Source organism: Pseudoclavibacter sp. RFBB5 (assembly GCF_002931555.1).
In the GTDB taxonomy this organism is placed as follows: Bacteria; Actinomycetota; Actinomycetes; order Actinomycetales; family Microbacteriaceae; genus Pseudoclavibacter.
The window spans coordinates 282,637-331,319 of record NZ_PSTZ01000010.1; the positions used below are offsets into that span (position 1 = coordinate 282,637).

At 68.2% G+C, this 48,683-nt stretch carries 42 protein-coding genes (1 of these 42 running past the window's edge); 8 read left to right on the forward strand and 34 right to left on the reverse strand.

Annotated elements, in window-relative coordinates; genetic code table 11:
- The 5 genes from C5B97_RS16075 to C5B97_RS16095 form a co-directional block, all read right to left on the reverse strand.
- Positions 1-2,229: the 5' portion of a glycosyl hydrolase gene (locus C5B97_RS16075; protein ID WP_258068314.1), read on the reverse strand. The gene continues 1,011 nt to the left of window position 1, outside the view; only the first 2,229 of its 3,240 coding nucleotides appear in the window; it begins with the start codon at positions 2,227-2,229; the stop codon falls past the left edge of the window.
- A gap of 28 nt (positions 2,230-2,257) precedes the next feature.
- A complete protein-coding gene (locus C5B97_RS16080; protein ID WP_104312984.1) occupies positions 2,258-3,145 on the reverse strand; it encodes an ABC transporter ATP-binding protein in 888 nt (295 codons plus the stop codon).
- A complete protein-coding gene (locus C5B97_RS16085) occupies positions 3,142-4,986 on the reverse strand; it encodes a dipeptide/oligopeptide/nickel ABC transporter permease/ATP-binding protein (RefSeq protein WP_104312985.1) in 1,845 nt (614 codons plus the stop codon). The genes C5B97_RS16080 and C5B97_RS16085 overlap by 4 nt, the downstream gene beginning before the upstream one ends.
- Entirely contained in the window at positions 4,983-5,924 is a 942-nt protein-coding gene (locus C5B97_RS16090) for an ABC transporter permease (protein ID WP_104312986.1), read from the reverse strand. Before C5B97_RS16090 ends, C5B97_RS16085 begins: the two co-directional genes overlap by 4 nt.
- Positions 5,925-6,011: 87 nt before the next feature.
- Positions 6,012-7,535: an ABC transporter substrate-binding protein gene (locus tag C5B97_RS16095; RefSeq protein ID WP_104312987.1), complete on the reverse strand. Its 1,524-nt coding sequence runs from the start codon at positions 7,533-7,535 to the stop codon at positions 6,012-6,014.
- Positions 7,536-8,013: 478 nt separating this feature from the next.
- Here C5B97_RS16095 and C5B97_RS16100 point away from each other — a divergent pair, with 478 nt between their 5' ends.
- Complete coding sequence (locus tag C5B97_RS16100) at positions 8,014-9,276, forward strand: ROK family protein (protein WP_181027048.1); 1,263 nt, start codon at positions 8,014-8,016, stop codon at positions 9,274-9,276.
- Here the strand turns inward: C5B97_RS16100 and C5B97_RS16105 are convergent.
- The 9 genes from C5B97_RS16105 to C5B97_RS16145 form a co-directional block, all read right to left on the reverse strand.
- The gene (locus tag C5B97_RS16105; RefSeq protein ID WP_104312989.1) at positions 9,273-10,694 is read right to left on the reverse strand and encodes a DUF1593 domain-containing protein; all 1,422 of its coding nucleotides are present in this window, start codon (positions 10,692-10,694) and stop codon (positions 9,273-9,275) included. The two genes, C5B97_RS16100 and C5B97_RS16105, sit on opposite strands and share 4 nt — an antisense overlap.
- 50 nt (positions 10,695-10,744) lie before the next feature.
- Complete coding sequence (locus tag C5B97_RS16110) at positions 10,745-11,728, reverse strand: Gfo/Idh/MocA family protein (protein WP_104312990.1); 984 nt, start codon at positions 11,726-11,728, stop codon at positions 10,745-10,747.
- The gene (locus C5B97_RS16115; protein WP_104312991.1) at positions 11,721-13,364 is read right to left on the reverse strand and encodes a DUF5597 domain-containing protein; all 1,644 of its coding nucleotides are present in this window, start codon (positions 13,362-13,364) and stop codon (positions 11,721-11,723) included. The genes C5B97_RS16110 and C5B97_RS16115 overlap by 8 nt, the downstream gene beginning before the upstream one ends.
- 116 nt (positions 13,365-13,480) lie before the next feature.
- A complete protein-coding gene (locus C5B97_RS16120; RefSeq protein WP_104312992.1) occupies positions 13,481-14,491 on the reverse strand; it encodes a sugar phosphate isomerase/epimerase in 1,011 nt (336 codons plus the stop codon).
- Positions 14,492-14,536: 45 nt separating this feature from the next.
- A complete protein-coding gene (locus C5B97_RS16125; protein ID WP_104312993.1) occupies positions 14,537-15,691 on the reverse strand; it encodes a Gfo/Idh/MocA family protein in 1,155 nt (384 codons plus the stop codon).
- 69 nt (positions 15,692-15,760) lie between these two features.
- Positions 15,761-16,864: a sugar phosphate isomerase/epimerase gene (locus C5B97_RS16130; RefSeq protein WP_104312994.1), complete on the reverse strand. Its 1,104-nt coding sequence runs from the start codon at positions 16,862-16,864 to the stop codon at positions 15,761-15,763.
- Positions 16,861-17,241: a DUF6379 domain-containing protein gene (locus C5B97_RS16135; RefSeq protein WP_258068315.1), complete on the reverse strand. Its 381-nt coding sequence runs from the start codon at positions 17,239-17,241 to the stop codon at positions 16,861-16,863. The genes C5B97_RS16130 and C5B97_RS16135 overlap by 4 nt, the downstream gene beginning before the upstream one ends.
- Before the next feature lie 45 nt (positions 17,242-17,286).
- Positions 17,287-18,873, reverse strand: coding sequence for a GMC oxidoreductase (locus C5B97_RS16140; protein WP_104312996.1), 1,587 nt, complete (start codon positions 18,871-18,873; stop codon positions 17,287-17,289).
- Complete coding sequence (locus C5B97_RS16145; RefSeq protein WP_104312997.1) at positions 18,870-19,664, reverse strand: TIM barrel protein; 795 nt, start codon at positions 19,662-19,664, stop codon at positions 18,870-18,872. Before C5B97_RS16145 ends, C5B97_RS16140 begins: the two co-directional genes overlap by 4 nt.
- A 459-nt stretch (positions 19,665-20,123) precedes the next feature.
- Here C5B97_RS16145 and C5B97_RS16150 point away from each other — a divergent pair, with 459 nt between their 5' ends.
- Complete coding sequence (locus C5B97_RS16150) at positions 20,124-21,062, forward strand: LysR family transcriptional regulator (protein WP_219819823.1); 939 nt, start codon at positions 20,124-20,126, stop codon at positions 21,060-21,062.
- A gap of 569 nt (positions 21,063-21,631) precedes the next feature.
- Here C5B97_RS16150 and C5B97_RS16155 read toward each other — a convergent pair.
- From C5B97_RS16155 to C5B97_RS16180, 6 genes are all read right to left on the reverse strand, one after another.
- The gene (locus C5B97_RS16155) at positions 21,632-22,849 is read right to left on the reverse strand and encodes an acetyl-CoA C-acetyltransferase (protein ID WP_104312999.1); all 1,218 of its coding nucleotides are present in this window, start codon (positions 22,847-22,849) and stop codon (positions 21,632-21,634) included.
- Positions 22,846-23,868, reverse strand: a complete 1,023-nt coding sequence (locus tag C5B97_RS16160; protein ID WP_258068316.1) for a fumarylacetoacetate hydrolase family protein — start codon at positions 23,866-23,868, stop codon at positions 22,846-22,848. Before C5B97_RS16160 ends, C5B97_RS16155 begins: the two co-directional genes overlap by 4 nt.
- Positions 23,865-24,938: an amidohydrolase family protein gene (locus tag C5B97_RS16165; RefSeq protein ID WP_104313001.1), complete on the reverse strand. Its 1,074-nt coding sequence runs from the start codon at positions 24,936-24,938 to the stop codon at positions 23,865-23,867. Before C5B97_RS16165 ends, C5B97_RS16160 begins: the two co-directional genes overlap by 4 nt.
- On the reverse strand, positions 24,935-26,068 hold the full coding sequence (locus tag C5B97_RS16170) for an FAD-dependent monooxygenase (protein ID WP_104313002.1): 1,134 nt from the start codon (positions 26,066-26,068) through the stop codon (positions 24,935-24,937). Before C5B97_RS16170 ends, C5B97_RS16165 begins: the two co-directional genes overlap by 4 nt.
- Positions 26,069-26,132: 64 nt before the next feature.
- Positions 26,133-27,173: a cyclase family protein gene (locus C5B97_RS16175; protein ID WP_104313003.1), complete on the reverse strand. Its 1,041-nt coding sequence runs from the start codon at positions 27,171-27,173 to the stop codon at positions 26,133-26,135.
- On the reverse strand, positions 27,170-28,165 hold the full coding sequence (locus tag C5B97_RS16180) for a fumarylacetoacetate hydrolase family protein (protein WP_258068317.1): 996 nt from the start codon (positions 28,163-28,165) through the stop codon (positions 27,170-27,172). Before C5B97_RS16180 ends, C5B97_RS16175 begins: the two co-directional genes overlap by 4 nt.
- 182 nt (positions 28,166-28,347) lie before the next feature.
- Between C5B97_RS16180 and C5B97_RS16185 the strand changes: the two genes are divergently transcribed.
- A complete protein-coding gene (locus C5B97_RS16185) occupies positions 28,348-28,803 on the forward strand; it encodes a type II toxin-antitoxin system Phd/YefM family antitoxin (RefSeq protein WP_104313005.1) in 456 nt (151 codons plus the stop codon).
- Here C5B97_RS16185 and C5B97_RS18025 read toward each other — a convergent pair.
- From C5B97_RS18025 to C5B97_RS16235, 10 genes are all read right to left on the reverse strand, one after another.
- A complete protein-coding gene (locus tag C5B97_RS18025) occupies positions 28,800-29,114 on the reverse strand; it encodes a hypothetical protein (protein WP_181027049.1) in 315 nt (104 codons plus the stop codon). The two genes, C5B97_RS16185 and C5B97_RS18025, sit on opposite strands and share 4 nt — an antisense overlap.
- Positions 29,115-29,175: 61 nt before the next feature.
- Positions 29,176-29,943 carry an SDR family NAD(P)-dependent oxidoreductase gene (locus tag C5B97_RS16195; protein WP_219819824.1) on the reverse strand — a complete coding sequence of 256 codons (768 nt, stop codon included), beginning with the start codon at positions 29,941-29,943 and terminating at the stop codon, positions 29,176-29,178.
- Positions 29,944-30,265: 322 nt separating this feature from the next.
- Positions 30,266-31,480: an acetyl-CoA C-acetyltransferase gene (locus C5B97_RS16200; RefSeq protein WP_258068318.1), complete on the reverse strand. Its 1,215-nt coding sequence runs from the start codon at positions 31,478-31,480 to the stop codon at positions 30,266-30,268.
- Complete coding sequence (locus tag C5B97_RS16205; protein WP_104239807.1) at positions 31,477-32,133, reverse strand: CoA transferase subunit B; 657 nt, start codon at positions 32,131-32,133, stop codon at positions 31,477-31,479. Before C5B97_RS16205 ends, C5B97_RS16200 begins: the two co-directional genes overlap by 4 nt.
- Positions 32,133-32,951, reverse strand: coding sequence for a CoA transferase subunit A (locus C5B97_RS16210; RefSeq protein WP_104313007.1), 819 nt, complete (start codon positions 32,949-32,951; stop codon positions 32,133-32,135). Before C5B97_RS16210 ends, C5B97_RS16205 begins: the two co-directional genes overlap by 1 nt.
- Complete coding sequence (pcaC, locus tag C5B97_RS18290; protein ID WP_104313008.1) at positions 32,944-34,191, reverse strand: 4-carboxymuconolactone decarboxylase; 1,248 nt, start codon at positions 34,189-34,191, stop codon at positions 32,944-32,946. Before pcaC ends, C5B97_RS16210 begins: the two co-directional genes overlap by 8 nt.
- Entirely contained in the window at positions 34,188-35,420 is a 1,233-nt protein-coding gene (locus C5B97_RS16220) for a lyase family protein (protein ID WP_104313009.1), read from the reverse strand. The genes pcaC and C5B97_RS16220 overlap by 4 nt, the downstream gene beginning before the upstream one ends.
- Entirely contained in the window at positions 35,417-35,998 is a 582-nt protein-coding gene (gene pcaG, locus C5B97_RS16225; RefSeq protein ID WP_104313010.1) for a protocatechuate 3,4-dioxygenase subunit alpha, read from the reverse strand. The genes C5B97_RS16220 and pcaG overlap by 4 nt, the downstream gene beginning before the upstream one ends.
- Complete coding sequence (gene pcaH / locus C5B97_RS16230; protein ID WP_104313011.1) at positions 35,991-36,794, reverse strand: protocatechuate 3,4-dioxygenase subunit beta; 804 nt, start codon at positions 36,792-36,794, stop codon at positions 35,991-35,993. The genes pcaG and pcaH overlap by 8 nt, the downstream gene beginning before the upstream one ends.
- A complete protein-coding gene (locus tag C5B97_RS16235; protein ID WP_104313012.1) occupies positions 36,791-38,044 on the reverse strand; it encodes a 4-hydroxybenzoate 3-monooxygenase in 1,254 nt (417 codons plus the stop codon). Before C5B97_RS16235 ends, pcaH begins: the two co-directional genes overlap by 4 nt.
- A 227-nt stretch (positions 38,045-38,271) precedes the next feature.
- On the opposite strand from C5B97_RS16235, the gene C5B97_RS16240 reads away from it, so the two are divergent.
- Both C5B97_RS16240 and C5B97_RS16245 read left to right on the forward strand, forming a co-directional pair.
- Positions 38,272-40,494, forward strand: a complete 2,223-nt coding sequence (locus C5B97_RS16240; RefSeq protein ID WP_104313013.1) for a glycoside hydrolase family 3 N-terminal domain-containing protein — start codon at positions 38,272-38,274, stop codon at positions 40,492-40,494.
- A complete protein-coding gene (locus tag C5B97_RS16245; protein WP_104313014.1) occupies positions 40,491-41,387 on the forward strand; it encodes an alpha/beta hydrolase in 897 nt (298 codons plus the stop codon). Before C5B97_RS16240 ends, C5B97_RS16245 begins: the two co-directional genes overlap by 4 nt.
- A gap of 88 nt (positions 41,388-41,475) precedes the next feature.
- Here C5B97_RS16245 and C5B97_RS16250 read toward each other — a convergent pair whose 3' ends face one another.
- The 3 genes from C5B97_RS16250 to C5B97_RS16260 all read right to left on the reverse strand — a co-directional run bounded on the left by C5B97_RS16250 (position 41,476) and on the right by C5B97_RS16260 (position 46,116).
- On the reverse strand, positions 41,476-42,708 hold the full coding sequence (locus C5B97_RS16250; protein WP_104313015.1) for an ROK family transcriptional regulator: 1,233 nt from the start codon (positions 42,706-42,708) through the stop codon (positions 41,476-41,478).
- Positions 42,709-42,920: 212 nt separating this feature from the next.
- The gene (locus C5B97_RS16255; RefSeq protein ID WP_258068319.1) at positions 42,921-44,732 is read right to left on the reverse strand and encodes a glycoside hydrolase family 3 protein; all 1,812 of its coding nucleotides are present in this window, start codon (positions 44,730-44,732) and stop codon (positions 42,921-42,923) included.
- A gap of 100 nt (positions 44,733-44,832) precedes the next feature.
- The gene (locus C5B97_RS16260; RefSeq protein ID WP_181027050.1) at positions 44,833-46,116 is read right to left on the reverse strand and encodes an ROK family protein; all 1,284 of its coding nucleotides are present in this window, start codon (positions 46,114-46,116) and stop codon (positions 44,833-44,835) included.
- A 404-nt stretch (positions 46,117-46,520) separates the two neighbouring features.
- Between C5B97_RS16260 and C5B97_RS17795 the strand changes: the two genes are divergently transcribed.
- Positions 46,521-47,132 carry a hypothetical protein gene (locus C5B97_RS17795; RefSeq protein WP_181027051.1) on the forward strand — a complete coding sequence of 204 codons (612 nt, stop codon included), beginning with the start codon at positions 46,521-46,523 and terminating at the stop codon, positions 47,130-47,132.
- A gap of 3 nt (positions 47,133-47,135) precedes the next feature.
- Here the strand turns inward: C5B97_RS17795 and C5B97_RS16265 are convergent, their stop codons facing one another.
- Complete coding sequence (locus tag C5B97_RS16265) at positions 47,136-47,495, reverse strand: hypothetical protein (RefSeq protein ID WP_146080847.1); 360 nt, start codon at positions 47,493-47,495, stop codon at positions 47,136-47,138.
- 119 nt (positions 47,496-47,614) lie between these two features.
- Between C5B97_RS16265 and C5B97_RS16270 the strand changes: the two genes are divergently transcribed.
- Complete coding sequence (locus C5B97_RS16270; RefSeq protein ID WP_104313019.1) at positions 47,615-47,962, forward strand: hypothetical protein; 348 nt, start codon at positions 47,615-47,617, stop codon at positions 47,960-47,962.
- 167 nt (positions 47,963-48,129) lie between these two features.
- Positions 48,130-48,558, forward strand: coding sequence for a hypothetical protein (locus C5B97_RS16275; RefSeq protein ID WP_146080848.1), 429 nt, complete (start codon positions 48,130-48,132; stop codon positions 48,556-48,558).
- Positions 48,559-48,683 lie beyond the last annotated feature (125 nt).

Genomic DNA, 48,683 nt, shown 5'->3' on the forward strand with positions numbered 1-48,683 from the left:
GTCACTGGAGCCTCCGAGGTAGAGCACGCGGTAGCGGGAGCTGCCTGCGCCCAGCACGCCGTCCGCGACTTCGAGGATCCCCGACAGCGCATCGGGGCCGATGTAGTCGAAGTCGTAGTCGCGCGGGACGCGCTCGTTGAAGTGATCTCCGTAGAGCCCGGTGACGGGTGCCTCCTCGCCGATGAAGAAGGCGACGTCAACCGCTGGCCGCCCCCGGGAGAGCAGGTGCGAGCAGCGCGCGAGGTAGTCGATCCAGGGGCGGGCGACATGGGCCCAGGTCTCGTTCCGCGTGAATGCCTGGCCCAGTGATGGAGCGAGCGCCATCCCAGGAGGAGGCACCTGTGACGGCTGGTGCGGTGACGAGTGGATGCAGAATCGGGTGACACCGAGGGTGAGCTGCAGGTCGGCGACGTGCTTGAGCGACTTGGGCGAATCGCTCCACGGGTTTCGACCGGAGGTGAAGGCTTCCGAACCGGTGTGCGTTCGCTGGTGGACGTGTGCCACCGACGATGCGCCCTTGAGATCGGCAACGTAGCTCGGGGCGGGGCCCGTCTTCGAGTCGAAGGTCCACATCGCCCCCATGGGGACGTCGGCGTGCGAGCGCATCGCGAGGTCGTCCCCGAGCTGAGGCCGCCGATCTTCGAGCGCCTCCGCGTAGTAGGCCATGCCGCGCTGGTGCGCTTCATCGGCCAGGGTGCCGTAGTACGCATCCGCGAACACTTCAGTGATCGTTCGTCTGAAGTCGCTGAGGAACAGGTCGGTCGCGGCGACGCTGTCGACCTGGAAGCCTACCGCGGCGAGCAGCCACGGGACGGGGTTGTAGCCGCGGAGCCGGACGAAATGCTCGACGAGGCGATCGCTGATGTTCTGCAGGCCGGCTTCGATGCTGTCGCTCAGGAGCGCGTCGATCTCCGCGTCGCCGAACTGGTCGAGGTGGCGAGTGATGTAGGCCCGCACTCGATCGGCATCGAGCTTGTCGACTTCCAACCCGGTCGCTTCGGGCAGGGCCGGGCCATTCGTCTGCCCGGTGAGCGACGACCCGAAGCGGATGATCCGCCACCGTCCTGCTGGGAGCGGCTCGGTCAGCCGATCCCCGCTCAGGTTTCCGCTGAGATCGATGACCGCCTCGGACGGGACGACGGCATGGGCTGCCTGCGGGTCGGTGTCGAGCGCGTCGTAGTCGACAGAGGTAGCGAACCCGCTCTTGGCTTCGACGTGCGCTGGCCTCCCCGCTTCGTGGAGTTCGAAGCGGTCGACGATGAACTCGCTCAGGGGCTGGAACACGGGCGGCGGTCTGACACCGCGCTCGAACGCCGAGGAGACGGCGCGGATGCCGTCTGCGCTGAGCAGCAGGCGAAACGCGCGTCCGGAGACCGGCGCGAACGACGCGGTTCGGGACGGGCACTGGTTCACTGGGAACGACGTCACATCCACGTACTCGCCGCTCCCGTCCTGCACCTGGAGCGTCGCCTCGACCGCCGGTGCGGCACCGAAACCGTGCGGGCCAGGGAGCACGATGACACACGAACGCACAGTGACCGGCTCGTCGAAATGCTGCTCGACCCAGGCTGTCGAGAACTCGTCGGGGTCGCGTTCGAGCCGAACGCTCCCACCCGACGCCTTCATGTCCCCGCTGGGAACGGAAGGGGCAGAGGTCTCGATGCCCTCAGGCTCGAGGGCATCGTGCTCGGGGTCGAACGGAACGGCCAGCACGAAGAGATCCTTGACGTGCCCGGATCCGGCTCCGGCGCCGCTCCCCCATTTGGGCACCGCTTGGAAGGGCCCCGCGACATCGGGCAGCGGGGCTAGCTCGGCCAGCGTTGCGCCGTCCACGACCGTCTGCGACCAGACGAGCTTGCGCATGGCGTCGTCCGCACTGACCCATGGGGCGCCAGACGCGCTCCACCCCGCCGACGTCGCCACGGTGAACTCCAGACCCAGTTCGCGGGCAGTCGCGCTGGCTGTCCTGATCGCGTCCCGCCACCGCCCCGTCCCCGGGATGACCGGGTCCGGGACGACAAGCGGGTTCCCAAGCGCACCGTCGAAGGCCTGGACCCCCCGGATCCCGACCGCGTGCAGCCAGCGCAGATCGGCGTCGATGCCGTCTGGATCGACGTTCCCGTCCATCCAGTGCCACCAGGCACGAGGTCGCGCGTCGTCTGGCGGCTGAACGAACGCGTTCCAGAGGTCATCGTGGCGGTCGGTCATGGCGGTGTCCTTCTTGCTCACGTCGTTGAAGCTGGCTGCCGCGGCGTCCTCAGCGGACCGCTGTGATCGACTCCGTCTGCGCCTCGAGGAACCTGCGCCGTTCCGTTCGTCGCTTCGCTTGCACCGCGGGATTCGCGACAGGAGCTGCGAGCAGCAGCGCCCGCGTGTAGGCGTGCTGGGGGTCCTCGATGACCGAGGCAGTCGGCCCGGTCTCGAGGATGCGCCCATCGCGCATGACTGCTACCCGCTGGCTGATGTGCTTGACGACATCGAGGTCGTGGGTGATGAAGAGCAGAGCGACGCCAGTGCGTTCGCGGATCTCGGTGAAGAGCTCCAGGACGCGTGCTTGGGTCGTCAGGTCCAGGGCGCTGACCGCCTCATCGCAGACGATCAGGCGCGGGTCCCGGCACAGCGCGCGAGCGATGGCGATTCGCTGCCGCTGACCGCCGGAGAACTCCTTCGCGTAGCGGTTTCCGGAGTTCGCGGGCAACTGGACCTGGTCGAGGAGGTCGCGGACCCGCGCGTCGGCCTCGGTTCGCGTGCTGCCCGTGACGAGGAGCGGTTCGGTGAGGATGTCGTTGACCGTCATGGCGGGGTTCAGCGACGTGTACGGGTCCTGGAACACCACCTGGATATCGCGGCTCAGCGCCCGGCGCTCCTTGGGCTTGAGGTTGACGATCGATCGCCCATCGAACCGGATCTCGCCGGACGCGATCGGTGCCAGCCCGAGGACGGCGCGTCCGATGGTCGACTTCCCGGACCCGGACTCTCCGACGAGCCCGACCGTCTCGCCCGGCGCGATGCGCAGATCGACCTCGTGGAGCACGCGGAACTTCTTCCGCTTCCGGACCCGGCCCGGGTACTCGACGACGAGCTTCTGGATCGACAACAGGTCTCCCTGAGGCGTCGGGGTGGGTGTTTCCTGGGCGGCGCTCATGCGTTCGCTCCCTTCGAGCTTGGGATTCCGTCCGCTGCAGACGACGCTGGGTCGTCTGTCTCCCATTCCACCTGTCCGAGCGTGGATGCGAGGAGCGAGCGGGTGTACTCGTGCTGTGGCCTCGCGAAGAGTTCGGTCACCTCTGCGACCTCGACGATCTCGCCCGAGCGCATGACGGCGACTCGATCGCAGATGTCGGCGACGACTCCGAAGTTGTGCGTCACGATGATCACGCCCATGCCGCGTTCCGCTTGCAGGTCGCGGATCAGCTCGAGGACGTCGGCCTGCACCGTCACATCCAGCGCCGTCGTCGGCTCGTCCGCGATGAGCAGGTCGGGGTTGCAGGAGACAGCGCCCGCGATCAGCACGCGCTGCGCCATTCCGCCGGAGATCTCGTGGGGGTACGAGCGGAAGAGCCGTTCCGGGTCGGGGATGCCCACTCGCGCGAGGAGCCGCAGTGCTTCCGCCTTGGCCTCGTTCTTCCCGAGCCCGAGGTGATGACGCATGGGCTGCGTCAGCTGGAAGCCGATCCGGAACGCAGGATCGAGATTGCTCATCGGCTCCTGTGGGATGTACCCGATCGACTTTCCGAGGAGTGCAGCACGCTTCTTCGGGGAGAGCTCGAGCAGATCCTGCCCATTGAACGTGAGGGCATCAGCCTGCATACGCGCCTCGGGTGGCAGCAGCCCGAGCACCGAGAACGCCGTCTGCGACTTGCCGGAACCCGACTCGCCGACGAGACCGAGGATCTCACCGCGCTCGAGCGTCAGCGACACCTGCTTGACGACCATGGTCTCGCCGCCGTCGGCTCGGGGGTACGACACCCGAAGCCCTTCGACCCCGATGAGCTGGCCAGCTGGCGTGTGGGTAGTGACCTCGGGTCGCGGCGCTGTCGGCTCGGACGCGCGGTTCGCAACCACGTTCCTCGCATTCCGCACTTTGCGGGTCGGCGCGATCGTGTGATCGGAGAGCGCATCCCGGATGCCGTTTCCGATGAGGGTGAACGACATGATCGTGAGGACCAGCGCCAGGCTCGGCCAGAGCAGCAGCACCGGCGCGCTGTAGATGTTCTGGGAGGCGTCCTGGAGCATGAGGCCCCAGCTCGACCGGTCGCTCGAGCCGAGCCCGAGGAAGGCGATGCCTGCCTCGATGCCAATGCCGGCGCTCGCCAGCATGGCCGCTTGGATGATCGTGGGCTTGATCACGACGGGGAGGATGTGCCTGCGCATGATGCGCGTGTCTCCCAGACCGGAGACCTTGGCGGCGTCGACGTAGAGCTCCTCGCGCACAGCGCGAACGGAGCTTCGGATGAGCAGGAAGACCGAGGGGGCGATGAGGACGCCGAAGACGGCGAGGGCGAGCTCGGAGCTGCGCCCGACCCTCGCGAGGACGACGAGGAGCACGACGATCGCGGGGAGCGACATGAGCGCACCGCTGATCCAGACGCTGATCCCGTCGACCAGGCCCCGGCGGTACCCCGCGAGGAGACCGCTCGGGATGCCGATCGCCATGCTCACGCCGATCACGATCGCCGCGCTGATCAGGCTGGTCCGGGCACCGTAGAGGAGGTTCGCCCAGACGTCGCGTCCCACCCCATCGGCTCCCAGCGGGTGCTCGGCGGTGAACGGAGGTGCGAGCACGTCGGCGATCTTCGCCTCGAGGGGGTCGTAGGACGTCAGCAGGGGTGCGCAGATCGCTGCGAGGATGACCACCAGGATGAACGAGGCGGAGACGACGACCGCGGGGTCGCGAAGGAGCCGTCGAAGCACCCCTGGGCGGCGATCGTCCTCTTCGCTGAGCTGCAGCGAGGCGGACGTTCCGGAGACGAGATCGGCAGTCATGAGACACGCACCTTCGGGTTGACCCATCCCTGGGCGAGATCGACGAGCAGGTTCACGATCACGACGAGCACGACCGTGATGACGACGACCCCCATGACCACCGGGAGGTCGCCTTGGCTTGCGGAGATGGACGCCTGCGTCCCGATCCCCGGGATGTTGAAGACCTTCTCCACGATCACCGACCCGGAGATGGAGACGATGAACATGAGGGAGACCGTTGTCAGCGTCGGGCCTGCCGCATTCCGCAAGGCGTGCTGGAGCAGGACGCGCGACTCGGGGATGCCACGGCTGCGCAGCGTGCGCACGAAGTCCTGTCGTAGCACGTCGATCATGGAGCCGCGGATCTGCATGGCGATCGATGCGACTGCGCCGAGCGCGAGCGCGACGACCGGCAGGATGATCGACGCGAACCACAGCGACGGTGATGCGAACAAGCCGACGTACCCCGTCGCTGGAAGGAGCCGCAGCTGCACGGCGAAGACGTAGGCCAGGACGATCGCGACCAGGAAGCCTGGAATCGCCTGGACGAAGGTCGAGGAGACCTGCAGCCCACGATCGAGCGCACCGCGGCGGAGGGCCGCCGCGACACCGACTCCTGCGCCGAGGATGGAGGCGAGCAGGATGGAGCCGATCACCATGGAGAGCGTCGGCGGCAGCGTGAGGGCGACGACCTGGGTGACTGGCTGGTTCCCGTACCAGGAGGCGCCGAGGTCGCCTTGGATCGCCGAGGTGAGCCAGTTCCAGTACTGCGCGAGGACGGGCTCCGTGAGGCCAAGCTCAACACGCTTCTGTTCGACCTGCTCCACGGTCGCGGTCGGACCGAGAATCTGCCGCGCAGGATCCGCGCCGGTCAAGTTGAGCAGGAAGAAGGTGAACGTCGAGATGACGAACAGCAGCAGCGCTCCCGCGCCGAGCCGGCGGAGGATGAAGACGAGCATGGTGGACTCCTGGGCTGTCGAGTGGGGATCTGGAAGGTGGTGCGGCCGCCAACGGCCGACGCCCGGGGAGGGCGCCGGCCATCAGATTCAGCTGGTCGGCTGGATGTTCCAGATCGGCGGGAAGGTGGAGTACTTCTGCCCTTCCGCGGTCACGCCGCTGGAGAGCCCGAAGGAGTTGTCGCCCTGGATCCACGGGGCGAACCAGGCCTGCTCCACGACGTAGGTGTTGAGTTCCTGGAAGGTCTTCGCCTGCTCGTCCCCGGTCTCGCCCTGCGCCTTGGTGATGAGCTCGACGATCTTCGGGTCGTTCACGTGGAAGGTGTTCCAGAGTGCATCCGGGTCCAGCGCGATCTGCGTCGTGTCCCAGGAGCGGTTGGCGTCGAGCCGGAAGATCGCTGCGGGGTACTTCGCGCCGAGAAGGTCTGAGATGAACGTCTCACCGTTGACCGGCTGGTATTCCGTCGTGATGCCGATCGCTGCGAGGGCTTCGGTGACCGCTGCCTGCTCCGAAGGGTAGATCGGCGAGACGTCCGGCATCGGCAGCACGAACCCGTCTGCGTAGCCGGCTTCGGCCATCAGCTCCTTGGCCTTGGCGACGTCGTAGGGGTAGCGCTCTTCCAGCTCAGGCAGGTACGCGGTGCTGTCGACGCTGAACATCTGCGCCGTCTTCGCCCCCTTGCCGTTGTAGAGCTGGTCGAAGAGCGACTGGCGGTCGAGCGCGTAGTTGATGGCCTGGCGGACGCGCACGTCGGCCAGAGCGGGCACGAGCGTGCCCTCACGATCGAAGAGGTAGAGCCCGTTCGCGTTGTAGGACGGGAAGGAGACGACTTCCTGCCCCGCGGAGGAGACCGACTCGACGTCCTTCGGTTCGATGTTCGCGACGTTCACCTGGCCCGCTCGGAGCGCGTTGATCATGGCGTTCTTGTCGTTGAAGATCGTCGCCGTGATCTCGTCGTACGGGTACAGCTCCTGGTTCCAGTAGTCGGCGTTGCGTGTGTACACGTACTTGCTGCCCGCCTGGGTCGAGGGGCTGAGGGTGTACGGGCCGGATCCGACGGGAGTGGTCGCGAGCGATCCATCTTCCAGGTGGCTGGGGCTGGCCATCATGCCGGCAGGGCCGCCGAGGCTGGGCAGGAATGAGGGGTCCGGCGCAGACAGCTTGATGTCGACAGCGGTGGGGTCGACCACGGTCACCTCTTCGATGAACCGAAGCTGGGTTGCACTTCCACCGGAACCGGTCTTCGCGGACTCGAGGTTCGCCTTGACGGCCTCTGCGTCGAGGGCGGTGCCGTCGGTGAACTTCACATCGTCGCGGAGCTTGAGGCTCAGCACGGTGCTGTCGTCGTTGTAGGACCATTCGGTGGCGACGTTGGCCACCGGCTCGCCCTCGTTGTCGTTGCGCAGCAGCGAGTCGTAGACGGGCTGGGTGTACCAGATCTCGGGCCCCGTGAGCAGGTCACCGGGCTGCCAGGACTGCGGCGGGGAGACGGTAGCCAGTGCCAGGGTCCCGCCGGTCGACGACCCGCCGGCAGCAGGTTGTCCCGAGCATGCGGTGGCGGCGAGCGCGATGGCTATGGCAGCGGCGGCAGCTGTCGCGAATTTTCTTCTCATGTGCGTTTCCTTCGGCTGAGGTGTTGTGCTCCGAACGTCGGCAGCTTCGCCAGGAGAGCGGTGACACCATCACAGCGCCGTGGCTGCTGGCGACACCCTCCCGCCGCGGCGACCTTGTCGCGGGAGGGAGGAAGAGACGTCGTTGTTTCTTTGTTCAGGCCCGGTGTTCGGATTCGAGTCGCGTCCAGGCCCAGACCGAGACTCGTGACGCAGAACCGCTTGCTTGCGTGTTCCGGTGCGCCTAGTCCAGACTTTAGCCCAGAATGAACATAAATAGGGTCCTGGGAGATAGCGACCAGTGATGCCCGGTATAGACAGATGTGAGGCGGGCTTCAGAGAGCCGGATGCCGCCCTCATCCCACCGACCGTACTCGCTGCGCCGCATGGACCGCCGAGCCCAGAAGCTAGACTCGGCGGCGACCAGAACGGCACGGGCGCCGCGCGGGAAGCCACTGACAGACGACGAGGACGGCAGAGCATGAGCAACGGTCAGCTTTCGCCTCAGGATGCCTTCGTGCACGGTCAGCTCATCAACCTGATCCGCTCAGGACGAGCGAACACCCGGCCAGCGCTCGTCCGGGCCACGGGGCTGAGCAGGCGAATCGTCTCCGAGTGCGTCAGCCAGGCCGTCGAGACGGGACTCGTCGATGACAGCGAGTTCGCCGTCGCGGACATCGGCCGCCCTTCACGTCTGCTCCGCTTTCGCTCCGAAGTCGGCGTCGTCTACGTCGGAGTCATCGAATCCTCGCAACTCTGGGCAGCAGTCGCCACGCTCTCCGGCAGCTTGGTCGACTCCATGCATCTGACGTGGGACGCAGCGGTCGGCCCGGTCGACACCTTGAACGCCCTCAAGCAGATGTTCGAGCAGCTCGCTGCACGAGGCCACGCCACCCCGTGGGCCATCGGCATCGGGGTCTCCGGCATCGTCGACTTCCAACGCGGACGTCTCGTGTCGTCACCCCTGCTCACCGGTTGGACAGACTTCAGCATCCGCTCGTTCCTCCGACAGCACTACGACGCACCGGTGTGGGTCGAACGCGATGTGAACGTGATGGCGCTCGGCGAGTGGCACCTAGGCAGCCCCGCGACCGAGGACGACCTCATGTACGTGCTGGTCGACGAGGAAGTCGGCGCGGCGGTCGTGACGCAGGGACTGATCCACCGAGGCCGTTCCGGCGCCACGGGCGCTATCGGGCACATGCGGGTCACCGACGACCCATCTTTCCCGTGCAGGTGCGGGCGCACTGGCTGTCTCGACGCAGTCGTGGCCGGATGGAGCCTGGCCGAGCGCCTGTCGGCTCGCGCAATGGAGAGCGCCTTCCTCGCAGCACGCATCCGGGGCAAAGAACTGCTGACGGCCGAGGACGTCGGCGATGCCGCGCGAGCGGGGGACCCGGTCGCGGCTGAAGAGGTCCGTGCACGCATAAGGTTCCTGGGCTCCGCCCTCGCTCCGCATGTGAACTTCGCCAACCCGGGGACGCTGGTCATCGGCGGAGGTCTGATCCGAATCGGCGACTGGACCGTCGATCTCCTCGAGCAGGCCCTCCGCGAAGGCCTGACGCCCGACGCCTTGGAGCCTCTCTCCATCAGAGCGGCATCGTTGGACTACCGGGAGGGCCTGGTGGGCAGCGCGATCCTCGCGGTCGAGCAGCTTTTCGCGGCGGACACGGTAGGCCTCTGGATCGATCAGGGCTCACCGGTCGGACGGGCAGCTTCGCTCCAGGATCTCCTCGCGGACTAGCTCGCCGGCCCCGCGCCGACCGTCAGCACGAATCTGGCATAGCCGGTCAGAGCAGGAACACCGTCGTCGACAGCCTCGACGATGACGTGGATCTGCTCCCCTTGCACCGCGTCCGCCGCCACCCGCACCAGGCACTTGCCCGGCAGGACAACGATCTCGGAATCCGACCCTTGATCCTGGAAGGCCGTCACCGAGATGTCCCCGCCGTCCGGGTCGACGACCGTGAAATCCAGCTGGACACGTTCGCCTGGTCGCACAGCACGATCCAGCCCGGTCGCCGAGACGCGAGGCGCGTGATTGGCGTCCGCAGGGTCGGCGGTGACGGTCCAGCGCAGGCGAGCAGCGAAGTCCCTCTGGAATGCGCCGATCCACCGACCTGCGTCGCCGGCATCCGTGATCGGAGCCCCCGGCGTCCACGACACCGCCCCCGCGCTGTCCCATCGGTTGGGGTCATCGGCATGCGGAGTCTGCCTGCCGCCCCATCCCCCAAACGACGGATGCTCGGCATTCCGAAGTCCGTTGTCGATGTGCATCGCGAAGTTCGAGGAGTCGCCCTCCGAGATCCACGCGCCGGCATCGTGGAGCGGCGCCCAGAGCTGGTATCCACGAGCGACGAGGTCATCGGCGGAAGCACCTCGAACGCCGAAGTAGTCCTCCGGGTCGAAGCCGTCAGCCATCTGCTCGCCGTCACCCCAGACGCGGTAGGCCTTCCCGAGAGGTCCGACCGAGGACACGTGCTGGCGCATCCACTCCGCAGAGAGATACTCCGCAGCACCATCCGGCACGACGTGCCATGCGAAATAGCCCCACGCCGTCGTCGCGACGTCCCGGAACTCGATCTCCGGCCAGACCGGCCGGATGTAGGCAGCGAAGGCGTCGTCCTGCTCTCCGAAGCTCGTGATCACCGTGCGCCCGACGACCAGAGCTCGGATCACCTCCCACTGGGAGGTGCCTCGATACTGCTCCTCGATGGACTTGAGCGCGCGGGCGATGGTGTTCATACCACCCCACGCCTGCGCGAAGATCTTGCCAGGCGCGTCACCCAGCAGCACGTCGCGGACCAGATCCGACCCGGCCGTGGGTTCCCGCATATCGCCGACCTCACCCACGTTCCCGACCGCGATCAGCGCACGGAGGCGCTCGGGGTCCGGATAGCGATCGTCGTGACGGACGAGGTTCTCGTGCACCTCCGCATACGCATCCACTGCCAGATCGATGTGCATCCGCGCACCCGGCGCTGGCCAGCGGTGAGGGGCGATACCTCGGGACTCGTCGCCCGCGTGATGGACCTGGCTCGCCGAGTAGACCAGGGCGGCGATGTCGATCTCGTTGCTGTACAGCAGGAGTCGGAGCATCGAGTTCAGGTCGTCCAGCTCTGGATCGGTGGTGACGATGATGCGCGCTGGCGCTGTCGCCATGGCTCGCCTCTCTGTTGCAATCGTGTTTGGGACCTGACGCGGGATCTGCGTCAGGTCTCGAAGGCATCCCGCCTGATGGCATCGAGGGTCTCGAACACACTGGTTGTGTCCTCGAGCGTGTGCGTGGGGTGCTCGAGGAGACCGGACATCGCAGCGTCGTTGGCCGCGCGGAGCATCGGCGTGTAGCCGTGTCCCTCGCGATCCACGGTGCAGTGACGCGCTCGTGGCCCCTCGGGGCCGTAGGAGTGGACCGTGAGGCTCGACGCGAACCAGAAGCCTGGATCGATGTCGATCCAGCCCTGATCCCCGGAAATGGCCGCCGAAGAGCTGAGGAACTCCACCATGGAACTCGCCCCGTGCGCGAAGCGCCCGCCGTCGTACTCGAGCGTGAAGTGCTCGCTCAGGTCGTTGCTGTCCGCCCTGACCGTACCGTTGGCGTGCACGCGTTCCGGGGCGCCGAGCATCATGTGGCTCAGCGTGACGGGATAGATGCCCTGGTCGAGAAGCGCGCTGCCTCCCGGCTGCCAACGGCTTGAGCCATCCCGCGGGAAAGGCGCACCGAAGGATGCTTGCACGGCGCGGACCTGGCCGATCTCTCCTGACCTCACGATGTCGCCGACAAGCGCCATGAGCGGATTGAATTTCATCCACATGGCCTCCATGAGGAAGAGACCCTCGTCGCGGGCCAGTTCCGCGAGCTCACGAACCTCACGAGCATCGAGGCCCAGGGGCTTCTCGCACAGCACATGCTTGCCATGCAGCAACGCGCGCCTGGCCAGTTCGAAGTGCGTCACGTGAGGCGTGCAGAGGTACACGATGTCGATGTCCGACTCCAGCATCGCCGTGTAGTCGTCGAAGGGGTTCGGGATGTCGAAGTCGACCGCGAACCTCGTCGAACGCTCGATGCTTCTGGAGGCGACCGCCACGAGAGATGCGGACTCGACCAGATGAAGGTCATGCGCGATCTGCTTCGACACCGCGCCGGTGCCCGCTATGCCCCACCGGAGCGGTCGCCGCTCGTCTGCGCTATCCATCAGTCGGATCCGCGAACTCCAGCAGCGTGATCCTCACCGCTGTCACACCTGCCATGTCGAGCGTCACGAGACGCTCATCACCGTTCAGCAGACGTCCTCCAACCAACTCGCCCTCCTCCAGGCGGAGCTCCTGCACGCTGGATATCTCGACCGTCGCCCCCTCACGCGAGAAATCGACGATCGCGCGCTGCCCGACAGCCAGGTACTCGAGCGGTCCCGTCTGCACGACGATGCCGAAGGGACGCGAGTCGGCGAAGGAGGGGGCGTGCGCGGTCGGGAGGTTCTCGTCCGGGAGCGATGGAAGTTCCGGGAGGCGAACGCCGACATCCAAGAGCACATCGGCGAGCGTCTTCGGAGCACTCCGGACGACCACGGTGGTCGATCCGAACTGACCTGTTGCAGAGTCGACGCCCTGGTCGAGGGCGAACCCCATGACCAGGCCGGCCCGGCGAGCATCGAGCAGTTGGGGTGCCATGCCGATGAGGTGCCGGAAGCCGGCGAACAGCTGACTCCCCGGACGGACGTCGTCGATCCCGAACGCGTGATACCCGATCGCGTCGAACGAGCCGAAGGCACGGAATGCATCGCCCGTGATGACGCGGGCCTCCGGCACGAAGAGCGGGTTGTCCTCGGAGGCGTACTCGCGCATAACGGATTCACTGTCTGGCGTGTAGATGTCCGGTGCGAGGAAGTCGAGGTGCGGTGCAGCCGCCCGCCAGACGCCACCCATCCGGGCCGTGGGGCCACCGCTCGGGTACTGACCCGGGAGGTCCTGTCCCGGCTGAGGCCCAAGCCAGGCATTGGCGTAGGCGGGCAGGCCCTTGATGGACTTGCCCCGCTTGGCGAGTTCCCCGAGGTAGCTGGCGAAGCCCCACGCCATGAACACCTCGTCGGCGACGAGATTCTCGTCGCCCCAGCGATCCTGCCAGGATGCTCCGGCCGCTCCGGGGGCTCGGAACAGCTCCACGATGTCGTCGTGGAACCCTTCGGGGTGACGTCCCACGGCTTCCAGGAGAGCCGCCGGCACCGGCGACTGCCACGCGTCCTCGGCTACCGCAGCGCGGTCGCGGCTGACGCCGAGGAGTCCGACCTCATTCTCCACCTGCATGATGATGACGGTGTGCTGCTCGTCGACGAGGGCAATGTGTCGCATGAGCGCCTCGTACGCCCTTGCATCTGCCTCCCTCAACCGAGGCGAGAAGACTGACAGCGTCGGTTTCGGCATCGAGCCGGGGTAGGTGAGCGGGGCTCTCATCGGCGAAGGCCCGCGGTCCGCACGCTCGAACCGGGAGGGGTCGCGGCGAACCCAGCTCGGCGCGTAGGTCGAGGTGGCGTTCTTGAACGCGCCGAACCAGATGAGCACAAGGCGGATGCCCGCCGCGCGCGCGCCTTCCAGGAGGGCGTCGACGACGCTGAAGTCGAAATCGCCCTCGCTCGGCTCCACCTGGTCCCAGGCGACTGGCGCGACGACCGAGTTGATCCCCGACTCTGCGAGAGCGGCCCAGACCTTCTCCATGTGGACGGGATCGGAAGCACTGGAGTTGCGCAGCTCTCCGCCGACGCAGAGGAACGGCGCCCCGTCCACGATCAACTCTGCGTGCTTGCCTGAACGTGTGAGGTGTGGAAGCTCGAACATGGGATCTCCTTGGGTTTTCGTGAGCGGTGCGACAGTGCACGGTGATGCGGTGGAGGGCGGAACGTGCGGACGTTCGGCGCCGATGAGTCTGCTGGTGGGGCGGTCCTGCGCGGCGGTTAGTCCTGTTTCGTCGAGAAGGCCGAGTCGAACGCGGCCTCCGACGGGCGGTACGTGGAGAGCTTGCGCACGAACCCCAACGCCTCAGGAGCACCCACGAGACGGTCCATGCCGGCGTCCTCCCACTCCACCGACAACGGCCCCTCGTAGCCGATCGCGTTCAGCATGCGGAAGCAGTCCTCCCACGGCACATCCCCGTGCCCGGTCGAGATGAAGTCCCAACCCCGCCTCGGGTCAGCCCAGGGCAGGTGCGACGACAGGCGCCCGTTCCGGCCATTGCTGAGGCGCTTCTTCGTGTCCTTGCAGTGCACGTGATAGATGCGGTCCTGGAAGTCCCACAAGAACCCGACCGGGTCGATGTCCTGCCACACCATGTGCGAGGGATCCCAGTTCAACCCGAACGACTCCCGGTGCCCGATCGCCTCCAACGCGCGCTTCGTGGTCCAGTAGTCGTACGCGATCTCGGACGGGTGCACCTCGTGCGCGAACCGAACCCCGACCTCCTCGAACACGTCCAGGATCGGGTTCCACCTGTCCGCGAAGTCCTGATAGCCGGCATCCACCATCGCCTCCGTGGCGGGAGGGAACATCGCCACGTACTTCCAGATGCTCGACCCCGTGAACCCGGTGACGGTCTTCACGCCGAGCGCCGCCGCGAGACGGGCCGTGTTCTTCAGCTCCTCCGCCGCACGCTGCCGCACGCCCTCCGGGTCGCCGTCACCCCACACTCGGTCGGAGACGATGTCGCGGTGCCGCTGGTCGATCGGGTCGTCACACACCACCTGCCCCTTGAGGTGGTTCGAGATCGTCCACACCTTCAGACCATTGCGCTCGAGAATGTCGAGCTTGCCCTGGACGTACTCGGCGTCATCCCACCGCCACGGATCCAGGTGATCACCCCAGCAGGCGATCTCGAGACCGTCATACCCCCACTCCCCCGCAAGGCGCGCAACCTCCTCGAACGGCAGATCGGCCCACTGACCGGTGAACAACGTGACAGGACGAGACATGCTTCTCCTCTTAGCTGGCGTTCTCGAATGCTGAAGCCGCGCTGCTCAGACAGCGACGGCGGACCGGGTCTCGACCCACGCGCTCTCCGCGGCCGAGCTGCGCTCGACGGCGTCGAGCACTCGCTGCACGCTGAGCCCCTCTTCGAAGCTCGAGTGCAACGGGGTGCCGTCTGCGATGGCGGTGATGAGGTCGACAACCTGGTGCGTGAAGCCGTGCTCGTAGCCGAGCATGTGGCCGGCCGGCCACCAGGCCGAGACGTAGGGATGGACTGGCTCGGTCACGAGGATCTGCGCGAACCCCTGCGCCCGACTGTCCGCCGTGCGGTCGTAGTACTGCAGCGAGTTGAGATCCTCGAAGTTCCACGCGAGAGCGCCGAACTCGCCGGAGACCTCGATGGCGAGCGCGTTCTTGCGGCCCGTCGCGAAGCGGCTCGCGTCGAACGAGGCGAGCGCCCCGCCCGAGAGCCGCCCGGTGAAGATCGCGATGTCGTCGACCGTCACGGACCCAGTGCCCGAGCCGTCGGCGAGCGGCCGCTCAGTGATGATCGTGTCGATCGTGCCGGAGACCCGCTCGATGTTCTGGCCTGTGACGAACTGCGTGAGATCGATGGCGTGCGCCCCGATGTCGCCGAGCGCACCCGAACCCGCGAACTCCTTCTGCAGGCGCCACGAGAGCGCCGCATCCGGGTCGACGAGCCAGTCCTGCTGGTACGAGGCACGCACCCGGTGGATGCGGCCGATCCTGCCCTCGGCGATCAGGTCGCGCAGCAGGGTCACGGCTGGCACGCGACGGTAGGTGAACCCGACCATCGACTTCACGCCGTGCTCTGCCGCGCGAGCGGCCGCATCCGCCATCGACTCGCCCTCTGCGACCGTGTTGGAGAGCGGCTTCTCGACGATGACGTGCTTGCCCGCCTCGAGCGCCGCGATGGCGATCTGTGCGTGCGAGTCACCTGGCGTGACGATGTCGACGATGTCGATGTCGTCTCGCCCGATGACCTCACGCCAGTCGGTGGCCGACTCCTGCCAGCCCCACTGCCTCGCGGCCTCCGCGACGGCCTCACCGTTGCGCCCGACCACAACCGCCATCTCGACCTCGGCTGGCAGGCCGAAGACGCGAGGCGCCTGCCGCCAGCCGACCGAGTGAGCGGCTCCCATGAAGCCGTAGCCGATCATGGCGACTCGAAGGGGCTTGGTCATAGGAGCTTCGCTTCTCTCTGCGGGATGGTCGATCATGGTCGGTCTTCTTGCGGTGCGGACGCGTGCAGGTCAGCGGCGAACCGGCAACGCGTGGTGCGCTGCGAGCACTCGCCGCGCTTCAGCTGGGTCGGTGATCATCCGCGATCCCGCATCAGCAGCGGCGGAGCGCTGAACGGCCTGCTCGTCGCGCACGATGTCGAACGCGCTCTGCCAGTGGTTCCAGTGCCATCCCTCGTATTCGCTCGAGACGGCGCCCGAGTAGCCCTGCTCGACAAGCAGTGCGATGAGCTCGCGCACGGGAACCGAGGGTTCCTCGCCGTGCTCGTCGATGCCGAAGAACTTGCCGTGCACGTGCTTGACCCACGGCATGATCTCGAGCCAGTCCTCGACGCGGGCCGGACCGAAGAGACCGGTGCCGTTGATGGCGAAGTCGATGCCGAAGTCGGGGCGGCCGTGCTTGGCGGCGAGGCCGATGAACGAGCCGAAGCGCTTGCCGTGCACGCCCTGGTCGGCCGGCGGGCCTTCCGCGTAGTAGCCGTCCCACAGCTCGACGAGCTCGGCGAGCAGCTCTTCAGAGGCACCGCGGCGGCGGTAGGCCTCGACGGCGGATGGGGCGAACGCCTTGGTGGTGGCGCCCCAGTCGGCGGTGAAGCCGAGGAACGGGGAGCCGACCTGCTCGAAGCGGTCGCGCAGCGCGAGGATGCGCGGGTGCGACGCGTACTGGTCAGCATGGACCTCGAGCGCGAGGGTCACGCCGTGCTTCTCGGCGATCGGCGCGAGCTGCTCCATCGAGTCCGGCGTGATCGAGATCTGCACGCGGGCGACGGGGAAGCCGAGCTTGGCAGCAGCCTCGATCTGCCGCGTCATGTACTCGACGAGCTCGTCCTGCGACAGCAGGCGGTCGCGGTGGATGCCGATGTCGGCGTTGACCGCGAGCGAGGTGCGCACGAGGTCGAGCTCCTCGACGAGGTCCGAGAACTGACCGGCGAACTCATCCGTCACGTGCGGGAAGCCGCGAACGCTCGAGAACCCGATCATCTCGATTCCCGGCCCGAAACCGTCAGCCGCTACCTTGCGGATGAGCCCCTCGAGGTCGTACTCGCGTCCGTGGAACGCGCGGGTGAAGCTGTAGAGGGTGACCCCCTGGATGGGGGTGCCGAGCTCGCCGGTCATGCGGAAACCGCCTTCATCGTCTTGGAGCTGTGTTCTTCGATGCGGAGCACCCCGTGGTCAGACACGATGTACGGGATGTACAGGCTCAGGTCGACGTCGACGGTGTGCTCTTCATCGCCGGCGGTGATCGGGATGTCACCTTCGACGACAACCGAGTCGGTCGGGAACCACCATTCGCTGCTGTCGCCAGCGAGTTCGTCGGGCGCATACGTCTTCCCGTTCATGGTCCAGCGCAGCGACTCCAGCGAGGCGGCAACGCCGTCGACGGACAGGCCGAACTCGGAGATGCAGGATGCGGGAAGCGCGCGGTACCAGGGCAGACGCACCTCGACAGAGGTGCGTGCCCCGTTCGTCTTGAGTGTGTCTCGTTCAATCATCCGATCAGGAATCATGGTGGCCTCCTAGCCAGTTGTCAGTCATGGTCAGTTCTGTGTCGCCTGAGCGACGACGGCTGGTGCCGTGGTGAGCTTCGCCGCGACGTCGCGGGCACCCTTCACCGCGAGCGCGACGCCCGTGAGCGTCGGGTTACAGGCCGTCGAGGTAGGGATGACGCCGTTGCCGGCGACATAGAGCCCCGGCACGCCCCACACCTCGCTCGTCGGCGAGCAGACGCTCTCGCCATCGTCCGTCTCGCCCATGCGAGTCGTGCCCTGGTAGTGCAGGGACGCCCCGAACGGCAGGCGCATGACCCGCTCGTCGAGGGGTTCGCCGACAGCCGCGCCGAGCCTGCGCAGCTCGGTCTCGGCCGCATCCATCACCGCCCGGTCCTTGTCGGTGGCGGTGTAGTGGATGCGCACGGCGGGCATCCCGTAGCTGTCGAGGTGCCCCTCTGTGAAGAGCACGCGGTCGTCGCGCTGCAGCTCCTTCGCGCAGAACATGCCGAGCCCCACGATGGAGCCGGGGATGACCGCGTCGTCGACCGCGACGGGCACGGGGGACGCGTCGAGCTGCATGATCTGCCCGTGGAACGGCTTCGCGTCGGTGTACGGCACCCAGCTGACGCCGCTCGTCTCGCTGATCGCGCCAGCAGCCTTGTCGGTTGCCGCTGCCGCCGAGCTTTCCGGCGCCTCGATGCCGGTGATGCGGGCGGCGAAGACAACCTGCGACTGGTCGTTGAGGTAGCGGCCGAGCGCGTCAGGGCGGACGCCCGAGGCCCACAGCACCTGCGGGGTGCGGAGGGCATCGGCGGCCACGACGACCACTCGGGCCGCGACCACGCTGAGCTGCTCGGCACCGGTCTCGCTGAGGTCGCGCACCTCCACGCCCGCGGCCGCTCCGTCGTCGCCGATGACAGTCCGGGTGACGAGGGACTCGTCGAAGAGCTCGAAGTTGGGGTTCTCGCGAGTCACGTCACCGAGAACGACGTCCGAGCCGGACCAGACGAGCCGTCCGTCGTCGCGGTGACGCACGGCGAGCGGCATGCGCTGCACGCGGGCGACAGGCTCGCGACCCTCGTCGACAACCGGTGAGAGCCGATCACGGATGAGCTGGCTGAACGGCGCACCCTCGAACGCGTCGGTGGTCACCCCGAGCAGGCGCTCGGCCTCGCCGAGGAGCTCATCGAGCTCACCCGTCGAGTCGAGGAAAGCAACGCGCTCGCTCTCCCCCGGACGGGGGCAGGCACCAGTCCAGTGCGCCGACATGCCGCCGACGTTGCTCGACATGGCCGCGACAGGCAGCCCCTCGCCGCCGCCGACGGAGAAATCGCCGTCGGGAAGGAGGTACGTGCCCGGGCGTGACTGACGCTTCCCCTGCGCGAGGGCGACGGGACTGTTGAGCTTGGAGGCAGCCTCCCCTGGCCCCTCGGAGCGCCGTTGGGCAGTGGCGCGTGCCTCGAGGTCCTCGATGTTCTTGACGTGCGCGCCGGGCGGGTTCGACACGGTCGGCCCGACCTCGAACATCGCGATGCGCAGCTCGGGTGCTGTCTCGCTCAGGATGCGTGCGTACGTTGCGCCGGCCGGTCCGCTGCCGACGATGGCGACGTCAACACGTTCGGGGTAGCGGGTCATGCGGCCACCCCGACTTCCCGCACGAAGGCGACCGAAGCCGCGGACTCCGTGGTCGGGGAGTACTCGAGCCCGACGGGCCCGTCATAGCCGGACGCGCGCAGCACGGAGAACTTCTCCGCCCAATCGAGCGCACCGCTGCCGGGCTCGCCACGGCCGGGCGCATCCGCCAACTGCACGTACTTGACGATGGCGCCGGCGTTCGCGAGTTCGGTGGCCATGTCCTCGCCCTCGACGGCCGAGTGGTAGATGTCGTAGAGCACGCCGAAGTTCGGAGAATCGACGCCGCGCGCAACGTAGACGGCGTCAGAGGTGCGGTCGATGAGCGCACCCGGGTGGTCGACGCGGATGTTGACGGGCTCGAGCACGAGCGTGATGCCGGAACCCTCGATCTGCGCGATGGCCTTCTCGTAGATGGCGATCAGTTCGTCGAGCTGCGTCTGACGCTTCGAGCCGCCGAAACCGGTACCGCTGCCGACGACGAGTCGCGGGCAACCGAGCTCCTGGGCGATGGCGACCCCCTCGTCGAGGCACTGGTAGAAGAAGGAATGGTCTTTCGGCGGCAGCATGAACTGCGTTCGCGGCTCGGCGAGCTGGGCCGTGAGCTGCGTGCCGGTCTCCTGCAGTGCCGCCTTGAGAGCGGGGATGTCCTTGGGCTTGGCGGGCGCGTCGCGCCCGGTCGGTCCCCACATCTCGACGGCATCGAAGCCCGCCGCAGCGGCGGCGCGGACGCGGTCCTGGTAATCGCCTGCCTCGGTGAAGAGGAGCTCGATGTTCGGAGCGAGCTGGTACATGGTCTTTCCTTCTACGAGGTGAGGAGGTGGCGTCACTCGACACAGCCGAGAGGCAACAGGAATCGAAACAGGCGGCTCCAGTACGCGTCGAGCACAACGTCACCTTCGGGGGAACGTCGCACATTGAGCGGCATACGGAGAGCGATGTCATGATTCGAGGCAGAGTTCGCAGGTGAGAGATCCGGCCGGATTGGGTTCCCCACGACAAGCTTCTTTGCTCGTTTTTCTATTGCCCTCTCAGAGTACGCACTTATGCTCGTTTCGTGCATAAACATCCCTGATGCACCTCTTCGCCGCCACGGATGCGTGGCGACGAGTCCTCGGCGCACCCGGGGAGGCGTCCTTCCCGGACCGCGCCGACCGCAACCGAGCGAAGCCCCCGCGAGCAAATCGATGCTCCTGCTCCGCAGACCGAGAAGGCTAAGCTGGCAGCACACCACGACCCGGAAGCACAACGAAGTGACCTCAGAAACTCCGCTCTCCAGGCTCGACCTGAACTTGCTCGTCTCCCTCGATGCACTGCTCACCGAGCGCAGCGTGACCCGAGCGGCAGAGCGCCTGCACCTCAGCCAGCCGGCGCTCAGCGCATCCCTCGGCAGGCTGCGCACACACTTCGACGACAAGATCCTCGCGCGCACGGGGAACACCTACGAGCTCACGCCCCTCGCCGTCCGCCTCAGCGAGCTGACCGCCACCGCCCTCGACTCCGCCAGGCGCGTGTTCGACAGCCAGGCCGAATGGAACCCGACCCAGTCCACGCGCGAGTTCACGGTGCTCGGATCCGACTACGGCTTCGCGACGATCGGTGTCGCCGTCTCCAAGCTCGCCGCCCAGGCCGCACCCGGCGTCCGCTTCCGGTTCCGAATGCACAATCCCAGCATCGTCGAGGACGCGATCGCGCAGCTCCGTTCGGTCGACGCCATGATGATCCCCCACGGCTTCCTCAGCGAACTCCCCTTCAACGATCTCTTCACCGACGAGTGGCGCATCATCTGCTCCCACAACAATCCGCACGTCGGCGAGCACCTCACGATGGAGAACATCGCCGAGCTGCCGTGGGTGTTCAACTACCTGTCGCGTTCGGCGTTCACCTCGGCCAGCCGCCAGATCCGCGAACTCGGAATCGAGCCGATCGTCGCCGCCGTCGTCGAAGGCTTCCACGTGCTCCCCCACTTCGTCGAGGGCACGAACCGGCTCGCGCTCATGCAGAAGCGGCTCACCGACATTCTCATCCCGAACGATGAGTTCCGGGTACTGGAACCCCCCTTCGACGCAACCCCCATCTCGGCGGCCCTCTGGTGGCATCCCACGCACAGCAGTGACCCCGAGCACGCGTGGATGCGCCGCCTCTTCGCGCAAGCCGGCGCCGAGATGCAGGCGGAGGCCGGCTCGGCGTAAGTCGGTTGCGCCGCGCGTCCGGCATGCGGAGGCTGCAGTTGCGGCTACGGCTACTTCGGGATGGGTTTCTCACTTCGTTGCGGAAAGTTCGCCAGCACGAAGCGAGGTTTCCACCCCGAGACTGTCGCGCAGCGCCACCGGCCCACCCCGCCGCACCCCATCCCACCGCCTCGGGATGGGTTCCGCGCACGCAGATGGGTTGCAAGCCCCCCCGAAGCGCCAAAGCCATCCCGAAACTCGCTCGGCGGCGACGCCACCCGGCGCACTCACCCGCCCCAACCTCGGGATGGGTTCCTCACCTCGTTGCGGAAAGTTCGCCAGCACGAAGCGAGAAAGCCATCCCGAGACGGAAGAAGTGGGGGTCGGGTCAAGGGCAACCGGTGGGGTCAACCGTCATCCAAGCAACCGTCATCGAGGCAGCAACGCAGCGGTCAGCGACTCAGCGGTCAGCGGGTCAGCGGGTCAGCGGTCAGCGGGTCAGCGGGTCAGCGGTCAGCGGGTCAGCGGGTCAGCGGTCAGCGGGTCAGCGGTCAGCGGGTCAGCGGGTCAGCGGTCAGCGGGTCAGCAACTCAGCGGGTCAGGATGAGGGCGTCGCCCTGGCCGCCTCCGCCGCAGAGGGCGACCGCGGCCGTTCCGCCGCCTCGGCGGTTGAGTTCGTGCACGGCGTGGACGACGACGCGAGCTCCGGATGCGCCGATCGGGTGGCCGAGGGCGATCGCGCCGCCGTGCGGATTCACGACCTCGTCGGGGACGCCGAGCTCGGTCTGCGACTGCACGACGACGGCCGCGAAGGCCTCGTTGATCTCGACATGGTCAAGCGAGGAGACTTCGATGCCCTGCTTCTCGCAGGCCCGCGCGATAGCGCGGGACGGCTGCGACTGCAGCGATGCGTCTGGTCCGGCGACCTGGCCAGCTGCGCCGACGACCGCGAGCACGTCGTAGCCGTGCGCGTCGGCGAACGCGCGAGTCGTGAGGACAACCGCGGACGCACCGTCGGAGATGGGCGAGGCGTTGCCTGCCGTGATCGTCCCGTCCGCGGTGAAGGCGGCGCGCAACCCGGCAAGCGATTCGGCGGTCGTGGAGGGGCGGATGCCCTCGTCGCGGGTCACCCGAACCGGGTCGCCCCGACGGGCGGGCACGTCGATGGCCACGATCTCGGCGTCGAACAGCCCAGCCTCCACGGCCGCGGCGGCGCGCTGGTGGGAGCGCGCGGCGACCGCGTCCTGCGCCTCGCGCGTGATGCCGAGGCTCGTGTTGTGCTGCTCGGTGAGGAGGCCCATGCTCTGCCCGGATGCCGCATCCGTCAGCCCGTCGTGCGCCATATGATCGAGCGCCTCGACCGAGCCGTACGCCCAGCCCTTGCGTGAACCGGTGAGCAGGTGCGGCGCCTGGCTCATCGACTCCATGCCGGCCGCGACGACGAGCTGCGCGTCGCCGGTCTTCAGCAGGCGGGCAGCGTCGATGACAGCGGTGAGCCCCGAGAGGCAGACTTTGTTGATGGAGGCGACGTGCGCGGACGCCGGGATGCCCGCGGCGAGCGCCGCCTGGCGTCCGGCGTTCTGCCCGACCCCGGCGGAGAGCACGTGCCCGACCAGGACGGCGTCGACCAGCGACGCGTCGATGCTGCCCTGTGCGAGCGCGCCGCTGATCGCGGCGGCGCCGAGCTGCGGGGCGGTCAGCGTCGAGAGCTGCCCGTTGAGCTTGCCCTGCGGGGTCCGGGCGGCGGCGACGATGACGACGTCGTTCGCGGCCGGAGCTGGGCTCGCGCCGAAGTCTGTGCCGCTCATGCGCTCACGCGTCCTCTCGTTCGTGCCCGCGACGCCGCTCGGGCACGCGGGACCGGCACGGCGTCGACGGCCGCACCGATGACGTTGCTGATGTCGCCGATGCGTTCGACACGCAGCTCGACGACGTCGCCCTCCGCGAGCGGTGGCGGCGTGAGCGAGCCCGCGCGGCCCCACAGCTCGGCGAGGCATCCGCCGTTGCCAGCGGTGCCGGAGCCGAGCACGTCACCCGGCACGACCCGCGAGTTCCGGGACGCGTAGACCAGGAGCTGCGGGAACGACCAGCCCATGTTCGAGAGCAGGTCGCTGCCGATGAGCTCGCCGTTGACGAGCGCCTGCAGCTCGAGCTCGAGGAAGCCGTCGGCGTCGTGCGCGTCGGCGAGCTCGTCGGCCGTGACGATCCACGGCCCGAGCGTCGCGGCAAAGTCCTTGCCCTTGCAGGGTCCGAGGCGCACCTTCATCTCGCGCGACTGGATGTCACGCGCCGACCAGTCGTTGAAGACGCTGTAGCCGAAGATGTGGTCGGCCGCGGCCGCCTCGTCGAGGTTCGACCCCTCGCTGCCGTCCACCGCGCCGACGATCACGGCGACCTCGAGCTCGAAGTCGAGCCGCTCGGTCACGGGCGGGCGGATGCTCGCCCCGCTGCCCACAAGCGAGTGCGGGTTGGTGAAGTAGAAGGTGGGCGCGTCGTACCACTCGGCGACGACCCCCGAGTCGCCGTCGATCGACTTCACGACGCCCTCGACGTGCTCCTCGAACGCGACGAAGTCGCGCACGCTCGGCGCCTCGATGGGGGCGAGCAGCTCGACGTCGGCGAGCGACGGGGCGAGACCGAGGGAACCGTCCGCCCAGGCGCCCTCGATGAGCGAGGCCGCGATCGCGTTGGCGCGGTCGAGGCCGAGCCTCGTCGCGCCGAGCACGGTCAACCCGTCGGCGAACGCGAGCAACCGGTCGCCGCCCTCGTGCGCGACGACGACCCCGTCGTGCGTTCGGCCGTCGTGCATCCACCTGGCGTATCTCACCGTGCCGCCTCCACGGTGTTCCAGACGCGGGGTAGCCGCGCGGCGTTGCCGAACAGGATCTGCGCCTCGTCCTCGGCGCCGAGTTCCGCGTCGTGGACACGCTCGACGGGGTTCTCGACGCCCATGTCGAAGGGGTAGTCGGAGCCGAGGAGCACCCGGTCGGCGCCGACGGCGGCGACGAGGTTCCGCAGCGCGTCGGGCGTGTGCACGAGCGAGTCGAAGCTCAGCTGCCGCAGGTACGTGGACGGCGCGCGCAGGCAGGTGCGCGCCTCGGGCCGCACCTCCCAGGCGTGGTCGGAGCGGCCGATGAACGTCGGCAGGTAGCCGCCGCCGTGCGCCGCGATGAGCACGAGGTTCGGGAAGCGGTCGAGCACGCCACCGAAGATGAGGTGGGAGATCGCGGCCGCGTTCTCGGCGGGCTGGCCGACCGTGTTGGAGAGGTAGAAGCGGTCGAGGCGCTCGTCGAGGCTGCAGCCGAACGGGTGCAGGAACACGATCGCCTCGAGCTCCTCGGCACGGCGCCAGAAGTCGTCGAGGCGCTCGTCGCTGAGCTCCACGTCACCCGCGAACGACGACAGCTCGACCCCGGCGAGCCCGTTGGTCAGCACGGCGTCGTCGAGCAGCTCGACGAGACGGTGCGGATGCTGCAACGGCACGAGCCCGAGCCCGCGCAGCCGTTCGGGCGCACCGGCTACGTGCTCGGCGATGGCCGCGTTGGCCTCCTTCGCCGCCCAGACGGCGAGCTCCTCGCCCGCCCACGGGTAGTAGTGGCTGGGCGAGGGCGAGACGAGCTGCACATCCACGCCCTGCGCATCCATCACCGCGAGGCGCTCTTCGAGGGAGATGAGCTTCGGGAAGCGCGACTTGATCATGGCACCGGATGCGGCGAGGCTCGCCGGCCCGTTGCGCTTGGCCTCGAGCTCGCCGGCGGCGGCGAAGCCCTCGGGGTCGCGGCCCTGCACGGCGCCCTGGAGGGCGGGGAGGAGGAGGTGCGCGTGGACGTCGACGACCTGGCCTGAAGCGCTGGAAGCGTCGGTCGCGTTCACGGCTGCGTCGCTCCCGCCGCTCATGCGGGCACCGCCACGAGCTGCGCAACGCCGCCCATGAGGGCTGGCACGTTGCCGTCACGCTTGCCCTCGAGCTGCCACTGGCCGAGCGTCGTGGACGCCTCGACGACGTGCGATGCGCGGGGGATGCGGCGGGCATGGAAGTCGTCCCAGAACTGCTGGTCGAGCTGGTCGCTCTCGAGGAGCATCGTGGCGAGCACGAGCCCGTCCTCGGCGGCCTGAGCCGCGCCCTGCGCGATGGTCGGAGGGCAGCTGTGGGCGGCGTCGCCGATGATGACGACCCGGCCGCGGTTCCATGCATCCGGAACGACGTGGGAGGTGAAGAGCGTGTAGTGCACGCGGGCCGACTCGGTGAGCGAGTCGCGGATCTCCTGCCACGGCCCGCCGTAGCTGCCGGCGAGGTCGCGCATGATCTCGACGCTCTCGGCTGGCGTGAGGCCGGTGCGGTCCTGCGCCTTCTCGACGAGGTAGGCGTAGATGCTGTTCTCGCCCGTCGGGCAGTAGCCGGCGATGAAGCAGCGGCCGCCGTAGTAGAGGTCGGTGTGGGTGACCTCGGCGGGGCGCTCCACGAAGGCGCGCCAGATGCCCATGCCCGTGCGCTCGGGCTTGGTCTCGATGCCGATGAGCGATCGGGTCGGCGAGTTGAGGCCGTCTGCGCCGATGACGAGGTCGACGCGCGAGGTGTCGCCCGCATCCGTCGTCAGGGTCACACCATCGGCGTCCTGCTCGAGGCCCGTGACGGTCGTGCCGTAGTGGATGCGCGCGCCGACTTCGAGGGCGCGCTCGGCCAGGATCTTGGCCAGGTCGGGACGGTACATGCCGGCCGTCGCCGGGTACTCGGGGCCGCCCGTGCGGGTCTCGGTGAGGCTCGCGATGACCGTGCCCGCCGGGTCGGGGGCGCGCATGCTGACCTCGTCGAACGAGTACGACTGCTCCTGGATGCGCTCCCAGATGCCGACCTGGTCGAAGACGCGCAGCGCGTTGCCCTGCAGGGTGATGCCGGAGCCGAGGGCCGTGACCTCGGACTTCGCCTCGTAGACGTCGACCTCGACGCCGCCGTCGGCCAGGATGATCGCTGAGACCATGCCCGCGACTCCGCCTCCGACGATGGCGACCTTGGTAACTGCACTCATGATGGTCCTGCTTTCTGCGTCTGCGTTGACGATGAAGATGTGCGTGCCGTGCGGCGGGGGCTGCTCAGCGGATGGCGATGGGGTTGACGGGAGACCCGACGGCGCCGGTGATGGGCAGCGGCGGGGCGACGAGGAGGAAGTCGTAGGTGCTGTCGGCGGCGCACGCATCGGCCAGGGATTCAAGGTCCCACATCTCGCCGATGGTCAGGCCCATGTTGGGGATGACAACCTGGTGGAGCGGTTGGAAGGCGTCGTCGAACTCGTTGGGGCGCACTTCGAAGCCCCACGTGTCGGTGGCGATCGCGGCGATCTCGCTGCGGTGCAGCCAGCCGGCCGTCGTGAAGGAGAGCCCGGCGCTTGGGCCGCCCGCGTAGCCGTTCCACCCGTCGCGCTGGGCGCGGGCGTAGCGGCCGGTGCGCACGAGCACGATGTCGCCACGGCCGACGGCGGCGGTCGCGCCCTGCGCGCGGATGCACGACTCGAGGTCGGCGGTCGTGATCGCGTAGCCGTCCTCGAGCTCCCCGTCTTCGCGGAGGTGCCTGCCGAGATCCAGCAGCACGCCGCGGCTCACGATCTCGGCCGCGGTGTGCTCGATGCCGGTGACGAGGTCGCCGTCACTCGTCACGACCTCACCGGAACGGCGACCGTTCCAGGCGTAGCCGTGGTCGAAGATGTGGCCGAGGCCGTCCCACTGCGTGGAGCACTGCAGGGGCATGGCGATGACATCGTCAGCCCCGCCGAGGCCGTGCGGGAACCCCTGGTTCGCGAGCTGCGCATCCGTGCCCGTGTCGAGCATCGTGTGCACGGGGTTCGTGCGCCGACGCCACCCCATCTGGGGGCCGTTCATGTCGAAGGGCTGGGAGAGCGAGAAGCTGCGGCCCGTGCGCACGAGTTTTGCGGCGGCTGCGCGCTTGGCGTCGTCGATGAAGTTGAGCGTGCCGATGCGGTCGTCGTCGCCCCAGCGTCCCCAGTTGCGGTAGGCCTGCGCGGCGCGAGCGACCTCGGTGGTCGGGTCGGCGCGGTCGAGCTCGGCCGGGTTGTCGGTGGGGGTCCCCGTGACCGTGGGGGCGCCCCCGGCAACGGTCGTCTCGGTGACGGAGGTCATGACGACACCGCTTCCGCCCGCACCCGCGTCGTCTGCGTGCCGAGGCCCTCGATGACGCTCACCATGACGTCGCCGTCACGGAGGAGGCGGCCGTGCACGATGCCGTTGCCAGCTGGGCTGCCCGTGAGCAGCAGGTCGCCGGGGAGGAGCGGCATGTTCTCGGACGCGGCCGAGATGAGGGCCGGGATGTCGAAGAGGAGGTCGTCGGTGACGGCGTCCTGCATCGTGTCGCCGTTGAGCGTGAGCTTGAGCGTGAGCGAGTGCGGGTCGGTCACGAACTGCGCCGGCACGAGAAACGGGCCGGTGGGGAGGAAGCCCGGCGCGTTCTTGCCGCGGTACCAGTCGGTGCCGATCTCCTTCATGTCCTTGCGGAAGATGAGGTCGCGCGTCGAGATGTCGTTGACGATCGTGTAGCCAGCCACGTGATCGAAGGCGTCTTCGCGGGAGACGCGGTGGGCGCGCTTGCCGATGACCACCGCGAGCTCCAGCTCCCAGTCGTGCTGGTCGCTGTAGCCGGGCAGCTCGAGCTCGGCGTCGACGCCTGCGACGGCCGTCGGCAGGCCGATGAAGAAGTACGGCTCGCCGTCCCTGGCGCGCGCATCCATCATCTCGGCAGCCCACTCGCGCAGCTCCTCGATGGGGCGCGGATCGTTCTTGGCCCGGCCCGCGGCGACGAGGTCGATGACGTGCGTGCGGTAGTTGGCGCCCGTCTGCAGCACCTGGCGGGGCTCGACGGGGGCTTCCAGCGTGACGTCGTCGAGGGGCAGCCAGGCGCTGTCGTCGCTGGCGCTGGTCTGCGCGAGCTCGGCGACGCGGTCCCACGAGGCGGGCGCCCCGGCGAGGAAGTCGTTGAGGGAGTCGGCGCCGAGCTCTTCGCTGCTGAGCGGGCGGATGCGGCCGGCCGCGACGAGTCCGAGCTGCGGCTTCCCCTCCCCCACGCTGAAGCGGGCAAGAGCGAAGTCGGCAGTCAGGCCTTCGGACGACGATGTCACGGGTGGTCTCCAATTCACGACGCTTCGGTGCGTTCGTGACATAAGTCAACCGTGTGCCGCCGCATCAGCCAAGCCGGGATGCGTTATCCCGGGCATCAGGGTTGGTGATGGAGCGGTGGACGCTTCTCAACAGATTTCCCGATCGCGCCACTTCAGAATTACTTCTGAAGTACGCTTTTGTCATGCACTCCGCGACACCCACAAGCAGGACGTTCAACTCGTCCGACCTCAGCCGCAACGCACCGAAGGTCTTTGCGGCAGCTGAAGACCACCCCGTCGACGTCACCCGACGCGACGGTGAAGATCTTGTGCTGATGTCGAAGAGCGAGTCTCAGGCCCGCGATCAGCTCTTGGAGATCGCGGCGCAGCTCATCGCCGTAGCGACCGACGACCGCGGCTCGCTCGAGCACCGAATGTCGCAGATGTTTCCATGGATGCTGGCCCTCAGCCCAGATAGCCAACGCAAGTGCGCGCACGACCTGCTCGACGCGTCGCGTGCATCCTTCTCTACCGGCCAGGCTCATCTTGCGATTGCCGAGTTCACGGCGTGGAAGGAAACGGCATCGGCGCTCGCGGCGGGACTGACCCCAGTTCAAGCCGACTGGCTCGAAGCCGACATCACCGTGGAACGCCCCTAGAAGGTGACGAAAGACACACCAGTCCCCCGCCCGACGAAGAAAGGCGAGTACCGCATCCGATTCGCGACGAACTCGGCCAGGAAAGGCTGGATGGATCTGGCCGCCACGATCCGAAACCCGCTCGCCGATGCCGGGACTTCCTTACCACGACGCCCCAGGAGGCCACCCCGAACAACTACAGGCTTCGCGGCGAACTCGGCAGCCTTCATCGCAACGGTCGCGTCTACGCACGCTGGCAGCACAAGCCAACGCTGCGCGGCGATGCCCGCATCTGGTTCTACGTCGAGGATGACGTCGTCTACCTGGAACACGTTCACACACATCACCCCCACGAGACGAAGTAGGTGCGCCAAGGGGGGCGTGGGTTTGAACTCAGCTGATCGCCCTCGCGATCGGCAGCCCGCCGCCGTGCGAGGTGAGGCCGCCGTCGACGGCGAGCTCCGCGCCCGTCACGAACGAGGTCGCGGGTGAGAGCAGGCTCGCGACGACCTCGGCAACCTCGGCCGGTGATCCCGTGCGGCCAAGTGGTGTCAGCTCGACGTTGATGTCGCGGAACGCCGCCGAGGCGCTCGCCGTCATGGGCGTCTCGATGTATCCGGGATGGACGATGTTCACGCGAATCCCCCGCGGCCCGAGCTCCATCGCGGCGGTCTTCGTGATGCCGCGCAGCGCCCACTTGCTGGCCGCGTACGCCACCGCGTAGTGCGCGGTCACGGCGGCAGCCGAGCCGACGTTGACGATGGATGCGCCGCCCGCCATAAGCGGGGACAGCGCCTGGATGCCCAGGGCGGGGCCGGTCGCGTTGACCGCGAAGGCCAGCTCGAAGTCCTCGGCGGTGACGTTCGCGAGCCTCGCTCGGCGGGTGATGCCCGCGGCGTTCACGAGGCCCGCGAGCGCCCCGGAGGCAACGGTCTCAGCAGCGGCGAGCTCGGCGACACACGCCCAGCCCTCCGGGTCGCGCACGTCGAGAACAATCCGCTGCACGCCCAGTAGCTCGGGGGCATCCGCTGGCCAAGCGAGGTCGGCCGCGATGACCGGGATGCCGTCGGCGACGAGCCGCTCGACGATCGCCGCCCCGATGCCGGACGCGGATCCCGTGACAACCACAGGGGCGGACGCACTGCTGGTTTTGTCTGGCACGGGGCTCCTCTCGGCGCGCGGCTCTGCGCATCCACTTCAACCCAAGCAGGGCGCGCGGCAGGGAGACACGGGCAATTGCTGATCCGGCGCATTCACTCTCTGGATGCAGCGACGCCCGAGAACACGGTTTCGGGGTGGAGAGATGACTTCGTGTTGGGAAACTTCCCAGCACGAAGCGAAAAACCCATCCCGAGACGGAGGCGGGAGCCGCCCAGGAAGGCAGGCCGCGCCTATCGGGTGCTTCGGGATGGGTTCCGCGCTTCGGGATGGGTTACAAGCCATCCGGAAGCGAGAAACCCATCCCGAAACTCGCGCGCCGCGGCTACACGCGCTCGAAGACGGCGGCGAGGGCTTGGCCGCCGCCGATGCACATGGTCTCGAGGGCGAGGCTCGCGTCGAGGGCGGGCAGTTCGTTGGCGAGGGTCGCGAGCATCCGGATGCCGGTGGCGCCGATGGGGTGGCCGATCGAGATGCCGGAGCCGCGCGGGTTGAGGCGCGGGTCTTCGGCGTCGATGCCCCAGTCGGCGAGGCACGCGAGCACCTGCACGGCGAAGGCCTCGTTGAGCTCGATCACGTCGAGATCGCCCAGGCCGATTCCTGCACGCGAGAGCGCGAGGTTCGTCGCCGGCACGGGCGCGACGCCGAACAGCCGCGGGTCGTTGCCGGCCACCGCCCACGAGACCAGCCGGACCGAAGGGGTCAGCCCCAGCTCAGCGGCCCGCTCTGGCGTCGTCACGATGCACGCGGCGGCCGCGTCGTTCTGCCCGCTCGAGTTCCCGGCGGTCACGGTGGATGCGGGGTCCTTCTTCCCGAGGATCGGCCGCAGGCGGGCGAGGGCCTCGAGCGACGAGTCGGCGCGCGGATGCTCGTCCCGATCGACGAGCACGTCGCCCTTGCGTCCGGGCACGGTGATGGGCACAAGCTCGGCGTCGAACGCGCCGGACTCCTGCGCCGCGACGGCGCGCTGGTGCGACTGCAAGGCGAAACGGTCCTGCGCTTCGCGCGAGATGCCGTACTCGGAACGGAGCAGCTCGGCGCTGCCGACGTTCCCGTCTGGGCTCGGGTAGTTGACGCCGCCCACCGTCTCGCGGCCGCGGGCGAGCGCGTCGTGCAGCATGAGGCCGGCGGGCGGGGTGCCGCGGCGTCCCTGCTCCGTATAGAGAGGAGCGTTCGACATCGACTCCGCGCCGAGGGCGACGACCACGTCGGCGACGCCGGTCTGCACCTCCATGGCCGCGTTCATGACGGCCTGCAGGCCCGAACCGCAGCGGCGGTCGAGCTGGTACCCGTTCGTGGTGATGGGGAAGCCCGCATCCAGCGCCGCCACGCGCCCGAAGGCCGGCGATTCCATGGAGGGGTAACCCTGCGCGGCGATGACCGAGTCGACGGCGTTCACGTCGAGGCCGCTGCGAGAGACGAGCGCCTCGAGCACGGCGACTCCGAGGGCACGAGCAGAGAGGGGTGCGAGCGACCCGCCGAGGCGGCCGACCGGCGTGCGCAGGGGCGAGCAGATGACGACCTCGCGCAGCTCGGTCACGCGGAGACCTCCTGCAGCGAGTCGGCGACCGTGAACGCGGCTCCGGTCGCATCCCGAACCTCGTCGACCGTGACGCCGGGCGCGAGCTCGACGAGCACGAGCCCCGAGTCCGTCACGTCGAGGACGGCGAGGTCGGTGATGATGCGGTCGATGCAGCCCTTGCCCGTGAGGGGCAGCGTGCACTGCTCGACGATCTTCGGCGAGCCGTCCTTCGCGACGTGCTCCATGACGACGAGCACGTGCTCGGCGCCGTTGACGAGGTCCATCGCCCCGCCCATGCCCTTCACCATCTTGCCCGGCACGGCCCAGTTGGCGATGTCGCCCTGCGCCGAGACCTGCATGGCGCCGAGGACGGCGTTGGTGACGCGGCCGCCTCGGATCATGCCGAAGCTCGCCGCCGAGTCGAAGAACGAGGCGCCTGGCAGCACCGTGACAGTCTCCTTGCCCGCGTTGATGAGCTTCGGGTCGGCCTCACCCTCCCACGGGTAGGGGCCGACGCCGAGGATGCCGTTCTCCGAGTGCAGCACCACCTCGATGCCGTCGTCGATGTAGTTCGGGATGAGCGTCGGCAGCCCGATGCCGAGGTTCACGTACGAGCCGTCCTTGAGCTCCTTGGCGGCGCGGGCGGCCATCTCGTTCCTGGTCAGCGGCATCAGGCGTGTCCCCTCGAGTCGGTGGATGAAGTGGGTGCGCCAGCGGCTTCGCGCGGCCGGACGGTGGTCTTCTCGATGGGCAGCTCGCCCGCCTGCTCCGCGCTCAGCACGACGACCCGGTCGACGTAGATGCCGGGCAGGTGGATCTCATCCGGGTCGAGCTCGCCCGGCTCGACGAGTCGGTCGACCTCGGCGATCGTGATGCGTCCGGCCATGCCCGCGAGGGGGTTGAAGTTGCGGGTCGACTTCTCGAAGATCAGGTTGCCGTGGCGGTCGCCGACGGCGGCGCGCACGAGGCCGAAGTCGGTGCTGATGGCGGTCTCGAGCACGTATTCCTTGGCGGCTCCGAAGACGTCGAAGGGGCGCTGCTCCTTGGGTTCGCTGACGAGGCCGACGGTGCCGTCGGTGTTGTAGCGGATGGGCATCCCGCCTTCCGAGACCATGGTGCCGGCGCCGGTCGCCGTGTAGAAGGCGGGGACGCCGACGCCGCCCGCGCGCAGCCGCTCGGCGAGCGTGCCCTGCGGGGTGAGCTCGACCTCGATCTCGCCGGACAGGTACTGGCGCGCGAACTCCTTGTTCTCGCCGATGTAGCTGGCGATGACGCGGCGGATGCGCCCCTCGGAGAGCAGCTCACCTAGGCCCCAGCCGTCGACCCCGCAGTTGTTGGAGACGACTTCGAGGCCGTCGACGCCGAGCGCCTGGATGGCCCGGATGAGGGTGATCGGCACACCGGAGAGGCCGAAGCCTCCGACCGCGAGCGACGATCCCGCCGGGATGTCGGCGACGGCCTCAGCCGCCGAGGCGTAGGTCTTATCCACGTTCTGCTCCTTCGTTGGGGCTGGATGCTTGAGTGTCTGCGGTACCCGCGGCGTCGAGGCCCGCGAAGACCTCCTTGGCGATGCCGAGCGCTCCGTTGGCGGGCGGCAGCCCGGCGTAGAGGGCCGTGTGCAGGATGACTTCGGCGATCTCGGCGCGCGACAGGCCGTTGGTGAGCGCGGCGCGCACGTGCATGCGGATCTCGGCCTCATGCGACCCGGTGACGAGGCTCGCGAGCGTCGCGATGGACCGCTCGCGGCGGGACAGCTCGTCTCGCGCCCAGATCTCGCCCCACGCGTAGCGGGTGATGAAGTCCTGGAACGGCGCCGTCTCTGCGGTCGTGCCGGCGACGGCCCGGTCGACGTGCGCGTCGCCGAGCACCTCGCGGCGCACGCGCATCCCCTGCTCATGCGCTGCGGCCTGCGTCGACTGGCCCTGCGACGCGGATGCGCGCAGGTGCGTCGTGAGGAGGCGGGCAGCGGCGTCAGGGTCTTCGAGCGCGGCCAGGTGGGCGGTGCCCGCGATCGTGGAGTGGTAGCCGTTCGGGATGCGCTCGGTGAGCGCCTGCATCGCCTCGGGTGTCGTGACGGCGTCGTGTTCGCCGCTCACGACGAGGGTCGGGGCGCGCAGGGAGCCGAGCGACGCGGTGCGGTCGAAGGCGGCGAGCGCCTCGTTGCAGCGCGCGTACGACTCATCGTCGATGTCGATGAGCGTCGAGAGCGATCGAGCGGCGGCCGAGAGGGGGTGCTGCTCGAGGAAGCCCGGCGCGAACCAGCGCTCGGCGCTGCCCGTGACGAGCGACGCGGTTCCGGATGCGCGCACCGCGGCGGCGCGCTGCTCCCAGCCCTCGGAGGTGCCGATCTTCGAGTCGGTGCAGAAGAGGGCGAGGCTCTTCACGCGCTCGGGATGTGCGAGGGCCAGCTCGAGCGCGACGGCCCCGCCCAGCGAGAGCCCGGCGAGGTGGAACGCACCGCCCCCGGCTTCCTCGACGACGTCGAGCACCGCATCCGCCAGCTCGGCGATCGTGAACGGCTCGGCCGTGGCGGGACTGGAGCCGTGGCCGGGGAGGTCGAGGCGCAGGATGCGCAGCGTGCTGCCCGGCGTCGAGGCGCGGAGGGCCGCGACGGTGCCGTCCCAGAGCGCCATGGTCGTGCCGAGGGATGGGAGCATGACCAGCAGCTCGTTCTGCGACGCGGGCTGGGTGCCGGGGGCGAAGGCACCCCTGAGGCGTGGGATCGTCATGCCGTCTCCTCGCTGTTCGTGTCGTCGTCGGTGTCACCGTCGTGGTCGTTGGCCGATTCCCGGTACAGGAACCGGCTGATGGCGGCATTCACGACCCGGTTGGCTGCCTGCAGCGTGACCTGGTCGGCGCCCGCGACGGCGGAGTCGGCGAGGTGGTGGCGTGCCGTCTCCCGCTCGACCGTGACGCGGTCGAGGGACGCGGCAAGCCGCCTGGCGGAGACGCTGGCGAGCTCGAGGAGGCGGCGCAGCGCATCCCATTCAGCGTGCCATTCGCCGGCCGGCCGCTCGTCCTGTGAGACCGCAGCGGACGCGACCGTCGCCAGCAGGCCAGGTGCCTGCAGCGCGTTCGAGACGACGACGATGGGGGCGACGGGGTTCTGCTTGTGCGGCATCGCGGACGACGTGCCGCCGCCGCCGAGCGAGAGCTCGCCGACGCGCTCGCCGGAGGCGGTGACGAGGTCGCGGCCGATGCGGCCGAGCGCTGTGCACACGGCCGTGGCGGCGCTGGCGACGGCGAGCACGGGGGTGCGCTCGGCGTGCCAGGAGCGGCGAGGGTCGTCGAGGCCGAGGCCGGCGGCGAGGTGCGCTCGCAGGATGCTGGTGGTCTGCGCGCCGGATCCGAGCCGGTCTGCCGCCTCGCCGGTTCCGACCGCTCCCCCGAACTGCACGGGGAAGGCGAGGCCGTCGATGGCGGCGATGGCGGAGGTGACGCCGTCGAGCCAGCCCGCGAACTGCACGCCGATCGTGCTCGCGGCGGCCTGCCGACCGAGGGTGTAGGCGACGCGGGGCGAGCGGCGTTCGGCGTCGGCGAGGCCTTGGAGGCGGGTGCCCGCGGCGACCAGGTCGGCGCGGACAGCCGTGAGCGCGTCTCGCGCGTGCAGCATGCTGGCGGAGTCGACGATGTCCTGGCTCGTCGCGCCGGCGTGCAGGCGCCGGGCCTCGACACCGGCGGAGGCGAGGGATGCGCGCAGCTGGCGCACGAGCTCGGGCACGATGACGCCGTCGGCTTCGATGCCGTCGCGCAGCGCAGCGGCGTCGAGGTCGACGGCTTCGACGGCGCCCGCCGCCGCACTGGCGTCGCGGGACTCGAGGGACGCCCAGGCGCGCAGCAGCTCGGCTTCGACGACGAGTGTGCCCCGCATGAGGCCGCCGAACTCGTCGGATGCCGCCCCGCCGGCGCCTGGTCCAGGGGCACCTACCTGGCGGGAGCCTGCCTCGCCCGCGCTCACAGTTCCTGCCCGAAGTCGAAGAACACGGTCTCGCCGTCGCCTTGGAGGCGGATGTCGAAGCGGTAGCTGCCTGGCGCATCCGGGGTCGCGATGAGGGTCGCGCGGCGCTCGGGGGTGAGGCCCGCGAGCACGGCGTCTCCCTCGTTCTCGGTCGACTGGTCCGCGAAGTAGGCGCGGGTGAAGAGGTGGTGGAGGAGGCCGCGCGCGAAGATCGTGACGAGCAGGTAGGGCGCTGCGCCCGCATGCCGTCGTCCTGGCTTGATGGTCGTGAACGAGTAGTGGCCGTCGCGGTCGGCGGGGGTGCGTCCGAAGCCCGTGAACGTGTAGCCGTCGCGTTCGAGGCTGCCGCGCTGCGCGACCGGCTGGCCGTCGGCGTCGAGACCCCAGAGCTCGAGGATCGCATCCGGAACCGTCTCGCCCGCTCCGTCGGTGACGGTGCCGTGCAGGCGGATCGAGTCGGGTCGCCAGGGTGCGGCGATCTCGCCGCCGCGCTCGTAGGGCAGGGCGTAGCCGTAGAAGGGGCCGACGGTCTGCGACGGGGTCTGGCCGAGCGGCGTGGGAGTTGTTGCCTCAGGCATGGTCGTCGTCCTCCGGTTCCATCCACGTGGACTTCGAGCCGGTGAGCACGATGTCCCACTTGTAGCCGATCGCCCACTCGTGCTCGCTGACGTCGTGGTCGTAGTTCGCGACGAGCCTCGCGCGCGCGGCGGGGTCGACGATGGACTGGTAGATGGGGTCGAGCGCGAAGAGCGGGTCGCCGGGGAAGTACATCTGCGTGATGAGGCGCTGCGTGAACTGCGTGCCGAAGAGCGAGAAGTGGATGTGCGCGGGCCGCCACGCGTTGCGGTGGTTCTTCCACGGGTACGCGCCGGGCTTGATGGTGGTGAGGCGGTACTCGCCGTCGTCGCCCGTGATGATGCGGCCGACGCCCGTGAAGTTCGGGTCGAGCGGGGCGGGGTGCTGGTCGCGTTTGTGCACGTAGCGGCCGGCGGCGTTGGCCTGCCAGATCTCGACGAGCTGGCCGCGCACGGGGCGGCCGTCTCCGTCGAGGATGCGGCCGGAGACGATGATGCGCTCGCCGATGGGTTCGCCGTTGTGCTGGATGGTGAGGTCGGATTCCTCAGCCGCGACGTCCGTGTGCCCAAAGGCGGGCGAGACGAGTTCGATCTCCTCGGGGTCGGCGCGCACGAGCTGGTGCGTGGGGTGGCGCAGCGCGACGGATCGGTAGGGGGCGAAGTCGCGCAGCGGGTGGCTGCGGGCATCGTCGGCGTGCGCGGTGTGCATGTCGGCGATCTGCTGCGAGATGTGCGCCTGGCTGACGAGCGAGTCGACGGGCCCGTCGAGCGTCTCGGGTCGTTCCTGCCCGGCGATCATCGTGCATCCACGAACGGGAGGCCGGCGTACTGTTCGGCGAGGCTGACCTGGGCGGCGTGCGAGGAGGTGACGTAGCGGATCTGCCCGAGCTGCCGTTGGAAGTCGAAGGCGCTCTGCTCGGCGGAGCCGTCGGCGGGGTGCACGTGGAGCATGTCGGTCATCCACTGCGAGAAGTGCTGCACCTTCCACTGCCGGTCGAGGGCCTTGTCGCTGTACTGCTCGAGGCCGGTGTCGTCGCCGGCGTAGTGGGCTTGGAGGGCTTCGGCGAGGAGGGCGACGTCGGCGATGGCCGAGTTGAGGCCTTTCGCGCCGGTGGGTGGCACGATGTGGCCTGCGTCGCCGACGAGGTAGAGGCGACCGTAGTTGAGGGTTGAGACGACGAAGCTGCGCATGGGCAGGATCGATTTCTCGGTGATGGGGCCCTCGGTGAGGGTCCAGCCTTCGGTGCCGAGGCGCGTCTGGAGGGCGGCCCAGATGCGTTCGTCGCTCCAGTTGGCGATGTCGTCGTCGGGGCTGACCTGCAGGTAGAGGCGGGAGACGGTGGTGGAGCGCATGGAGTGCATGGCGAAGCCGTCGCGGTGGAGGGCGTAGATGAGGTCGTCGGTGGAGGGGGCGACGTCGGCGAGGATGCCGAGCCACGCGAAGTCGTAGACGCGTTCGGCGACGTCGAGGGTGCCTTCGGGGAAGGTGCGGCGGCAGACGCCGTGGTAGCCGTCGGCGCCGATGATGTAGTCGCAGTCGAGGGTGATGCGCTCGCCGTTCGGGGCCGTGTAGGCGACGGATGCGCGGTCGCCGTCGTGCGTCGATTCGATCTGGGTCGGCTGCACGTCGGTGGCTTCGAAGATGAGCTGCGAGCCGAGGCGCTCGTGTTCGGCGACGAGGTGGTGGACGAGCGCCTGCTGGCCGTAGACGGTGACGGTGCGGCCGGTGAGCTCGGCGAAGTCGATGTGGTGGCGCTCCCCCTCGTGCTGGAGGTAGATGCCGTGGTGGGTGAGGCCGTTGGCCTTGAGGTCGGCGTCGAGGCCGAACTTGGCGAGGAGGTCGACGGAGTCCTGTTCGAGTACGCCGGCGCGGATGCGGCCGAGCACGTACTCCTTGTCGCGCGCTTCGAGGATGCGGTAGTCGATGCCCGCCTGGCCCAGGATGTGCCCGAGCAGCAGGCCAGCCGGCCCAGCTCCGATGATCGCCACCTGCGTGGACTGGTGCGCACCCGGCTCGGCGGTGTGGCCGCGGCTCTCGTCGTTCGTCATCGAACGCCTCTCGTCGTTGGGAAGGATGAGACGAGTGTGCGTGGGTGGCGGACACGACAGGCCACTCTTTCCACTCAGTGGAAAGACTGGACGTTGCGACCGGCCCCGCCTGGGGTCATTGACTTCATCCGGTCACCGGATTATGGTCGGGGTGCTCCAGCCTGACCCGGCGGAGCTGGCTGCGACGAGCCTCGACGGCGAGCTGCATCGACACCACAGGAGACTCCATGACCGACTCGCAAGCACCCGCTTCAGCAGCCGAGGGCCACCACGACCGAATCGAGAAGCTCCTCTCCGCGATGAGCCGCGAGGAGAAGCTCGCGCAGCTGCAGATTCGGTACCACCCGGACCCAGAGCGCGCGAAAGAGCTCGTTCGCGGCGGCATCGGCTCCGTGTTCTGGCCAGGCAACGTCCCCCAGACGAATGAACTCCAGCGCATCGCGCGCGAGGAAACCGCACACGGCATTCCGCTGCTCATGGGCTTGGACGTGATCCACGGCATCAGGACGATCTTCCCGATCCCGCTCGCCTCCGCAGCCAGCTTCGACCCAGCGGTTGCCGAGACCGATGCGCGGGTCTCCGCAGCGGAGGCCAGGTCTGGTGGCATCAACCTGACCTTCGCTCCCATGATCGACGTCTCACGTGACCCGCGCTGGGGCCGCGTCGCCGAGGGATTCGGCGAGGACACCTATCTGACGACGGTCCTTGGCACCGCCAAGGTGCGCGGTTACCAAGGTGAGAGCCTCGCGGCACCAACATCGATCGCGGCCTGCGCGAAGCACTTCGTCGCCTACGGACAAGGCGAGGGCGGTCGCGACTACAACGCCGTCGACACGTCCTGGTACCGGTTGCGCAACGTCTACCTCGAACCGTTCCGCGCGGTCGTCGAAGCTGGCGTCGGCTCGGTGATGGCGTCCCTCAACTCGGTCTCCGGCCGCCCGATGCACGCGAACCCGGAGCTCCTGACCGGCGTCCTGAAGGAGGAGTGGGGCTTTGACGGACCTGTGGTCGGCGACGCGGACGCCGTTCTGAACCTCGTGAACCACGGGGTGGCCGAAGATGAGCACGACGCGCTCGTGCTGTCCCTGGCTTCCGGACTCGACATCGAGATGGGAGGCCATGTCGTCGCGGCCGACGGCACGACGTCGATCCTTCCGGGTGAGCTGACGGATGAGCGAATCGACGACGCGGTGCGTCGGGTCCTCCAGCTGAAGGTGCGACTCGGGCTCTTCGAGAACCCCTACCTGGATGCCGCCGCGGAGCTCGACACGCCGACGCAGCAGAGCAGGAGCGCCGCCCTGCGCGCGGCAGAGCGCTCGATAGTGCTGCTCAAGAACGAGGGCGGCATGCTCCCGGTCAAGCCCGCGCAGCGCAAGGTCCTCGTCGTGGGACCGTACGCAGACTCCACGGACCACAACGGGGCGTGGGTCATGTCGTTCGGCTTCGAGACCACCTCTACGATCAACGCCGCGCTCCGGGACCTCCTCCCCGACTCCGAGATCACGTCATGCGAAGGAGCGACCTTCTTCGGCAGCAACCCCGCCCTCCAGGATGAAGCGAAGGCTGTCGCTGCGGACAAGGACTTCATCATCGTCACCGTCGGAGAGCCGAGCGCACTCTCGGGCGAGGCGAGTTCCCGCAGCGACCTTCGTCTCCCTGGCGACCAGGAGGCGCTCATCCACGCCATCGCGGACACCGGAGTGCCGTTCGCGGTTGTCCTCGCGAACGGGCGGCCCCTCGTGACGAGTGACTGGATAGCCCGTGCTCCTGCGGTGCTGGAGGCATGGCATCTCGGGACCGAAGCCCCCGCGGCCATCGCGAACGTCCTGAGCGGTGCAGTGAACCCGGCTGGTCGCCTTCCCATGTCCTTCCCGCGCGCATCCGGTCAGATCCCCATCTACTACGACCACGAGAACACCGGGCGTCCGGCCAGCGTCGGTGGAACGCTCGATCAGGAAGAGATCGACATCGGCGTCGTCGGACCGAACAACCTCGACGACCGGTTCACGTCCAAATACCGAGACCTCGAACTCGGCCCGGAATTCGAGTTCGGGCATGGCCTGAGCTACACCGATTTCCAGCACGCGGAGCTCACCGTGGAACCCCGCTCGCTGGCACTCGACGCGCTCCGCGACGGCGAGCGGTTCACCGTGTCGGTCGCCGTCAGCAATATCGGCGACCGTCAGGGCGACGAGGTCGTGCAGCTGTACGTGCGTGACGCGGTCGCGACACTGGCGCGCCCCGTGCGCCAGCTTCGCGGTTTCTCTCGCGTCGCACTCGAGGCGGGCGCGAGCGAAATCGTGACCTTCTCGGTCGGCTGGGAGGACCTCGGCTTCTGGCACGGAACCGAACGTGACGGAGATTTCGCAGCGGAGCCCGGCACCTTCGAGCTCCATGTCGGCCCACGCCTGGACGCGACGACTGAGCTGACGGTCGAGGTCACCAGATGAATGCGATCCTCCGGCAGTACCAGGACCCGCCCACCTCGTACCGTCTCGACGACGCGGTCGCCTTCTTCCCCGGCGCCGTGTACGCCTCGGTGCCGGGGTTCCGGTCGCTGCAGCTCGACCTCTGGGTTCCCGAGTCCTCGTCCTCCGTTCCCACCGTGGTGTGGATCCACGGAGGAGCGTGGATGGTCGGCGACCGCCGCGCCCTTCCCCCCTTCCTCGAACCTGACGAGCTGTTCGCAGCTCTGACCGACGCCGGAATGGCCGTCGCGAGCATCGAATACCGTCACGCGCTCGAAGCACCGTTTCCCGCCCAGCTTCACGATGCCAAGGCGGCTGTGCGTTGGCTGCGATCCTTCGCGGGGACGCTCAACATCGACCCGGACGCGATCGCCGTCGCCGGCGAATCGGCGGGAGGACACCTCGCGAGCCTCGTAGCCCTCACCTCCGACGCGACGCACCTCGAAGGCGACGTCGGCGTCCGGATCGGCAGCAGCACGGTGAGCTGCGCGGTGAGCTGGTTCGGAGTGAGCGATATCGAGAGCATCGTGCACCCAGAAACTCCCGCGAGCATCCTCGCGCAGCTGCCGGAGCACGCGCGAAAGCCTCCGCTTGAGATCCTCTTGAACGGCGCCGCTGTCGACGTGCGACGGGATGCGAGCCCCGTCACCCACGTCTCGCAGTCGACGCCACCGTTCTTCCTCGCCCACGGCACTGCCGACACCGTCGTTCCCTTCGAGCAGAGCACTCTGCTCCGGGACGCCCTCGAGCACGCCGGGGCTCCCGTGACCCTGATGACGGTTCCAGGCGCTGGGCATGGCTTCGACGCGTGCCCCGATGGGCCTGCGATCCTCGAGGCCACGGTCTCCTACCTCGCGGAGCACCTGGGAGCCTGACCGCGCGGGGTGGAACCACTCGAGGGTTTCACCCCGTGCGGGAGAGCGGCTGGCCTGGGTCAGTTTTACCCCTGCTGCTTCGACGGGCTCAACCTCGATCGGCTGACAGACGCTGCAGCAACTCCCTGAGACCGTCGCGGCTGAGGAGCTGGTCGAGCGCGAGCTGCGCCGCCCCGGTCATCGCACCGTGCGGCCCGTTCACGACGGAAAGCTCGAGAACGCAGTCGGCGGTTGACCCCGACAACGTGCGGGACGCGACGGCAGCTCTGATCGGCTCGAGGACCCAATCACCCGCTGCGGTCAGTCCTCCGCCGATGATGACGACTTCCGGAGCGAACAGCGCGATCATCGGCGCCAGACTGTGGCCGATGTGCTCCAGAGCCTGCGTCATGAGGGCCCGCGCGGCCGCGTCGCCGCCGTTCGCGGCGGCGGTGATATCGAGGGGCCGAATCCGCCCACTCTGCTCCCGGATCTGCCGGAGCAGCGGGCTCGCCCCCGCATCTGCCAGGGCCGCCCCATCCCTCGCGAGCGCCCAACCGCCGACCAGCGCCTCGAGGCATCCGGTTCGCCCGCATCGGCAGGCCACGTCCCGCGAGTCGGCGGCGCGGACGTGCCCGATCGAGCCTGCGAGCCCGTGCGTGCCACGGTGGATGCGCCCTTCGACGACGAGGGCGGCGGCGACGTCGTTGGTCGCGCCGAAGTAGAGAACGTTGCCGGATCGGGACGCTGCCGGGTTTGCTCGGAGCTCAGCCAGGGCGAGCAGGTTCGTGCGGTTGTCCACCCAGACTGGGACTTCCCAGCGCTCCTGCAGCCAGGCGCGGACCGGGTAGCCGGCCCAGCCATCGACGACAGGGGTGGCGATAGGCGTGCCGGTGTCGAAGTTGACCGGACCCGGCAGGCCCACTCCGATGCCGAGGAGGACTCCAGCGTTCGAGAGCTCTGCCAGGTGGTCGCTGATGATGCGGTCGACGGTCGACAGGAGGTGTTCGGGTTCGGCGGCGGGCTCGGTCGTGATCTCGCCGACCTTGATGATCGTTCCGCTCAGGTCTGCGGTACCGACGACGATGCCCCAGGAGAAGAAGTCGATGCCGATGACCAGCCCCACGGCTGAGTTGAGCGCGAGACGGTGAGCCGCCCGGCCGCCCGTCGAGGGCGCCAGCCCCAGGGAACGGAGCAGGCCCGCCCGTTCGAGCTCGGAGACTCGTTCGGCGACGACGCTGCGACCGAGTCCGGTCTGGCGGGCCGCCGCAGACTGGGTGATGCCTTCTTCAGCTCGCACCGCGGCGATCAGGGCGGCAAGGGTCGAGTACCGTTCTGCCATCCTGTTCCTCGCTTCTGCCGTCGAATTCGGGCCACCGCCCCACGAGCGGGGCAGCCTTCACGCCTCGCGGCGACTTCCGGCACTAGTCTGCCCCACCCCTGCCGGCGCGCGGCGGACGGGATGGGGCAGACATCGCTCATGGCTCGGTCAGCGCCCCGAGCCGGGTCCTGCGCCCATCCCGGAGACGCGTGGCATCTTGCCAACCGTCCTGGTCAGTAGCTCAGACCGAACCCCACGGGGTAGAGCGGGTTCTCGGTGTCCGAAGGCACGTCCGGTGAGCTCCTCAGCACCTCGTCCATCGAGCTCGGGAGCTCCATCGGGAGACGCCCTTCTGGCAGGATGCGCCCCGTGAGCGCGTCGAGCAACGCCGTGTGCGAAGCGCCGTAGTTCGCGACGATCGCGGTTGCGTGCGGCTCCAGTGGCGTCAGAATCGCGGCTCTGTCGAGGTACACATCGAGCACGACCGAGGTCGACGCGGCGAGTTCGGCCACCCGATCGATCATCTCCTGGGGGTAGTCGAGACTGCCCTGATGCGTTCCCGCTTCCAGGAAGTACTCGTTCCTCGGCTCGAACGCGGCGCCGATGCGCAGAATGGCGACGTCAGCAGCCTCAGGCCCGTCAGCCACCTCGAGACCATAGGCCGAGGCGGTCTCTGCATCCAGACCATCCAGATAGACCTTCGATCCTGGAGCCAGCGGGAGGGCGCCCTGGTTCTTGAGGACAGTGATCGAGCGAGCCTGCGCCCGTTGCCCCTCGGCAAGGAAGGCTGGCGATGCGACGGCGGCGATGGCTTCGTCGAGGTCGACGTGAGCATGGTCGAACAAGCCGAGCTCGAACTTGACCTTGAGAACTCGTCTCGCGGAGACGTCGATTCGTTCTTCGCTCAAGCGTCCATCTTGGACCAGCTTCAGGACCACATCCGTGGCGGTCTCTCCACCCAGCTGATCGATGCCGGCGTCGAACGCGCGAAGCACCCTGTCTTCCTGGCTGAGGTCTTCGACGCCCCAGGCCTTCGCGGGCCATTCAAGGCCTCCCACGCTGATGTCCGAGATGATCGCGAAGTCGGTCGTGACGACGCCGTCGTACCCCATGCGCTCCCGAAGCAGGCCGGTGATGAGCTCGCGATTGAAGGAGAACCCGACTTCCTCGACGGGCTTGCCGTCGAGGGTCAGGCCAACCGGCATGCCGTAGTAAGGCATCATGAACGGCGCGCCCGCCTCGATCGCCATCTCGAAGGGCTTCAGGTGGTCAGCGAATCGGCCACCGGGGTAGACCTGCTCTTTCCCATACGGGAAGTGGGGGTCTTCACCGTCCTTCTGCGGACCGCCGCCGGGGAAGTGCTTTGGCATGCACGCCACGCTGCTCGCATCGAGCTCAGAGCCCTGCATCCCTCGAATGAAGGCGGCACCGAACCGACCGACGAGGTCCGGGTCCTGGCCGAACGACTGCAGCTGACGAGCCCAGCGGGGATCAGTCACCAGGTCGAGCTGGGGGTGGATCGCACAGGAGATCCCGACGGCCCTGTACTCGGAGCGGACGACGTCGCCGAATCGCTCGAAGAGCTCCTCGTCGCCGATAGCTGCGAGCCCCAAGAGCTCCGGCCACTTCGAGAGCCGTCCGGATGCGACGGTCATGCCCTCAGTGGCGGAGAATCCGTGGCGCGGGTCGGAGGCGAACATGACTGGGATGCCGTGCTCACTCTCGGCGGCCAGGTCCTGGACGGCATTCTGCCAGCGGACCGCGGTCTCGGTCGACGGAAGCTCCCCGAGGGTGAAGTGCGTGATCTTCTTCCCTTCGACGAGGTCCCGAACGGAGCCCTCCCCGAAGCGCCCCGGACTGTCGTGATCGCCCGGCTCCCCGATCGTGATCACCGTGCAGAAGAGGAGTCCGACCTTCTCCTCGAGGGAGAGGCGAGGCACGAGATCGTCCGCGCGCTGATCAGCTGTCAGGCTCGGGTCTCGGTACGGCAGTCGCTCCTGACCGATGAGGTCGTGGTGGGTGTTCTCGCCCATACCTGGGGTCACGGCAGCTCCGATCTCTGGTTTCCGTCGGCATCGACGGCCTCATGAAACGTAGCACAGCTTAGGTGCGTTACGAACATAAGCATCGGGCGCGTGGATGACGCTAGAGGGCCAGTCGTTCGAGCTGGTCGCGGCGAGCCAGTGGGTTGCCCGCGTGAAGCCAGTGGATCAACGCCGTCGGGTTGAGAATCGAGTCGAGGGCGAGCGCTCCAGCCCCAGACATGCCACGATCGTCAGCACTGGACGCGTGCACTGAGAGATGAGCTGTGATCAGCTCAGCCCCGCGCGTCTGGATCGCATCACGCAGCGCCTTGAGGAAGGACTCCTCGACCTGGGTTCCGGCAGCGAGGACACCTCCGCCCAGGACGACTTCCCCGGGGTTGGTGAACACGACCAGGTCCGCCACGAGGTTGCCGACAGCCTGAGCCGCTCGCTCCAAGACGCTCACCACGAGGGCGTCACCCGATTGCGCGGCGTCTCCGATGTCAACGAGGTCGAGTGGACGCGCACGAAGGATTTCGGCCAGCAGCGGGCTTGCGTCGACTCGTCGTGTGACTTCATCGAGCACCGCCCACCCCGCAGCCAGAGCTTCGAGGCAGCCCACTTTGCCGCATCGACACGGCAGCGGTTCCGTCGTTGCGCGAAGGTGCCCGATCGACCCGGCTGCCCCCCGCTCCCCCCTCAGTACTCTGCCGTCGACCATCATTCCGGCCCCCACATCCATGCCCACCTCGATGAAGAGCATGTCCCGTTTCGAGCGCGGAGGCCTGCGCCACTCTGCAAGCGCCATGAGGTGCACGTGGTTGTCGACCCAGACCGGGGCGTCGAGGCGGTCACGGAGCCATGCCCGCGGGCTGAACCCATCCCAGCCGGGCATGACGGATGGACCGACGAGGCGCCCCGTGGAGAACTCGACGGGCCCGGGTACTCCGACCGCGATCGACCACGGGCCTGCCCCGCTCTCCGGAGCGCCTACCTCTTGAAGCAGACCAGCCACTCGCTGCATCGTCGCTTCAGGACCCAGCTCCACGTCCCACGTGGAGCTGACAGCCTCGATGACCCCGCCGCTCAGGTCGATCCTGGCCACGTCGATCTCGGTCGAGCCGATCATGACCCCCACGACGTACCCGGCCCCCGGGTTCACCTCGAGGGTTCGAACAGGGCGCCCGCCTATTGAAGGGACGAGCCCGCCGTCTCTGACGAGACCGCGTGCGGTCAGGGCTTCCACCCGCTGAGTGACAGCCTTCCGGCCGAGACCGCTGACAGCGACGAGGCCGGGCCGGGTGGCGGCCGTTCCCTTGCGGATGAGGTCGAAGAGCGCCACGGTGGGGGCGGCCTCGAAGTCCTGGATCGGAACGATTTCATTGGCTTCAGGCGGGAGGAACAACAGACGGGGACCCTTCCAGGATGAGCCAGAGGCTGACTTCGGAGCAGGCTACACGGGACGCGCTCAACACCCCGTCTCGGCGGCGGAGCCTGTCCCGACCAGCGTCAGCAGCTTGGTTGAAGAGTTGTCGCAGAACTCCGCGTCTCAAGACCCGGGGTGGTGCCAACCGGTCGTCGCAACACCCCGATGAACAAGGGATGGGCGGATGCCGGCGAACAATGCTGCGCGGGAACGCAAGCGAAAGTTCGCGCTGCCCAGAAGCGGTGCGAGGCTCGCGCGCCGACCCAAGGCATGCCGGGTCGACGAGCCGATCCTTGCGGCGCTCGTTGAGGAGCGTCTGGTGAAGTATCGAGTCGCAGCAGATCGGCGATGACCTGAACCGCCTGTTCTCATCCAGTCCGGAGATGCGCGTGCCACCGGAGACGATCTACCCAGCCCTGTCCGCAGCGGCCAACGATCACCCGGAGCGCTGTACTGGCCTTGCGTTGCTACCGATGTCCAAGCGCATCGAAGAGACCGAGTCCGGTGACGCGTTGGTCTTGTTGAACCAAAGTGGGTACTGGGCGTTGTTCGTGCTCGCCGTTCGGCCAGTGCAACACGAACCCGCCGCTGAACGACGCGTTCGATCCAATCACGCGCGCACCGTTCGCATCTACGGCGCGAGCTTCGCATTCGAGGCACAAGTACTCGGGGTACCGATCGGATTGGACGACTTGGGTGCCGCAGTTCGGGCAGGGCTGCGTTCCGCGAACACCCGGCCCGCTCCCCAGTCTGGCCTGCTGAGACATCGGCTACCGCCCCGGGCGCTGGAACATCCCATAACCAATGACCACGACGAGCACCAGCGGCGTGAGGATGAAGAGCTAGGTCTGTCCAGTTGTCAGGTTGAACGCGCCTGTCGCAAGGAAACCAAGAACAAGCGCCAGGGCCCACGCCGCTACCAAAAAACACCGTGGAACGAGCGTTGCGTGGCTTCATACTCGGCTTTTCTCGTGACCGGGCTGATCTGGCCCTGACAATCACTCATCCTGTTGATACGCACCGCTGCTCTGTCGCTTTGTGTATCTCTGCTCGCTCGGCGCGGGATGGCGGAGGCGATCAAACAGCGCGTACCCGTCCATCCACCAGACGCGATCGATGTCGTTCTCCTCGGACCACTTGCGCATCTTCAGCACGATGAAAGCTACGTAGCTGATGTAGAGCGGAAAACAGATGAAGCTACCTAGGATGACCCATCCGTTCGGCACGGCCCAATACTGGACCCAGCACGTCACCAGAACTGCGAAGACTGGCAATGGTGCGAGAAGTGCCGCACCGGCCAGCGCGGACCTCTTCGACATCAAGCGACTTTGCTTGGGCTTCTCCGGTGCCGTCTCCATGCGGTGACAGTAACGCACCTCGCAGACGCGCAGGCGAGCGCAGCAGGTCGTGAGACATCTCGAACCCGTGGGTTTCGCGAAACGGGGTGCTGGCGAGTTCTCTCCGTCATGATGTTGCGATGGTGAGGTGTGAACCGAAGAAGCGCATTCTGCGCCTGGCCTCCAGCTCGCCGGGGCAAGGGGATGCAGGCTCACCGTCCTGGCCCTACGACGTCGACTTCGTGCTGAGCGAAGGCCAGCCGTGGACTATCGGGCTCAGCGAGGGGGTGGGCCACGGGGCTGCCGGACGTGTCGTCAGCATCGAAGAAGCCCTCCAAACGCGCTCACTGGCACACATCGTGAAGGCCGAAGGGAGGTGGCTGGTCCCCTATCTTCGGCGTCTGCACGCTGGCGGGCGAATCACCGAAGAGGAGCTCGTCGAGGACTATCCCAGTCGGCACGGCCGCCTTCCGCGCGTGATCACGTAGCAGGGGCATAACGGCGACGGCCTCGCAGTGCGCAACTCGCGGCGGATGCCGAGAGTCGAGTCTCCTCTATTCGTGCAATAGCTGAGCCCGTATGATCACGCCTCGTGAAGAGCCTGAACGTTTCGATGATCGTCGATTCCAGCTCGTGGTGGGACAAAGGGATCGAGGTGCCCAAGATTGACCACGAACCTGCCGGACCCGCGGCCTGGCTTCGGGACCATCCATCGGTCTTCGACACCGGCCACGACGAGACGCTCCTGTTTGCGGAGACCGGACGCGGGGTCACCCGGTGCGGGACGGCTGACGACTTCAGGCAGGACGTCCTGTTCGAGAACGTGCCTATGGGGTACACCAGCCTGACGCTGCTCGAGAAGCGCGCGGTCGTCATGGGTGGTCGCGTTGCGCGCCTGTGGCCTGGTGAACGTCGAACACAGGGATACGTCGCGGGCACGGTGGATGCGGCGGGGCGGCCTCTCGGGGCGGGGCACGATTCGATCCTCTGGCACAGCATTCACCGCGCGCTGCGATGGTCGGCGATCGTCCCGGATCGCCCGTTCACCGTCGGCGCCGTGCGCAGCTCACAGGCCTGGCACTGATCGCCGTCGGCTCAGCTTGGCGGCACCCGCATCCGACCGGCGGACACTCGGCTTGGTGCGCCCGTTCGGCTCGTCAGCTAGTTAGCCGACGACCCACGGAGCCGTGAGGCCCGCACGGAGGGCAC

Coding starts and splice junctions, on each gene's coding strand:
- C5B97_RS16080 (WP_104312984.1), bottom strand. CDS start 3,145: ATGAGCGCCGCCCAGGAAACACCCACCCCGACGCCTCAGGGAGACCTG.
- C5B97_RS16085 (WP_104312985.1), bottom strand. CDS start 4,986: ATGACTGCCGATCTCGTCTCCGGAACGTCCGCCTCGCTGCAGCTCAGC.
- C5B97_RS16090 (WP_104312986.1), bottom strand. CDS start 5,924: ATGCTCGTCTTCATCCTCCGCCGGCTCGGCGCGGGAGCGCTGCTGCTG.
- C5B97_RS16095 (WP_104312987.1), bottom strand. CDS start 7,535: ATGAGAAGAAAATTCGCGACAGCTGCCGCCGCTGCCATAGCCATCGCG.
- C5B97_RS16100 (WP_181027048.1), top strand. CDS start 8,014: ATGAGCAACGGTCAGCTTTCGCCTCAGGATGCCTTCGTGCACGGTCAG.
- C5B97_RS16105 (WP_104312989.1), bottom strand. CDS start 10,694: ATGGCGACAGCGCCAGCGCGCATCATCGTCACCACCGATCCAGAGCTG.
- C5B97_RS16110 (WP_104312990.1), bottom strand. CDS start 11,728: ATGGATAGCGCAGACGAGCGGCGACCGCTCCGGTGGGGCATAGCGGGC.
- C5B97_RS16115 (WP_104312991.1), bottom strand. CDS start 13,364: ATGTTCGAGCTTCCACACCTCACACGTTCAGGCAAGCACGCAGAGTTG.
- C5B97_RS16120 (WP_104312992.1), bottom strand. CDS start 14,491: ATGTCTCGTCCTGTCACGTTGTTCACCGGTCAGTGGGCCGATCTGCCG.
- C5B97_RS16125 (WP_104312993.1), bottom strand. CDS start 15,691: ATGACCAAGCCCCTTCGAGTCGCCATGATCGGCTACGGCTTCATGGGA.
- C5B97_RS16130 (WP_104312994.1), bottom strand. CDS start 16,864: ATGACCGGCGAGCTCGGCACCCCCATCCAGGGGGTCACCCTCTACAGC.
- C5B97_RS16135 (WP_258068315.1), bottom strand. CDS start 17,241: ATGATTGAACGAGACACACTCAAGACGAACGGGGCACGCACCTCTGTC.
- C5B97_RS16140 (WP_104312996.1), bottom strand. CDS start 18,873: ATGACCCGCTACCCCGAACGTGTTGACGTCGCCATCGTCGGCAGCGGA.
- C5B97_RS16145 (WP_104312997.1), bottom strand. CDS start 19,664: ATGTACCAGCTCGCTCCGAACATCGAGCTCCTCTTCACCGAGGCAGGC.
- C5B97_RS16155 (WP_104312999.1), bottom strand. CDS start 22,849: ATGAGCGGCACAGACTTCGGCGCGAGCCCAGCTCCGGCCGCGAACGAC.
- C5B97_RS16165 (WP_104313001.1), bottom strand. CDS start 24,938: ATGAGCGGCGGGAGCGACGCAGCCGTGAACGCGACCGACGCTTCCAGC.
- C5B97_RS16170 (WP_104313002.1), bottom strand. CDS start 26,068: ATGAGTGCAGTTACCAAGGTCGCCATCGTCGGAGGCGGAGTCGCGGGC.
- C5B97_RS16175 (WP_104313003.1), bottom strand. CDS start 27,173: ATGACCTCCGTCACCGAGACGACCGTTGCCGGGGGCGCCCCCACGGTC.
- C5B97_RS16185 (WP_104313005.1), top strand. CDS start 28,348: ATGCACTCCGCGACACCCACAAGCAGGACGTTCAACTCGTCCGACCTC.
- C5B97_RS16205 (WP_104239807.1), bottom strand. CDS start 32,133: ATGCCGCTGACCAGGAACGAGATGGCCGCCCGCGCCGCCAAGGAGCTC.
- pcaC (WP_104313008.1), bottom strand. CDS start 34,191: ATGACGATCCCACGCCTCAGGGGTGCCTTCGCCCCCGGCACCCAGCCC.
- pcaG (WP_104313010.1), bottom strand. CDS start 35,998: ATGCCTGAGGCAACAACTCCCACGCCGCTCGGCCAGACCCCGTCGCAG.
- pcaH (WP_104313011.1), bottom strand. CDS start 36,794: ATGATCGCCGGGCAGGAACGACCCGAGACGCTCGACGGGCCCGTCGAC.
- C5B97_RS16235 (WP_104313012.1), bottom strand. CDS start 38,044: ATGACGAACGACGAGAGCCGCGGCCACACCGCCGAGCCGGGTGCGCAC.
- C5B97_RS16240 (WP_104313013.1), top strand. CDS start 38,272: ATGACCGACTCGCAAGCACCCGCTTCAGCAGCCGAGGGCCACCACGAC.
- C5B97_RS16245 (WP_104313014.1), top strand. CDS start 40,491: ATGAATGCGATCCTCCGGCAGTACCAGGACCCGCCCACCTCGTACCGT.
- C5B97_RS16250 (WP_104313015.1), bottom strand. CDS start 42,708: ATGGCAGAACGGTACTCGACCCTTGCCGCCCTGATCGCCGCGGTGCGA.
- C5B97_RS17795 (WP_181027051.1), top strand. CDS start 46,521: ATGCGCGTGCCACCGGAGACGATCTACCCAGCCCTGTCCGCAGCGGCC.
- C5B97_RS16265 (WP_146080847.1), bottom strand. CDS start 47,495: ATGGAGACGGCACCGGAGAAGCCCAAGCAAAGTCGCTTGATGTCGAAG.
- C5B97_RS16270 (WP_104313019.1), top strand. CDS start 47,615: ATGGTGAGGTGTGAACCGAAGAAGCGCATTCTGCGCCTGGCCTCCAGC.